56 protein-coding genes, 1 other RNA gene, 1 pseudogene and 1 riboswitch (1 of these 59 running past the window's edge) are annotated in these 51,003 nt (G+C 31.4%); of the genes and pseudogenes, 9 read left to right on the top strand and 49 right to left on the bottom strand.

From position 1 onward, the window contains the following. Positions 1-137: 137 nt before the first annotated feature. The 11 genes from ACREWB_RS11645 to ACREWB_RS11595 form a co-directional block, all read right to left on the bottom strand. A complete protein-coding gene (locus ACREWB_RS11645; protein WP_431547603.1) occupies positions 138-788 on the bottom strand; it encodes a Type 1 glutamine amidotransferase-like domain-containing protein in 651 nt (216 codons plus the stop codon). Between the two features lie 280 nt (positions 789-1,068). Further along, entirely contained in the window at positions 1,069-1,215 is a 147-nt protein-coding gene (locus tag ACREWB_RS11640; protein ID WP_431547602.1) for a hypothetical protein, read from the bottom strand. Between the two features lie 213 nt (positions 1,216-1,428). After that, positions 1,429-2,022 carry a type IV toxin-antitoxin system AbiEi family antitoxin domain-containing protein gene (locus tag ACREWB_RS11635; RefSeq protein ID WP_431547601.1) on the bottom strand — a complete coding sequence of 198 codons (594 nt, stop codon included), beginning with the start codon at positions 2,020-2,022 and terminating at the stop codon, positions 1,429-1,431. Between the two features lie 461 nt (positions 2,023-2,483). Next, positions 2,484-2,909, bottom strand: coding sequence for a hypothetical protein (locus ACREWB_RS11630; protein ID WP_431547600.1), 426 nt, complete (start codon positions 2,907-2,909; stop codon positions 2,484-2,486). Positions 2,910-3,288: 379 nt separating this feature from the next. Beyond that, positions 3,289-3,627, bottom strand: a complete 339-nt coding sequence (locus ACREWB_RS11625; RefSeq protein ID WP_431547599.1) for a hypothetical protein — start codon at positions 3,625-3,627, stop codon at positions 3,289-3,291. Positions 3,628-3,701: 74 nt separating this feature from the next. After that, positions 3,702-4,244: a hypothetical protein gene (locus ACREWB_RS11620; protein WP_431547598.1), complete on the bottom strand. Its 543-nt coding sequence runs from the start codon at positions 4,242-4,244 to the stop codon at positions 3,702-3,704. A gap of 151 nt (positions 4,245-4,395) precedes the next feature. Then, positions 4,396-4,551, bottom strand: a complete 156-nt coding sequence (locus tag ACREWB_RS11615) for a hypothetical protein (protein WP_431547597.1) — start codon at positions 4,549-4,551, stop codon at positions 4,396-4,398. Positions 4,552-4,705: 154 nt separating this feature from the next. Continuing rightward, positions 4,706-5,176, bottom strand: a complete 471-nt coding sequence (locus tag ACREWB_RS11610; RefSeq protein WP_431547596.1) for a hypothetical protein — start codon at positions 5,174-5,176, stop codon at positions 4,706-4,708. A 201-nt stretch (positions 5,177-5,377) separates the two neighbouring features. Beyond that, positions 5,378-5,881 carry a kinase gene (locus tag ACREWB_RS11605; RefSeq protein WP_125001226.1) on the bottom strand — a complete coding sequence of 168 codons (504 nt, stop codon included), beginning with the start codon at positions 5,879-5,881 and terminating at the stop codon, positions 5,378-5,380. A gap of 117 nt (positions 5,882-5,998) precedes the next feature. Further along, the gene (locus ACREWB_RS11600; RefSeq protein ID WP_431547595.1) at positions 5,999-6,349 is read right to left on the bottom strand and encodes a hypothetical protein; all 351 of its coding nucleotides are present in this window, start codon (positions 6,347-6,349) and stop codon (positions 5,999-6,001) included. Between the two features lie 76 nt (positions 6,350-6,425). Beyond that, positions 6,426-7,409 (bottom strand): hypothetical protein, encoded by a 984-nt coding sequence (locus tag ACREWB_RS11595; protein ID WP_431547594.1) that lies wholly within the window; start codon positions 7,407-7,409, stop codon positions 6,426-6,428. 327 nt (positions 7,410-7,736) lie between these two features. On the opposite strand from ACREWB_RS11595, the gene ACREWB_RS11590 reads away from it, so the two are divergent. After that, positions 7,737-8,531, top strand: coding sequence for a recombinase family protein (locus tag ACREWB_RS11590; protein WP_431547593.1), 795 nt, complete (start codon positions 7,737-7,739; stop codon positions 8,529-8,531). After that, entirely contained in the window at positions 8,450-8,725 is a 276-nt protein-coding gene (locus ACREWB_RS11585) for a recombinase family protein (protein WP_431547592.1), read from the top strand. The genes ACREWB_RS11590 and ACREWB_RS11585 overlap by 82 nt, the downstream gene beginning before the upstream one ends. A 409-nt stretch (positions 8,726-9,134) precedes the next feature. On the opposite strand, the gene ACREWB_RS11580 is transcribed toward ACREWB_RS11585, so the two are convergent. From ACREWB_RS11580 to ACREWB_RS11515, 14 genes are all read right to left on the bottom strand, one after another. After that, complete coding sequence (locus ACREWB_RS11580) at positions 9,135-9,428, bottom strand: hypothetical protein (RefSeq protein ID WP_431547591.1); 294 nt, start codon at positions 9,426-9,428, stop codon at positions 9,135-9,137. 126 nt (positions 9,429-9,554) lie between these two features. Beyond that, complete coding sequence (locus ACREWB_RS11575; protein ID WP_431547590.1) at positions 9,555-9,749, bottom strand: hypothetical protein; 195 nt, start codon at positions 9,747-9,749, stop codon at positions 9,555-9,557. Between the two features lie 338 nt (positions 9,750-10,087). Next, a complete protein-coding gene (locus ACREWB_RS11570; RefSeq protein ID WP_431547589.1) occupies positions 10,088-10,261 on the bottom strand; it encodes a bacteriocin immunity protein in 174 nt (57 codons plus the stop codon). A 39-nt stretch (positions 10,262-10,300) separates the two neighbouring features. Continuing rightward, on the bottom strand, positions 10,301-10,459 hold the full coding sequence (locus ACREWB_RS11565) for a hypothetical protein (RefSeq protein ID WP_431547588.1): 159 nt from the start codon (positions 10,457-10,459) through the stop codon (positions 10,301-10,303). 380 nt (positions 10,460-10,839) lie between these two features. Next, positions 10,840-10,980, bottom strand: a complete 141-nt coding sequence (locus tag ACREWB_RS11560) for a hypothetical protein (RefSeq protein ID WP_431547587.1) — start codon at positions 10,978-10,980, stop codon at positions 10,840-10,842. Positions 10,981-11,043: 63 nt separating this feature from the next. Then, positions 11,044-11,718, bottom strand: coding sequence for a hypothetical protein (locus tag ACREWB_RS11555; RefSeq protein ID WP_431547586.1), 675 nt, complete (start codon positions 11,716-11,718; stop codon positions 11,044-11,046). Between the two features lie 241 nt (positions 11,719-11,959). Further along, positions 11,960-12,754 (bottom strand): PRC-barrel domain-containing protein, encoded by a 795-nt coding sequence (locus tag ACREWB_RS11550; protein WP_431547585.1) that lies wholly within the window; start codon positions 12,752-12,754, stop codon positions 11,960-11,962. A gap of 67 nt (positions 12,755-12,821) precedes the next feature. After that, positions 12,822-12,974 (bottom strand): lmo0937 family membrane protein, encoded by a 153-nt coding sequence (locus ACREWB_RS11545; RefSeq protein WP_431547584.1) that lies wholly within the window; start codon positions 12,972-12,974, stop codon positions 12,822-12,824. Positions 12,975-13,897: 923 nt separating this feature from the next. Further along, positions 13,898-14,422, bottom strand: a complete 525-nt coding sequence (locus tag ACREWB_RS11540) for a transposase (RefSeq protein ID WP_431547583.1) — start codon at positions 14,420-14,422, stop codon at positions 13,898-13,900. A 24-nt stretch (positions 14,423-14,446) separates the two neighbouring features. Further along, positions 14,447-14,725, bottom strand: a complete 279-nt coding sequence (locus ACREWB_RS11535; RefSeq protein WP_431547582.1) for a transposase — start codon at positions 14,723-14,725, stop codon at positions 14,447-14,449. 354 nt (positions 14,726-15,079) lie between these two features. Next, positions 15,080-15,432, bottom strand: a transfer-messenger RNA (tmRNA) gene (ssrA, locus tag ACREWB_RS11530). 191 nt (positions 15,433-15,623) lie between these two features. Continuing rightward, entirely contained in the window at positions 15,624-16,091 is a 468-nt protein-coding gene (gene smpB / locus ACREWB_RS11525) for an SsrA-binding protein SmpB (protein WP_431547581.1), read from the bottom strand. Positions 16,092-16,247: 156 nt separating this feature from the next. After that, complete coding sequence (rnr, locus tag ACREWB_RS11520; protein ID WP_431547580.1) at positions 16,248-18,428, bottom strand: ribonuclease R; 2,181 nt, start codon at positions 18,426-18,428, stop codon at positions 16,248-16,250. Positions 18,429-18,919: 491 nt separating this feature from the next. Then, positions 18,920-19,636, bottom strand: a complete 717-nt coding sequence (locus ACREWB_RS11515) for a pseudouridine synthase (RefSeq protein WP_431547579.1) — start codon at positions 19,634-19,636, stop codon at positions 18,920-18,922. Positions 19,637-19,949: 313 nt separating this feature from the next. On the opposite strand from ACREWB_RS11515, the gene ACREWB_RS11510 reads away from it, so the two are divergent. After that, positions 19,950-20,126: a hypothetical protein gene (locus tag ACREWB_RS11510; RefSeq protein WP_431547578.1), complete on the top strand. Its 177-nt coding sequence runs from the start codon at positions 19,950-19,952 to the stop codon at positions 20,124-20,126. 92 nt (positions 20,127-20,218) lie between these two features. On the opposite strand, the gene ACREWB_RS11505 is transcribed toward ACREWB_RS11510, so the two are convergent. Both ACREWB_RS11505 and ACREWB_RS11500 read right to left on the bottom strand, forming a co-directional pair. Further along, positions 20,219-20,665 (bottom strand): YaiI/YqxD family protein, encoded by a 447-nt coding sequence (locus tag ACREWB_RS11505; protein ID WP_431547577.1) that lies wholly within the window; start codon positions 20,663-20,665, stop codon positions 20,219-20,221. 4 nt (positions 20,666-20,669) lie between these two features. After that, positions 20,670-22,019 carry a glucose-6-phosphate isomerase gene (locus ACREWB_RS11500; protein WP_431547576.1) on the bottom strand — a complete coding sequence of 450 codons (1,350 nt, stop codon included), beginning with the start codon at positions 22,017-22,019 and terminating at the stop codon, positions 20,670-20,672. Between the two features lie 308 nt (positions 22,020-22,327). On the opposite strand from ACREWB_RS11500, the gene ACREWB_RS11495 reads away from it, so the two are divergent. Further along, positions 22,328-23,608 carry a glycoside hydrolase family 18 protein gene (locus tag ACREWB_RS11495; protein WP_431547575.1) on the top strand — a complete coding sequence of 427 codons (1,281 nt, stop codon included), beginning with the start codon at positions 22,328-22,330 and terminating at the stop codon, positions 23,606-23,608. Between the two features lie 30 nt (positions 23,609-23,638). On the opposite strand, the gene ACREWB_RS11490 is transcribed toward ACREWB_RS11495, so the two are convergent. From ACREWB_RS11490 to ACREWB_RS11465, 6 genes are all read right to left on the bottom strand, one after another. Further along, positions 23,639-25,249, bottom strand: coding sequence for a hypothetical protein (locus ACREWB_RS11490; protein WP_431547574.1), 1,611 nt, complete (start codon positions 25,247-25,249; stop codon positions 23,639-23,641). Then, positions 25,242-25,952, bottom strand: a complete 711-nt coding sequence (locus tag ACREWB_RS11485) for an ABC transporter ATP-binding protein (protein WP_431547573.1) — start codon at positions 25,950-25,952, stop codon at positions 25,242-25,244. Before ACREWB_RS11485 ends, ACREWB_RS11490 begins: the two co-directional genes overlap by 8 nt. Positions 25,953-26,288: 336 nt before the next feature. After that, a complete protein-coding gene (gene guaA / locus ACREWB_RS11480; protein WP_431547609.1) occupies positions 26,289-27,818 on the bottom strand; it encodes a glutamine-hydrolyzing GMP synthase in 1,530 nt (509 codons plus the stop codon). A gap of 62 nt (positions 27,819-27,880) precedes the next feature. Next, positions 27,881-29,335: an IMP dehydrogenase gene (gene guaB, locus ACREWB_RS11475; protein ID WP_431547572.1), complete on the bottom strand. Its 1,455-nt coding sequence runs from the start codon at positions 29,333-29,335 to the stop codon at positions 27,881-27,883. 141 nt (positions 29,336-29,476) lie between these two features. Continuing rightward, positions 29,477-29,574, bottom strand: a riboswitch (purine riboswitch). A gap of 136 nt (positions 29,575-29,710) precedes the next feature. Then, positions 29,711-31,339 carry a chaperonin GroEL gene (gene groL / locus ACREWB_RS11470; RefSeq protein WP_431547571.1) on the bottom strand — a complete coding sequence of 543 codons (1,629 nt, stop codon included), beginning with the start codon at positions 31,337-31,339 and terminating at the stop codon, positions 29,711-29,713. 25 nt (positions 31,340-31,364) lie between these two features. After that, positions 31,365-31,652, bottom strand: coding sequence for a co-chaperone GroES (locus ACREWB_RS11465; protein ID WP_431547570.1), 288 nt, complete (start codon positions 31,650-31,652; stop codon positions 31,365-31,367). 312 nt (positions 31,653-31,964) lie between these two features. Between ACREWB_RS11465 and ACREWB_RS11460 the strand changes: the two genes are divergently transcribed. Beyond that, positions 31,965-32,612, top strand: coding sequence for a TIGR01906 family membrane protein (locus ACREWB_RS11460; protein ID WP_431547569.1), 648 nt, complete (start codon positions 31,965-31,967; stop codon positions 32,610-32,612). A gap of 12 nt (positions 32,613-32,624) precedes the next feature. On the opposite strand, the gene ACREWB_RS11455 is transcribed toward ACREWB_RS11460, so the two are convergent. The 12 genes and pseudogenes from ACREWB_RS11455 to ACREWB_RS11400 form a co-directional block, all read right to left on the bottom strand. Then, complete coding sequence (locus ACREWB_RS11455; RefSeq protein WP_431547568.1) at positions 32,625-33,338, bottom strand: TVP38/TMEM64 family protein; 714 nt, start codon at positions 33,336-33,338, stop codon at positions 32,625-32,627. Between the two features lie 5 nt (positions 33,339-33,343). After that, complete coding sequence (locus ACREWB_RS11450; protein ID WP_431547567.1) at positions 33,344-34,249, bottom strand: DNA-3-methyladenine glycosylase family protein; 906 nt, start codon at positions 34,247-34,249, stop codon at positions 33,344-33,346. Positions 34,250-34,268: 19 nt separating this feature from the next. Further along, a complete protein-coding gene (locus ACREWB_RS11445; RefSeq protein WP_431547566.1) occupies positions 34,269-34,682 on the bottom strand; it encodes a C-GCAxxG-C-C family (seleno)protein in 414 nt (137 codons plus the stop codon). Positions 34,683-34,919: 237 nt separating this feature from the next. Then, positions 34,920-35,450 (bottom strand): annotated as a pseudogene (locus ACREWB_RS11440) (glyceraldehyde 3-phosphate dehydrogenase NAD-binding domain-containing protein); the annotation flags it as partial. Positions 35,451-35,657: 207 nt separating this feature from the next. Further along, the gene (gltA, locus tag ACREWB_RS11435; protein ID WP_431547565.1) at positions 35,658-37,040 is read right to left on the bottom strand and encodes an NADPH-dependent glutamate synthase; all 1,383 of its coding nucleotides are present in this window, start codon (positions 37,038-37,040) and stop codon (positions 35,658-35,660) included. Next, positions 37,040-37,909 (bottom strand): sulfide/dihydroorotate dehydrogenase-like FAD/NAD-binding protein, encoded by an 870-nt coding sequence (locus ACREWB_RS11430; protein ID WP_431547564.1) that lies wholly within the window; start codon positions 37,907-37,909, stop codon positions 37,040-37,042. Before ACREWB_RS11430 ends, gltA begins: the two co-directional genes overlap by 1 nt. Positions 37,910-38,008: 99 nt before the next feature. After that, entirely contained in the window at positions 38,009-38,857 is an 849-nt protein-coding gene (locus tag ACREWB_RS11425) for a 3-hydroxybutyryl-CoA dehydrogenase (protein WP_431547563.1), read from the bottom strand. 115 nt (positions 38,858-38,972) lie between these two features. Continuing rightward, a complete protein-coding gene (locus ACREWB_RS11420) occupies positions 38,973-39,980 on the bottom strand; it encodes an electron transfer flavoprotein subunit alpha/FixB family protein (RefSeq protein WP_431547562.1) in 1,008 nt (335 codons plus the stop codon). Between the two features lie 19 nt (positions 39,981-39,999). Then, positions 40,000-40,782: an electron transfer flavoprotein subunit beta gene (locus ACREWB_RS11415; protein WP_431547561.1), complete on the bottom strand. Its 783-nt coding sequence runs from the start codon at positions 40,780-40,782 to the stop codon at positions 40,000-40,002. A 13-nt stretch (positions 40,783-40,795) separates the two neighbouring features. Beyond that, positions 40,796-41,935, bottom strand: a complete 1,140-nt coding sequence (locus tag ACREWB_RS11410) for an acyl-CoA dehydrogenase (RefSeq protein WP_431547560.1) — start codon at positions 41,933-41,935, stop codon at positions 40,796-40,798. Positions 41,936-42,016: 81 nt separating this feature from the next. Further along, on the bottom strand, positions 42,017-42,796 hold the full coding sequence (locus tag ACREWB_RS11405) for a short-chain-enoyl-CoA hydratase (RefSeq protein WP_431547559.1): 780 nt from the start codon (positions 42,794-42,796) through the stop codon (positions 42,017-42,019). 178 nt (positions 42,797-42,974) lie between these two features. Next, positions 42,975-43,613 (bottom strand): redox-sensing transcriptional repressor Rex, encoded by a 639-nt coding sequence (locus ACREWB_RS11400; RefSeq protein ID WP_431547558.1) that lies wholly within the window; start codon positions 43,611-43,613, stop codon positions 42,975-42,977. 255 nt (positions 43,614-43,868) lie between these two features. Here ACREWB_RS11400 and abc-f point away from each other — a divergent pair, with 255 nt between their 5' ends. Beyond that, on the top strand, positions 43,869-45,785 hold the full coding sequence (gene abc-f, locus ACREWB_RS11395; protein ID WP_431547557.1) for a ribosomal protection-like ABC-F family protein: 1,917 nt from the start codon (positions 43,869-43,871) through the stop codon (positions 45,783-45,785). Between the two features lie 139 nt (positions 45,786-45,924). On the opposite strand, the gene ACREWB_RS11390 is transcribed toward abc-f, so the two are convergent. Next, the gene (locus tag ACREWB_RS11390; protein WP_431547556.1) at positions 45,925-47,196 is read right to left on the bottom strand and encodes a M14 family zinc carboxypeptidase; all 1,272 of its coding nucleotides are present in this window, start codon (positions 47,194-47,196) and stop codon (positions 45,925-45,927) included. Positions 47,197-47,616: 420 nt separating this feature from the next. Between ACREWB_RS11390 and ACREWB_RS11385 the strand changes: the two genes are divergently transcribed. Then, positions 47,617-48,183 carry an RNA polymerase sigma factor gene (locus tag ACREWB_RS11385; RefSeq protein WP_431547555.1) on the top strand — a complete coding sequence of 189 codons (567 nt, stop codon included), beginning with the start codon at positions 47,617-47,619 and terminating at the stop codon, positions 48,181-48,183. 126 nt (positions 48,184-48,309) lie between these two features. Continuing rightward, a complete protein-coding gene (locus tag ACREWB_RS11380) occupies positions 48,310-49,080 on the top strand; it encodes a DUF4367 domain-containing protein (RefSeq protein WP_431547554.1) in 771 nt (256 codons plus the stop codon). Positions 49,081-49,101: 21 nt separating this feature from the next. On the opposite strand, the gene ACREWB_RS11375 is transcribed toward ACREWB_RS11380, so the two are convergent. Continuing rightward, entirely contained in the window at positions 49,102-49,590 is a 489-nt protein-coding gene (locus ACREWB_RS11375; protein ID WP_431547553.1) for a hypothetical protein, read from the bottom strand. A 97-nt stretch (positions 49,591-49,687) separates the two neighbouring features. On the opposite strand from ACREWB_RS11375, the gene ACREWB_RS11370 reads away from it, so the two are divergent. After that, positions 49,688-49,864: a hypothetical protein gene (locus ACREWB_RS11370; RefSeq protein WP_431547552.1), complete on the top strand. Its 177-nt coding sequence runs from the start codon at positions 49,688-49,690 to the stop codon at positions 49,862-49,864. Between the two features lie 134 nt (positions 49,865-49,998). Here ACREWB_RS11370 and ACREWB_RS11365 read toward each other — a convergent pair whose 3' ends face one another. Next, positions 49,999-50,361 carry a helix-turn-helix domain-containing protein gene (locus ACREWB_RS11365; RefSeq protein ID WP_431547551.1) on the bottom strand — a complete coding sequence of 121 codons (363 nt, stop codon included), beginning with the start codon at positions 50,359-50,361 and terminating at the stop codon, positions 49,999-50,001. A 625-nt stretch (positions 50,362-50,986) separates the two neighbouring features. Next, positions 50,987-51,003, bottom strand: partial view of a PTS transporter subunit EIIC gene (locus ACREWB_RS11360; RefSeq protein WP_431547550.1) — the 3' portion only. The gene runs 1,411 nt beyond the window's last position; the window shows 17 of its 1,428 coding nt (coding positions 1,412-1,428); its start codon lies beyond the right edge, outside the window; its stop codon occupies positions 50,987-50,989.

Here is a 51,003-nt window from a genome sequence, read left to right as displayed (position 1 = left end):
TAACTAAACCATCCTTCTCTTCTTTAGTATATTTTTTAATTTGTCTCGTCATAAAATAATCATCTCTCCTTTGTTCGAGAATAACATATATTATTCCCTACGACAACCATCTTAGCACAGGGGGATATGGATAAACGTTATGGTTTCTTAAACAGTACAACTCCGCTACCCATAAAAGTAATTGTATCATCTTGAATATAAGCCGCACAACCATCCGGCAATGCGATTGTGCCATATGACTGCGCTGAATACTCTTGAATCCTATTTCGTTTATAGTTTGTATTATCATAATCCCCATTCCCATAATGACAACAAATGTTAAAACCTTTTACCAAATTTAGTCCTGTTGAATCTTCAAAGCCAATAGTGTTTTCACTATCATAGGTTGTACTCGTTATATCTTCACTAAAAATAATACTTCCTGCTGATAAGCCATATACAAATCCACCTCGATTTATAAAATCAATGAGCTTTTTATCAAATCCACTCTCTTTTATTTCCTTCAAAAGCTTAAAAGTGTTGCCACCTCCGATATATATTGCGGTGTATATATCGCTTATAACTGCTTTATTCAGGTCAATGCACATTTCTATATTGAAAATTCCATATTTATTATAAGTGCGTTTGAACCATTCAAAGCGTTGGTCGTAATTAGTTTCTTTATCAGCGACTGGTACATATAATACTGTTCGACTTAAATCAATTTGATAAGCAAAAAATTCGTCAAGTGTGACAACGCCTTCGGCGTTGCCTCCTGATAATAATAATTTCATTTCGTATCCCTCCACAAATATAAATTAACTAAATTAACCACTCAAACCAATCATCAAATGATTATTGAGATTATATACATAATAAATTGCAATAAATTACAAGTCAACAACTTTTACATAGTCTTGAAATTGTGACTTTACGGTGTTTTTAACTCCCAGTCCGCAGAACCATATTCACTGGCTGAAAGGGAATGCTTTTAACTTCCTTTATTGATACTAACAATTCCTTCAAAGCAAGAACTATATCCTCAAATGAGATATCTTTTGCATAGCTATAATTTTTCTTATATTTATCTCATAGCTTTTTTAAATCTTTACTGTTTTCAACAACTGATATTCTTTTTTCAATATTTTCAAAGATATGTGTTGTTCCCCTATGTCTCGATGTTTTTAAAATCGCTTCATTAAATAGCTTTTTATTGAAATCTTGTGTTTTTGTCAAAATATATATATCATAAAAATCATTTTAAATCTATATAGGATTTCTCTTGGAGTTATAGCATCTCCTGTTGTAATATCAATTTGCATTGGTGTTATAATTGTATCGTAAACAGATTGTATACTTGCCCTGTACCCACCATAATCATCATCTTCTCTGGTGGGCTCAACCTTAATATAAGAGAATGTTACGTCATCACCTACATCAATTGAGCAATCATAAAAGTACCTCCATATATTTTTTAATTATTTTGTCAACATGGAATTTTTTCGCATATTCGCCTAGCAAATTAAAATCAGCAGATTTTAGTTTAATATACCTCTTTAACGCATCATTTAAAATTTGAATGTCTATTTTGTTTCTGCTTCGTACAATATCACAAATTGTCCTTTCAATATTATACAATTTAATATCATTTCCAAAAGAAGTTTTTGCGGTAGTAATACCTAAAAAATGTAGTTCATTTTTTATATAATAAATCTTATTGCTTTCAGAAATATTTTTTACAACCTTATAATTACTTGGTACAGTTGCTGAATATTCAAAGGGCGTCCTATCAGATAACCCATGTATAAACAGAGCTGTTTCATGTGAATAAATTAACTTTGAATATTTAATCTGCATATAATACATCTCATCTTCTATTTCACCCGACAAAACATATACACCTCTACTTACTCGTTCTAATTTTCCTATACTTACAAGCTTAGATAAATATGTTCGTGGGATATTTAGACGCGCTAAATCTGCTGTCAATAATGTACCATTATTTTGCTCAATTAAATTTTCCAATTTATTTAAATAATCCATTTACTTCACCTCATTACAAATATACTGATATTATACTTGAAATCAGTATGTTTGTAAACAATTTTGCAATATAAATTAGAAATTTAAAAAAGCTAAAAATTCCTCACTAGTCCATGTAATTATAGTGTAATCCTTATTTTCTAGCTAAATTTCCCTTTCAGATTTAATACTATCTCAACATATGCCTTCATGGACCATATTAATAAGCCTTTATAATTTCGCTAAAAAGTGCACACCCCACCCTAAAAATGCACACCCCTAAGTTTAAAACCCATAGGGGTGTGCATTTATTGCGTTCTAACCAATAATTTTATGTTTTCAGCTCAACTTCCACCTTGCATTTCAACTCAAAAACAACCAAAACCCCTGAATTCAAGGGTTTTCTATTATATCAATATTGTTGTTCTTTTATGAGATGATTAGGCTAAACCCAAATTTTGATACAAATTAGCAAATACACGTTATAGTATAAAATCGCATACTGAAAATAGAGAATTGTTGCGAGCAATGTATGCTTCAATCCTACATTCCCCACAAAGCCGAAACAGCAATTCTGCAATAGGATAATCTTCTTCCCCATTGTTCGCAGAATGGAAAATCAGAACATCAACACTTCCTGATCTAATAGTTTTGCATAGGTTAAAAAAACTACGATATGTTAAATCTTGATTCTGGGTTTGATAGTAGTCTGTCATTACATATAGCAATTCCCATTCCGGTCGATCTGCAATGAGTTGTCTGATATTTTTTCTAATCTGAACACCAGCACCGGTTCCTTTTTCAACACGGGAATAACCTACTACATGAGTTTTTCCTGGTGTTCCTAAATAGCGACTCGGCTGATTTGGGAATGTGGGTGGTATAATGATTACATTTCTAGGATTCATGGCGAACTCCCCTTTCTACCGCTAGTTTCGGTAGTGTTATGTTCGCTCTTAATAGCATTAATAGCAAGTCATTATAGATATTCAAACAAGATTACTTCCTAATATTAATGCAGATTCCACAAAATCATTGCCACTAAATTGTGCACAAACTTTCACAATCCGGTGCCTTGACTTTAGCCTAATCACCATTAAATTTCTCTATAAAAACAACAAAGCACTTTAAAATCAAAGGTTTTTATGTTATATAAAGGCTCTGTTTAAGAATAATGTTGAAATAGAAAGGCAACCTATCAAGGCTACATTTATTGCGTCATAGAAGAATTATGAGCAATAGTTACACTACAAATTGGAATTTGTAAAAGTATTCATCATCATATTACTATTTTTCATGTTTGTTATAATATATTCTAGCTAGATAGTTATTTATATATTCTTGTAAAAATTCATCTTTCAAAAGCTTGTGGACTCTATGAGAAGCCTTTTCATAAGGAAAGTTTTTTTCTACAGCATAACATTCTTCATGTTTTAGATTCCAATCTTCTATATATTTCTCCGAATCTTCATAATCTAACGGGTCTATGGCATACGTTCCGTTTTTACTTCCAATAATACCATTAAAACTTGCCATTGATGTTTCTTTTTCTAAAATCTCACTAGCTCTTTTTAACGCAGTTCCTTTGTTTTCTTTAATGTATTGTTCAACTTTCTCTTTTTTCATAATTATATCCATTCCTTTCTTTCTAAATCCAACTTTTCTTCTTCTATACAGATTGGAAGTTGTGGTTCAAAGTGCTACACCTCTGCTATAAATTTTTCAAATGCTTCTGCTATGAGTATTGGAATTTTGTCATCACAATTCACATCGTCAATGGTAAGCCATTTTTTATTTAGGCACATTTCCTTTGTATATTTCCCATCCATATAATCTAGCGAATTTATCCACTTATAAGAGCAAAATTCAACCACAGTAGGTTGTTCTTTCTCATCATTGCCTTCTTTTAGTACACTATTTGGTGAACCTATATATTTTGATGGGATAATATCCTTTACAAATTGAATTCTTCCAACTTGTGAATGACAATTACCTGATTTTTTGTCAATCTCGCTGTAAAACAATGTGATAAGATATTCATTGCCTTTATCATAAATTGGAACCCATACAAATAATCTTCTGTCATTTTTTGATGTATTAGCGCCTATACCAGTCTTTCCATCATATCTTGGAATATTAAAATTGTTATGTTCTTGCAAAGCTTCAATAATTCTTTTTTGCGCACTCTTTTGAAGTGAAATCAATCTTTCTATACAATCAGCACAAGTTAATTGTTTATCCATATTACTTCCTCCAATTCTAATATTCTTTACTTCTTTAAATTACTATTTATATTAATCAACCTCAAATTAGAATTTTACCATAAATCTCTATCTATATCACTTCTTGTGAGAACCTCACTATTTTCATAAGGATAACTACACAATACGCTATCTAAAAATTTAATTCCACAAAAATACTTGCATATTGAAGTTCCTTTGTATTATTCGCAGTGTTCCACGGGCATTGAGTCTGTTTCCAATCAACCCCTGCACTTGTCAAATCTATATCCATATTTCCACCACTTAATGCTTTTACTCTATCATCCATATTAATACCCCTTTCACAGATTACTATTTATAATACTTACCCTTAAAAATTGGAATTTGTCGACTTACACATTATGCTTATAATAGTAATATCGTTAGCCTTTGAAAATAAACATAAGCAGTAAATGCCTACATATGTTGACATTCACACCCAGTTAAGATGACATGCGTAATTCCAATCCTGCTTTAGACGCAAGATGCTTCATTTTACTGTACATTTCTGGTTCAAATTCGAGAGAGTAATTAGTTGAGATACTCGAAAGTCTTGGATTCAGTTGATGAACGATTCCACTACTCATAAAATCACTCATAATACCCCTGCCTTGATATTCTTCTAAGACTAAAACATGCAAATCACTTTCACCCATCGGAAACACGATACCAACAGGAATATTATCTTCAAGCAAGATAATTATATCTTGATATCCGAAACATCCTTTCGGTAAAGGTTTGCCATTAAACCTTAAATTGTAACCATGTGATCTTAATTCTCCATTTCTCAAGTATTGGAATTTACGGTTTTTTGTATTTTCAATGACATCAAGGATAATTCCAACATCACCGATTGGTGTTCCCACAGAGATATCGGCATTTCGGCAAATTAGTTCAAGGGTTTCATTAGTCATGCTCGTACACTCCTTTTTAAGCTTTCAAGTCAAAGATGATTAATACTGTAAGCCACATTTCAATTGCGCTATTATTTATAAAATTTGGATATGACAGCCTTATCACCCTGTTGCAAACGTTCGATTATACAAATAATCTACAATTGCATTTCATATATAAATTCCTATTTATCTTATTCATTCTTAATTTGAGTTTATTAATTACTTTATAACATCATAATAAATCATATTCACTATTTCATTTAAACTTAGTTCTTTATGAATGCATACTTCAGGAATAATATCTAATAAATCTTTTTCATTCCACCATCTTTTCATTTCTATTTCTCCAAATTCATGGGTATTAAGCTTTTGTTTATGACGAATTAGGGTTTCTTCAAAAGGAATGTCAAAGTAATATGCAAAAATTTGTTTATCAAATTCATCAAATAAATTTTCAAATAGTTTTTTATACCAGTTAGAATTTAAAATTCCTTCTAAGATTATAATATTGCAATGTTTTTTCCCGTATAGTGCGAGTTCATTTAATAATTGACTGGCTTCTGTATTAGGTCCATCTTTCACAAATAGCATTTCTCTTCTAACAACATCTTGTGAAATTAGCATTGTACCATGTCCAAATTTTCTTTGTAAAGCTTTTCCTGTGGTAGTCTTACCACTTCCAGAATTACCTCTTAGTATTATTAATTTCGGTACTCCATCCATCTAATATCTCACCCTTCTGAATTGACTAAATTACTAGTTGTATTACTCAGCCTTAAATTGGAATTTGAGATAGTGAGCCAAGTATAAATAATCTCATACAGTTGATAATCTATACTATTAAGACGCATTTTTTATTAGATAATCGCCGTTTGCATCAAGGCAGATAACAATCTTTTTGATATCTATATCTTGTTTAAAATTTCCAACTAGCTTTTCGGATATTTTTTGTTTTCCGTAATAATCTAGAATTTCCTGCTTCATGTTCATATCTTGAGTGCCAGCAGAACTTTTTACTGTAATGATAACTCTTGATGGTCTAACAAGAACCCAATACCCGTTTCGAGCTTCTTTAACGTAATATCCTTTTTTAAGATACTTCGTGATAGCATCACGTGGACCTTGTTTTTCAATAGTATCAGAGCGTTCGTATTCAATACTCTTGACCTCACAATTTTCATACATTTTCATAGATATACAACCTCCTTTTTTTATTCAGTATACCTGAAGGTTGTCTCGTCTATTAAGAACGAAAATCGGGAAATGACTATTCCGACCTAATCCAATATGATTTGAGAATCTTTCTGGCTAAATCAATCCTGTTGTTGCTCCAATCCTTATTCTCTGTGAAAATGGAGAATGGATTATATTCTTTTTGTATAAATGAAGCTGCTTCGTCTATCTCAAAAGCACAGTCTTTTGTTAGGTTGTAGAAATAATTCATAACTTCTTTTTTTAGCCGCAAAAGAGCAATAAATAAACCAACGGTATCTTCGTATTCTGTTTGCTTTTCACCAAAAACATAAGGAAACCATTTATTTTGCTGCAAAAGAAAGCGATTTTGAAGCGAAATACCTTCGCCAAATGCGCCTAATACAAAAAATGAAGCCCTCTGTGCTGGATAATCGTGTACGTTATATTTTTCCATAACGAGCACAAGGTTGTATGTTAATTCGATTTTCATTCGATTTTGGAGATCATAAAAATCAATAGCATTAGTAACCCTTTTGTCTGGTGATAGAACCGCTTCATCCCTCATATTGCGTATAAATTTATCATATTGGCAATATATATCCTTGAATCTTGCACGGTTTATCTTTTTGCTATCAGGCATCTGTCCTTTTGAAAGAGTCGTAATAATTTCAAGATTCCCGTAGTTTTGTATTTGTCGTGATTGTAAATGATTATAATGATACCCTTCAAGTCGAGTATTTATATTGCTCATATCATTTTTAGGTAAAACCATCCCGATACTCTGGTGTAGTTTATCTTGTTCAAGCAAAGCCATTTTGTGTTTTCGCTTAATCTGTTCATATTCGGAATCCAATCCGGAGTATTCCTGTTTTGAGCCAATGGCATACTGGCGCAAAGATGCCGTTGGAAGTTTGTTAAAATATTGATTTTTTATGATTTCAAATATCATCTGTGCAATAAATTCGGACTTATTGATAAGACCGCTAAAATATAAATCAGCCTTCTCAACTCTATTAATTATTGATATTAGTGTGTTTTTGGCTTCTTGTATTTTCATTGAGGGTCCTCTCTTTCAAATTACTATTTATCGGTATGATAAACAATTGTTAGTCTATAATTTTTTACTGTTGAACATAAAATTACATGTCCGAATTAACTCCATTATACAACAAAAGGATAATATTGGCTATAATTGGTGTGTATGATTTTCAACACTACTCTTTAACATAGCCTAAACATAAATCTAATTCCGAAGTGAGTTGGTTAGGCTAATTATTTTATTACAATTTGGCAATAATCATTATATTGGATGAAATTTTCATATGAGATACATGTGAGTATGGAAATTTTATCTTTTCAACTCTTTTAAAGGAATGATGCGAAAATGATTAATGAAAGAAAAGTCACGAAAATTGAGAGAATACATCTCATGCTAAAAGTGAAGGTAGCAATATACTGTAGAGTCAGCACGGCGCATGCTGATCAAATAGAAAGCCTTAACAACCAAATCCACCAATATAAGCAAATTGTTAAGCGGCACCTTGATTGGGAACTGGTTGATGTATATGCAGATATTAAATCCGGGAAAAATACTACCGACAGGGTAGAATTCCAAAGAATGCTCTCGGATTGCTATGACCGCAAAATCGACTTGATAATTACCAAATCAGTAAGTCGATTTGGACGCAATACAGTGGACATACTCGATGTTATAAATAAATTGCGTAGCCTGCTTGTTGATGTGTACTTTGAGGTTGAAAACATTAATACTTCAGAGACAAGTAAGACTTTTCTGCTATCTATTCTCGAAGCAGTAGCGCAAGCTGATAGTGAATCAAGAAGCCAAAATATCAGGTGGGGTATCCGATGTGGCTTTGAGAGAGGAAACTCAAAATTTTATAATCGCAAATGTTATGGCTATATTAATGCTTATGATGGAAATATTGTCATAGATGAAGATCAATCCAAAGTAGTACAAAAAATTTATGAGTTATATCTTAATGGATATAGCATTCTAGCAATAATTCGTTATCTTGAAGAAGAATGTATAAAGTCTCCAACAGGCAAAATCATTGGGCGAAGCGTGCAATTGATACAATGCTTTCAAATGAAAAATACACGGGCAATGTGTTGGTTGGGAAAACTTACGGCCTTGAATATCCTAACAATAAAAGAATGATCAACAAAGGTGAATTCCAGAAATATTTAGCAATAGACTGCCACTTTCCTATTATTTCGCAGGAATTATTTGATAAAGTTCAGTTAGAAAAAACAAGACGTAGCAATATTCAAGTAGTTGCTGATAATGTGACTCGCAGAACTACTCACTACAGTATGAAAAGATCAACAATAACAGAAAATAATGATAAGTAGGCTAAATTTTTTACCAAATCATGATTGCTGAGAGAATTGCTGCATTTATTTTGTAATCATACTCAAAGTCGCTAAAACACTAGCTTTCTATTTACGCTAAAAAGTGCACACCCCAAGCTAAAAATGCACACCCCCCTACACTAAAATCCATAGGTGGTGTGCATTTATTTCAATTCAATCCAAGTTTTTGTGCTTTCAGTCTCTAATTCCAGCTTGCATTTAATCCAAAAAACAACGAAAACCCCTGAATTCAAGGGTTTTCCATTGTATCAAAATCATTGTTTATGTATGTCTAATAACTATGATTTTGATACAATTTAGCGATAATTTTAGGCTGAAGGTTAGTTTTCATTAACGCTAAATTGTATGGGTTTTCTGCTAAAAAGTGCACCCCCCCCTCATTAATCTGCTAATTATCTACTGATAAAATAATCTCTGTGAAATTACTTAAAGACACAGCCTCCTCCTTTAAAATATAGAGTACCTTTCCTTTACTATCGAATATCTCTAAGACAAATATAATAGTATCCTCTGTACATTTTCCCTTGATTTTTCGAACCCCAGCACCAATGCCATCAGAATATTTAATAATCTTTTGATATCTAGGCTCTACGCTCCAGTTCCTTGTTTTACCGTCGATTATCCCCATAAGATAATCATTATTCTGCTGGATGTTTGCTATGATGTTTTTATCTGGAAGCAAGTATGCTGACCACAGATTTGTATTTTGTATAGTTTCCAGGCCTTCTGGAGAATAAATACTCCATTTTATTATAGGTTTACTCTTATCTATAACCGTACCGCACCTTATGAATTCTTTAGATAAAATTTAAATATTATTATATTTTTTACCCTTGAGTAGCTGATTGCCTTTTAAATCATACAAGGACATAATAACACCTACCCCGTCACGACCAGTATCCTCAATGAAAACTACCATATCATCTTTAAAGGAAAATATACCCTGACTCTTAGGTTCATAGCGCCATGTACCATGAATCAGCGCTTCAGTTGTGGCTCTCAAAATAAAACTTCATATCGATTACTTTATCAAAGTATATCAAATGTGAGGTTAATTTACATTACGGTATTTGTTCCATCGCTTACTTTCAATATCATAGACCCTCTTCATATATTTCACTAGTTTTGCAATGTAATTTTTCCTCAATTATAAAACCTCATTTCCGTTAATATTCTAACAAAAATGAGGTCTTATTGATAGTGAAAACCTCCGAATTTGATACACTATTTTTATTACCATAAATACTACTGTTTTCAATACTTTTAAGACGCAGAAGCTAAAGTGCTGGTCAAATGTAATTATAATATTATTGATTTATAACTTAATGCTTTATCAACAATCTATTCAGCTGTAACATTTTGTTTATTCCAAAATACTAGGTCACTAACCTCAGGATTAGGAACATTTTTCTCAAGCTTTTCTATCATATCATCTATTTCTTTTTCTGTACCTTTTGCATTCATTATCTTCTCTACCAATTCAATTAATTCTACTCTATTAAATTTGTTTTCCACTTTTACCTCCGACTTAATTATTTATTAAAATGGAATCCTTTATCTAAAATAAGTGTAGCTTTCTGTTTTTGCTGGATTATAAATGTAGCTTCCAGCAACTCCTGTTCTTCCTCCATTGTCAATTTTTCTAGTCATTTTGTTTGCAGCATTATACTCATAGTTGCTGGTATTAAGCTTACCATCTGTTTGAGATAGCATGTTTTTATTCGGGTCGGTAGATTATTTTTACATACCTGTAAAAGTAATTACCCCAGGGTGCTTTTGAAGGCAGAGTGACTGAGATTGCGAACTTCAATAGAATAAGCACCAATAGCTACTACTCCAGCCATTGATGCTCACTCTAAATTCCAAATAATTATTTACTATTTTCCCCAAGTAACAGTTACCTTAGTGGGCGCAAAGCGACCCACTTGCTCAGAATCAAATACAAATTACGTAAGATTAATAAAAGTATTATAATAAAGATAACTAAGAAAGTAAAAGATGACAAAAATAAAGTTCCAAGGCATACCTCAGAGCTTTTTTAAACAACGTCAAGCCATATTTCTTATAATCTATATTGCTATAAGAGCCATGCCTTATAATATTAAAAACATATATAAATACCCTGAGGCACCTAATAGGTTAGTAGGAATATCTTCAAAGTCATTTTCATTTAATTCTAATTTCATAGAAATAGTATACTGGTGATTATCCACTGTTTTCACCCTAATATTCATAAAGGAATATATCTCAATAAATTCCTTTACTATATTATACAATGAATTACTACTAATTCCAAATTATATTCTACTCCTGCTGCTAGCCCTTTTGCTTTGTCTATCCCTAGATAAAACCATCCAAAAGTGTCTCAGCGTATGTAACCCTTCATATATAAATCCTGTTTTACAAAAGAAAAGTTCATCCTCTTTTGTTTTCACCTTTTGCTTATAAGGATAGTTGTTAAGATTCCCTGAGTAAAATATAAATTTATCCATAACTTCACAAATGTCTGTTGGTGTTATGTGGTAGGATTCAAGTGAAGGAACATTAATACCACCCTCCTTTAGTGCTTCCATTACAAATTCTGTGCATATATATGTCTTATAAACCGACCGCTTTTTATTAGAAATAACCCCAATTGCTTGAAGAAAATTATAGTAATATATTTCATCATCATTATATATATCATATATAAATCGCCTTATTAATTCATATCTAATTACACTTACCGGTATCCGATATACGTTAATAGGAACATCTTCTTTACGCCCTATGTTAAGAGTAAATGCACTTTCGCGTACAATTCCACCTACAAGTGGATTACTAATTGAGAATCTACAAAATGAATACATTTGAATTAGATTTTTATCTAAACTAATTGAAGCATGATTATATTCTTCTTTTAAAAATTTTCTAACTAATTTCCCTGTAGAAGTTGGTGTTCTTGAAATAACAACATAAACATACTTTTCCATTTTCGTCTCCTCACAACAATTAAAATTTAATCCGCCTCCAACTAATATGTTAATATATTTTGCAATCGTAATATCTTCCACCATAAGCTGAATTTCTTCCTGGGTATATATAAACGATTTGCTGTGTGGCCTTGTTAAACTAAAGTTAGAACATAGCTTTAATCTCATTTATAGGGTGGCAACTATGTGGTATAGGCTAGTTATAGAGGTTTATTAAATGTAAACTAATCTATATTCAAATTCATATTAAAAAAAGGGAAATTTTCTTGAAATTCTCTTCATTGATCCAATATCCTTGTTGATTATAATGTTGATGCAGCTTGCTTTCATAGTCTCGTGTTATCAGAGACTCCTCACTATATTCCGGTGACTGCTTGATTGTCTCACGAAGAAGGTTGACAAATACTTTAGATTCTTTCCAACTAACACGCTCTATCCATTTCGGTGAAATTAGAATTTTTTTACTCGGCCACCAGTTCGTTGTATCAATAACTAAATAGCGAATTTCCAATGTCTCATAATCAATGATAAAATCTTCAACGTGTCCAATCTCGCCATCTGTGGCTTGAATGGTGTAGCCATTCACCTCATGAGTGCTACGTAAATGGGTATCCCAACCTTTATCACCTTGAGTTGATTCTATCAATTTTTCTTGATCTTGACCACCCGCAATGAAAGGAGAAAGCCCACCCGTTACCCCGATGTTTGGCCCACCCCAATATACTGGCCATCCATAATACGTATAGTAATCTTCTTCATATTGTCGTAATATGGGTTTGTCACTGGCCAAAGAGGGACTATTTTCAATCTTATTTTTGGTCAAATTGATGACGATATATTGGTCTTCGTTATTTACGCCGTTCAACGCATACGGTGATATTAACACCTGTCTGCCAACTAACCAATTTCCTGTGTCGGCAATCAAATATTGAATTGTCCAGTTGTGGTCATCAAAATAAAATGCTTTGACCTTACCTATTTCTCCATCGAGACATTTCAACTTGTAGCCCTTTAGTATTTTGACTTTGCTTAACATAATAATTCTCCTTTCTTCTTTCAGTTATTTGTGAAAAGCTTCTGTATTGTATTTAAAATACTTCTTTCTATAATCGTCTTCTTCCACCAATAATGTCAAAAATGAATACTATAACAGCTATGACAATTAAGATGTGTATCAAGCCACCACCAATATTAAGCACCAGTCCTAATAACCAGAAAATTATTAATATTCCCGCTAACCAACGTAATATTCCCATACATATCACTCCTTTGTAAACTAATTTTAAACACAAATTTACTAAAAGTTTATAATATTCTATCTGTATAGTACCACTATTATTGCCAATTTTCAACTTTTTTCAACTTTTTTCAACTTTTTTCTACAATTAAATTTTTTAATTTCAATATTTTACATATTTGTTTTTCTATACAAATTAGTTGCAAAACATTGCTTTTATATGATCCATCTTAATTTTAAGATATTAATAATAAGTAATGAATTTATTTGCAGGGTGTTTTTGTTTATCCCTTTCAAAAGAGGGAATAAGGACCATTTCACAAAGTGTACTTTATGAAATGGTCCTTATTCGTTGTTTTTATGTGTCATAACTACATCTTATTTATTTCTGATATATTTCAAATGGGTAGTACCTATTTTGAAATACAAATATAGGCAATTAGATTTGAACTGGCTATATTTCAGATATTGCCTAACGAATAATTTGCTTATTCCACCTTTTCGGGGGGATGGGCAAAAATACACATTATTATGTTGTATGCTTTTTACTATGTGAAATGAAAGACTATATATAAACAAAAACAAGTATTGAAAAAAAAGTGGGTAACGGAGCATGATCGTTAATACATTAATAAATATTTGCGAATGTTTACACATTTCCATAGATTCTTTGTCTTTTGAACAAGTGAATATTAATACAAATAATGATGTTTTACATTCATTATTTGTATTAATAAATGTTCAGAAAATGAAATCAATGTGATTCAAGCGATTATAAAGTTGATAATACCCAACCTTGCAAGGTAAAACACAACAAAGTATCAATAATCAAGTTGTGGTTACAATTTGTTCACGTACCCCGGCAGGCTGTGAGAGAATTAAATTTTAAGTATAATTCACAGCTGAACTAGAATGTTAAAATTTTTTTGCAACTACTTTCCTTCATATAAAGCAAAAAAAAGCACCTATATTAGGCTGCTTTGATAACAATAGGATATTTATGACTCTCTTCAAATTGTAACTAAAAAAGGCTATGCTGACTTCACCAATTACCTTTTTGAATCCTCTTAAAAGCAAATAGTCGAAATTCATACCTCTTTTTAATGTTCCAAATACATGCTCAATAATTTCTTGCCTTTGGTTATATTTAGCCTTGTTTTTTTTGGTCCTTTTATTAACAACATCAACAATGTCTTCATATATTTTTCTTGTTAATATTCTTCCTACTTTAGATGTTGTACATTTTTCTTTGCATGTACAGTTATCACAAGCCTGACAATTAGCATATTTTCTTTCTTTTACATCTTTTTTCTTAGTTATACACACTAATATTTGCCCTTCTGGGCATATATAAGTATTGTCTTGTGGATTATATATAAATCTATCATTAAAATAAATAGAATCTCCAGTGCTATTAGAATATCTAGGCTTAGAAACATAACAAGTTATACCATTTTCTTCTAACATTTTTTTAAAACCACTATAAGTTCTTTACCATATAATTTCTTTGTTTATTATAGACTGTTTTGCAAGTTTGCGCGATGATTTTATTCCATTAAAATAACCATAAACAAATAATTTAAGCATATCCTTAGGACTAAACATTGGTCTTCCTGAGATATCATTATTTCCTATTTTAAACCCTAAAGATTCAATGTCTAATGCATCAATTATTTTATCGATAACTCTAACTTCGCTATCGGTTTCTACATAATCTTCAAAACATTCCACGCTTGCTTGCAGTCTATCTCTTCCCAAAATATAGTTCATAGTTGAATCATCTCCTTTGGTCTATTCCATAGTTTAATTATACCAAAATTAGAGTTATATTGATAGTAATTTTAGGTTTTCGCACAGCCTGCCGGGGGTTTTTATAACATTTGAAATACTTATCATTATCTAAAATTTCATCGGCTCTTACTTCAGCATCTTCAATTTATTCAAACTCATATTTTATACTCAAACTCTATCAATTGTATATGGTAATTACTTGTTCGAGTCAGGTGGACAAATATAGAATAATTACGCTTTCTAGATTATATTTTTGGCTGTCGTCACTTGAAACAAACTAAATCAAAACATAAGAAAACCCTCAACTAATTTATAATTAGTTGAGGGTTTTACTGGTGGAGGCGAGGGGTGTCGAACCCCTGTCCGAAAGCCATAACACCTAGGCATCTACGAGCGTAGTCAATACTTTAAATTTCCCTCTTCCTAACTCCTATTGACGGGATTTAGGCATTGGTAGCTTCATATTTTCCGTTTCTAAGTCAAAGCTTTCCTAGACTCGGTTCACCGCTGTCGGCGCCCTATCCTAAGTCGCGGTAATCAAAGGTAAGACGTAGCAGAACTAAGCTGCTAGTGCTAAATTATCGTTTGCGTTTAAATTGTCCCTATAGTTGTTTACGCGGGTCCATAGGTTCCCCCGGCTCGCTTCCTCGATGCAACGTACCCCCGTCGAAACCAAGTACGCCCCCTTATAGTCAAAAGATTATATTTTAATCTTTTGCTTTACAATAATCATGAAACTTATTGCATATCTATAACGCAATTTTATATCTTTTTAATTTGTTAATTTGTTGTGTTACTTGGTATAATCCTAATGATACACTATATTCCACGCTTTATCAAGTGCAAATATTATGGAATTACGGTGCAATCCTACCTATTATCTCATTCTTTCTTTAATTTGTCTATCCATATCTCTCTTGGCATCTTTTTCAAGCATTGCATCTCTCTTATCATAGTCTTTTTTGCCTCTAACAACACCAAGATTAACTTTCACTTTGGTATTTTTAAGATATAGTGATAATGGAACTAATGTATAGCCCTTTTGAGCCGTAAATCTTACTAGTTTATCTATTTGTTCTTTGTGAAGCAACAGCTTTCTGACTCTTAACGGATCAGCATTAAATTGATTCCCATTTTCATAATGACTTATATGCATATTCTTAATAAATACTTCACCATTTATAACATCTGCATAACTATCTTTTAAATTTGCCTTACCAGCTCTAATAGACTTAACCTCTGTACCAACAAGTGCTATACCTGCTTCCATCGCTTCCTCTATAAAATAATCATGTCTTGCCTTTCTATTTTCTACTAATGTTTTATTTGTCTTTTCCTTTGCCATAATCTCACCTACTTTATTGTTATCATTATACTATATTATACATTTCATTTCAATAATATATGAACTATATCCTATTATACTCTTTAAATAAAATAAACAGAAGAGGAGGCAATTCCCCCTTCTGCATTTTATTTTTAATTATTCTGATGCAGTATCTTATTCTTCTATAAGGTTATCTAACTCAGTAACTGAATATTCTTCTGGGTGTTCCTCTTCTTCTTCATCAGCTTTAACAAAATCAAAATAAACCTCATGAGAAGCTAAATCAACTTTACTAACTATTATCTTTACCTCTTCTCCTAGTTTATACATCTTTTTGGTTCTTTCACCAATAAGAGTTAAATGCCTTTCATCAAATACATAATAATCATCATCTAAGCTGCTCATATGGACTAATCCTTCTATAGTATTAGGAAGTGACACAAAAAGTCCAAAGTTAGTTACTGAAGAAATAATACCTTTAAATTCTTGCCCAATCCTCTCGCTCATGTACTCTGCTTTCTTTAAGTCATCTACTTCTCTCTCAGCTTCCATAGCTACTCTTTCCATGTCAGAGGATTGTTTTGATGCTATTTCTACTTCTTTTCTTAATTTTCCAGTTCTTTTATCACTTAAGCCTCCATTTATAACCTCTTTAATTATTCTGTGAATTATTAAGTCAGGGTATCTTCTAATCGGTGATGTAAAGTGACAATAATATTTAGCTGCTAAACCAAAATGGCCACTACATTCCGGATAATATTTTGCTTTCATCATAGAGCGAAGTAAAAGCGTGCTTAGCACCATCTCTTCCTTTTTCCCTTTTACTTTTGCTATTACCTCTTGAAGCATTCTAGGCTGTATATCTTTTCCCCACTTCATAGAGTATCCTAAGTTATGTGCAAATTCACTAAAAAGAATTAATTTTTCTTCATCTGGGTCCTCATGAATTCTATAAACAAATGGTACGTTGAGCCAGAACATGTGCTCAGCTACAGTTTCATTAGCAGATAACATAAATTCCTCAACTATTCTATTTGCAATGGCTCTTTCATACGGTACAATATCTACAGGTTTTCCAAATTCATTCAAAATTATCTTACATTCATCAAAATCAAAATCTATAGCACCTCTTGTCATTCTCTTTTTGTTAAGGATGCCACATAATTCTTCCATCTGTTTAAAATCTTCATATAAGTAATCATATTTTTTAATTATTTCGGCATCTTTTTCTCTTAATATTTTTGTGACGTCAGTGTAAGTCATTCTCTCATTAGTCTTTATAATGGACTCTAATATCTCGTGGTCTACAATTTTACCATTTTTATCTATTTCCATAAAGCAAGTAAGAGTTAACCTATCCAATTTAGGATTTAGACTACAAACTCCATTAGAGAGTTTTTTAGGAAGCATTGGTATAACTCTATCTATTAAGTATACTGAAGTTGCCCTTTTTAAAGCTTCTATGTCTAAAACGCTTTTCTCTTTAGCATAGTGAGAAACATCTGCTATATGAACTCCTAAACGATAGTTTCCATTGGCTAAAATCTCAATAGACACAGCATCATCTAAATCTTTAGCGTCCTCTCCATCTATAGTTACCATACGTAAGTCCCTTAAATCTGTTCTCCTTGTATACTCTTCTTCTGGAATTTTATCAACTATATTTTCAGCATAAGCTTCAACATTTGATGGAAACTCCTCTGGTAAATGATGTTTTTTAATTATAGTTAATATATCAATACCTGTGTCCCCTTTGTCACCGAGAATTTCAATGATTCTTCCCTCTGGATTTCTCCTTTGTTCTGGCCACTGAGTTATTTCCGCTATTACTATCTGACCAGTTGTGGCACCATTTCTTTCAGCTTTAGGGATAAATATATCCTGAGCAATCCTCTTATCATCTGCTACAACAAAACCAAAATTTTTACTGTCCTCATAAGTTCCTATTATTGTTTTATTACCACGTTCTATTATTCTTGTGATCTCACCTTCACATTTCTTTCCTTTATTTTCTTCTTTTAATATTTTCGCAATAACTGTATCACCATTCATTGCGCCGTTAACATTATCTGCTGTAATAAATATATCTGGTCTTTCCTCGCGAGCTATTACAAATCCAAATCCTCTTTGATGTCCTTGGAATCTACCAATTACAAGACCCATTTTCTCTGGAATACCATAATGCTCAGTACGTGTTTTAACTACATCACCCTTCTCTTCCATTGCAGCCAGTAACGTTTTAAACTCCTTCATGTCTCCTTTTTTAATATCAAACATTTTAGAGAGTTCTTTTAGATTCATAGGTTTGTACGCTTGTTCTGTCATAAAATTTATTAAAGTATCTTTTACTACCATAAGTGGACCTCCTCTAACTTTTCTAATAATATATTTTTTAGGTTTTATAAATCATAATTATTATTGCTTTAATTTCACAAAATTATATACTAAATTATTCTTGTATTTCTATAATTACTCACTTTCATTATAGTCTAAAATATGCATCTAGTATATAGTACTAGTTATATACTTCCCTATTTCGAAATAAAAAATGCCTACATTAAATAGTTATATTTAATGTAGGCATTTTGTCGAAATATAGTATATCAATATTTGTTTACGATAATTGACTTTTTTAAAAATAAAACAGCCCTTGGGGTTGGGCTGTTTTATAACAAATAAAAAGGGGGCTATTTATCTCTTTATTTATCTTTGCTCCTTAATTATATTAAATTTCGCTAAGATTTGCAAGTGTTTTTGCAAAAAACATTGTAAACATTTTATAAAATGATGGTATTTTATTCATATACTATTTATTATTCCCTTATTAAATAGTATTATTAATAATATTAAACTTGTTTTAATAAATCTATCTCAAGTTCAGACAATTCTCTATATTGTCCTTCCTCTAAACTCTCATCTAATTTTAATGGGCCAAAGCTCATTCTTCTTAAAAATACAACTTGCTTATCTACACTTTCAAACATTCTTTTTACCTGATGAAATTTACCTTCTTGAATAGTGACCATTACCTCTGATCCATTTTCATCCGATTTTAATACTTCTAATATTGCTGGCATGCATTTATATTCGTCATTTAGTATAACGCCTTTTTTAAATGTATCCACATCCTTTGCATCGATAGGTTTATTAATCTGCGCATAATACACCTTATCTATATGATTCTTAGGTGCTATTAATTTATGATTTAACTCACCATCATTAGTAATTAATAGAAGTCCAACTGTATCTTTATCTAGTCTCCCTATAGGGAATGGCTTAAAAGCATGATATTCCTGAGCTATTAAATCAATTACCGTTTCATCATGATTATCTACAGTAGCAGAAACCACACCAGCTGGCTTATTCATGGTTAAATATATGTATTTTCTATATGTAATTTCTTCACCAGATACCTTTATTACAACCTTTTCTGGATCAATCTTCATAGTATTATCAGAAACTATGATTCCATCGATCTCTATTTTACCTTTCTTAAGTAATGCCTTTACTTCTTTTCTTGTCCCATGGCCTAAATTCGATAATACTTTGTCTATTCTTTCCATTTATCTTCATCTCCTATTAATATTTCACAAACCCATTAATTATAGCTTCCCTACTATTTATCATTTATATGATAAGTATATAAACTTTTGCTCATAAAAAAAACAGCCTTTAAAGCTGTTTTTAATTTATTCATTAACTTATATTTCTAGTATATCATAATCTTCATACGAAATAAAACTTCTTCAATATTATATCTTTTTATGGTATTAAATTATTATAATAAAATCTGATATTTTGCTAAAACTATTATAAAGATAAATTTTATAATTAATAAAATTTATCTTTATAATAACTTACGAAAGGAGAAATATTATGAGTGATAAACGTCCAAATGAATACGACCCTAATTATACTTATAAGAAAAATATTATCACTGTAGATAATGAAGCCGATTATCCTATGTTAGAAGTACTAAATAATGCAGGCCTCTACCCCGAATCTATTAAAAATAACCTTGATATGGACCAGTTCAAACCCTTAGAACTCTAGAATAGTTAATTATTAAGTAATTTATTAAACTAATTCGTCTAAATTTTTAAAGGGCTAAACAATTTTTAATTGCTTAGCCCTCTAAAATATTATTAATGCTGTGCTTGTGCTTTTACAATAAGTTTAATTAAATTGTTATAAAGCTTTTCATCGTCTTCACTAGTTCTTTTCCTCGGACCAGTGGTTTTTCCTCCACCGCGCCTTGCTTTACTAGACATATGTCTTTCAAATAATAATTTATCGATATTAGAATCATCGTATACATGTCCTTTGGGACCAATAGCATAGGCACCTTTAGCTAAAACCATAGCAGCAACACCAAAGTCTTGAGTAATTACTATATCCTTAGTTTTTGCCTCATTAGCTACTTTCATATCCACACTTTGAAATCCACTATCCACATACCTTATTGATGCATAATCACTGTTTAAAACGTGATTAATATCACAATACATAATAAGTTCTATAGAGTTTTCACTAGCTGCTTTCTCTATTAGCTGTTTTCCAGGACACCCATCTGCATCTACAATAATTCTCATCTCTCTAAAGCCTTTTTTCAAGTTCTGCTTTGAGCTCTGCGTATCCTGCTTTTCCGAGAAGTGCAAACATGTTTTTCTTGTATGCTTCAACTCCTGGTTGATTAAATGGATTTACACCTGATAAATATCCACTTATTGCACAAGACTTTTCGAAGAAATAAGCCATATGTCCAAAATTATATGCTGTTAATGATGGTACATTTAAAATAATATTTGGTACATCTCCATCATTATGAGCAAGTACTGTTCCCTCAAATGCTTTTTTATTAACAAAATCCATAGTTTTACCTGCTAAAAAGTTTAGTCCGTCTAAATCTTCACTTGCTTCTTCTATTATAAATTCCCTTCTTGGTTTTTGTACATTAATAACCGTTTCAAATATATTCCTTACACCTTCTTGAATATACTGTCCCATAGAATGTAAATCCGTAGAAAAATTAACCGCTGCTGGGAATATCCCCTTTTGGTCTTTTCCTTCACTTTCACCATAAAGTTGTTTCCACCACTCGCCAAAGTATTGCAGTGCTGGTTCATAGTTAACTAAAATCTCAGTAACTTTACCTTTTCTATAAAGTGCATTTCTAGCTGCTGCATACTTATAACAATCGTTATTGTCTATATCCTCATTACTATACGCTTCACTTGCGTCAGCTGCGCCCTCCATCATATCGTCAATACTTATACCAGCTACTGCAATTGGTAGTAATCCAACAGGTGTTAACACTGTGAATCTTCCTCCTACATCATCTGGAATAACAAAAGTTTCATAGCCTTCTACATCCGCTAATTTTTTAAGAGCTCCTTTAGATTTATCTGTAGTAGCAAAAATTCTTTCTTTTGCTCCTTCTTTTCCATATTTCTTTTCTAACAATCCTTTAAATACTCTAAAAGCAATTGCTGGTTCTGTAGTAGTTCCTGATTTTGAGATAACATTTACAGAAAAATCTTTACCTTCTATAGTATCGATTAAATCTGCCATATATGTAGAACTTATATTATTTCCAGCAAAGAATATTGCAGGTGATTTCCTTTCTTCATTTGAAAGACTGTTATAAAAGCTATGGCTTAGCATCTCTATAGCTGCTCTAGCTCCTAGGTATGATCCACCTATTCCAATTACTATTAAGACCTCGGAATTACTTCTAATCTTTTCTGCCGCCTTCTTAATCCTTGCAAATTCTGATTTATCATAATTTAAAGGAAGGTCTACCCATCCTGTAAATTCATTTCCCACACCTGTTTTACTATGTAACAATTTGTGCGCAGTAGATACCATTGGCTGAAGATAAGAAACTTCATGCTCACCTAAATATGGAATTGTCTTACTTAAATCTAAAGATAAAATCTTTTCCATTAATATTCCTCCTTATTACTTTCTTTTTATTGAGACAATAATTAATTGTTTTACTTTTTTTAAATTACATAAAATAATTTTAGTTTATTAACTGAAATAAATCAAGCTTTTAAATAAATATTAGTTTTTATACCAAATTATGTTACATAGCCTTGCCTAAACTCCTCATAACTATAGTGTTTTCTATGATGTTCTAATTATTCTAGTATATTAACTTGAAATTCTTTTGATATGAGATAAATAGTATGTATTCCCTTGCATTTTGTTGCATATATTTAATTATATTACTTTATAAGGTGTGATATTTTTTGATTATTCATGTTGTAAAAAGCGGTGAGAGCTTATATGAAATTTCTAAATTATACGGAGCTTCATATACTAAAATTGCTTTAGATAATAAACTTACAAACCCAGCTGACCTTGTAATAGGCCAAACTATTGTAATACTAAAAGGTACAAGACCACATAAAATTATTTCTGGTCAATCATTTTACAGCATAGCCAAAATGTATGGCGTAACTATTTCTAGTTTATATGCTGCAAATCCTAGTCTTAGTGTTTCTACCTTACTTTACCCCGGTCAAATTATTAATATACCCGCATCTCAAGGAAAATTGGGTTCTATAGAAGCTAATGGCTATGCCCTTCCTTCTACGAATATGGATGTGCTTGTAAAAACTCTACCTAGTTTAACATACCTTAGCATATTCAGCTATCAAGTGCTAGCTAATGGAACGCTTAAAGGCATAAATGATGTCCCGCTAATAAAGGCAGCAAGAAAAGCTAAAGTAGCTCCTATGATGGTAATTACAAATTTAAAAGAAGGTGGAGGCTTTGATAGTGATTTAGCCAATACCATACTTACAAATGAAACTGTACAAAATACATTACTTAACAACATAATTGCTACATTAAAAAATAAAAATTATTTTGGTTTAGATATAGATTTAGAATACATCTATCCAAAAGATAGAGAAAGTTATAATAATTTTTTACGCAAAACAGTTGCGAAATTAAAACCTTTAGGATATACCGTTACTACTGCTTTAGCCCCTAAACCTTCTGGCACTATAAAAGGCTTACTTTATGAAGCTCATGATTACCCATTTCATGGCTCCACAGTTTCCCATGTCATACTAATGACTTATGAGTGGGGATATACCTCTGGTCCTGCAATGGCTGTAGCACCAATTAATAATGTTAAAAAGATTCTTGATTATGCAGTAACTGTAATCCCAAGTAAAAAAATTTTTATGGGAATACCTAATTATGGCTATGATTGGACCTTACCTTTTGTCCCTGGAACTAAAGCTGTTGCACTTGGCAATGTAGAGGCAGTAGATCTTGCAAGAAGAGTAAACGCTTCTATTCAATATGACTATACTGCTCAAGCACCATTCTTTAACTATTATTCTCCTGATGGAAGAAAGCATGTAGTTTGGTTCGAAGATGCTAGAAGTATAAACGTTAAGCTTAGAACGGCCAGTGAATATAAGTTAGGCGGCGTTAGTTACTGGACTATTGGAAAGTACTTTCCACAGAATTGGCTGGTTCAAAATTCACTGTTTAATATAACAAAATTACTTTAGTATGAGTTTTTCTTAATGCACCAAAGACTTTTAATTTTTAAGTTTAAAAGTTTTTGGTGCTACTCTATAGATTAAAATCAAAGCAACTATCATGTATAAAATAGTTGTTACAATAACTCCTGCTGCGAAATAATATGAAGATGTCTCAATTTGTAGACATGCATAACTACCAAAATACACAACCATATTTATGAATTTAAATAGTGGACTCTTTACTGTTAACTCCGCTGTATATGGTTGTAATACATAGTACATAAACAAATGATGTATGGAGAAAAAGCAAGCTAAGCAAATGATGCATAAAAATATTGGTATCATTTTAATAAGCTGTGATCCATACCCACTAGCTAATACAATGAAAACTATAGCAGCACATAAAGTTAAGGCAGGTATTAGATTAAGCACCACTACTCTCTTAAGCCTGGAAGTGAAATTAGATAAAATTACGCCTGCCTCTCTATAATAACTATATCTTAATAGACTTATATCACAATTAAAAAACATAGCTTTACAAATTCTTTCTCCCGTTGACATACTATACATTATGAATACCAATACAGGAATACCTTTTTTAATTACAGTGATTATATTCGCCTTTTTATCGGGCATAAATAATATAAAATACATAGTAATTAAAAATACAATTAATATAAAAATAACTCTTTGCTTTATAGGTTTCACCATTATTCTTCTAAATCTCAGAAAAAATATTGAGTTTAAATATTCATAACCCTGCTTATCATTATATTTTTTTGTGTTTAAGTCTTCTTTTCCCATTTTCTTTTCATCCAGTTTTACAGTTCCAAAAGTTATATCCGTTTTAAACGAATCTACATCAAATAATTTATCTTTAGTTAATAGAACTTTTGCTATTGTGATATATTTCTTAAATTTCCATATGTAAAAGAATGATGCCACTGCTAGACTTAATGTAGTTAACACTATAAAAATGTTAAATAATATTAGATTAAAATCAATAGTGTATCCTAATAATGGTAATGCATAGGCAAACGCAAGTCCGAAAATTATTACTAATGACACAAATAAATCCTTCTGTGTTAGTATAACCTCTTTCTTATCATATATAAAAAGCTGTATCCCCTCGAAAATCAATCTCAATGCTATTAATTCCACTACAAGCACTATAGCTTTCAGTGGTGAAAATCCTACTACAAGCCCTATAATTATTACAGGAAGAATAAAGTATATAAAGTCTGTTATATTTCTATATAATATTTGTCCAATATAGTATTTTCTTGCATCAGCCTTCATTAAGGTTACCATATTAAATGCAGATTTATTATTTTTTTCGAAAACAATACTTTTCATAATTGGTCCCAAAATGAAACTTAAAAAGAAAAATATGTGTATAAAGATTGGTTGCATTTTTTCTATATTCTTGGTCATAAAATATGCAGGCAGAATAATCATTATTCCTAAATATATTGCTTTGCCTATAAATCCACCAAACACCCCTAAGATTTCACGTATAGTTCCTATAACCAGTTTAGCTTTAGTCTTTCCATATAAGCTACCAGGAATTTTTTTTCCTATAAGGGGTAACCTCTTAAGAAAATATATAAAAGTATTAGCTTGCTCCGCAAAAGAAAACTTAAAACTATTTATAAATGTACTAATCATTGCCCTTCTCCTTCAAAATTTCCATTATCTTCTCTTCAAACTCAGTACTCTTTAAAATTTCACTGTCTACCTCTTCTAAAATGCAATTATTTAGAACTAATATTTCATCACACAAATCTGTAGCTAACTGAAGAATATGAGTAGAAAAAATAATAATATGATCACTTTTCATTTTCTTTAACAAATTCTTAATTTCTAAAGCAACTATTACATCAAAGGAAGTTAACGGTTCATCTAAAAGTATTATGGCTGGTTTAGTTATTAAAAGACAAACCATTTGTATTTTATTTTTCATCCCATGAGAGTATCCCTTTATAAGACGATATCTGTCTTCCTCATTAATTTTTATAATATCAAAGTACTCATCTATTGTAAGTAATTCTACAATCCTGTCCTTATTAATATCAATATAAAATTTTAAAAACTCATATCCTGTTAAAAACTCTGGTAGCACAGGATCTGAAAATAGATATCCTACTTTTCTATAATCTATTTTTTCCAATGCTTGTCCATCTTCTATAATACTAACTGAACCATTTTCATATTTAATATCCCCACTTATACAATTAAAAAGAGTTGTCTTTCCTGCACCATTTCTTCCTAGGAGTCCATAAATTTTCCCCTTTTCAAAGGTAAATGATGCTTTTTTCAGCACCTGTTTTTCTCCATAACTTTTTTCTATATCTTTAATTACAAGTTTCATTTAATTTTCCTCCCAATAGCCTATATGCACAATATTATACCATAATATTCCTATCAAGAGGTCATAATTGCTCTTTACTAAAATTTTGTTAATAAAAACATTTTATTCCTTAGAAGGAATTTCAATTATCAAAAAATAAAGAAGACTGGCTAAATTATGCCAGTCCATTTCTTGTTTAATATTTATATATTTAATTAAAGGGGGACTCTAATTAAAAAAATCATTTAATAGCTATTTGCTATATATTTATAATAACAACACTTTGTGTCACTATAATGTCTAAAACAAAAATAAATTGTAAATTAAATAGAGATTCCTCAATAATAACGTTTTAAATTATTCCCACTCAATAGTGGAAGGTGGTTTTGAGGTTATATCGTAAACAATTCTATTTACTCCTTTAACTTCATTAACTATCCGTCTAGACACCGTATCGAGCACCTCATAAGGTATTCTAGACCAATCCGATGTCATACCATCCGAACTAGTTACAGCTCTTAGAGCCACTGTATGACAGTATGTACGTTCATCGCCCATAACACCAACAGATTGGATATTAGGTAAACATGCAAAGTACTGCCATATTTCACTTTCAAGTCCTGCTTTAGCTATTTCATCTCTGAATATTGCATCCGCTTCGCTTGTTATGAATAATTTTTCTGGTGTTATTTCTCCAAGCACTCTTATAGCAAGGCCTGGTCCTGGAAATGGCTGTCTCCATACTAAGTGATGTGGAATCCCAATTTCTTCCCCCACTGCTCTAACTTCATCTTTAAATAATTCCCTTAGTGGCTCAATTAGTTTAAAGTGCATGTCTTTTGGAAGACCTCCGACATTATGATGGCTTTTTATAGTAGCTGAAGTAGCGGTGCCGCTTTCAACTACATCTGGATATATAGTTCCTTGCACAAGAAAATCTAATTGTCCAAGTTTATTAGACTCTTCTTCAAAGACTCTTATAAATTCTTCTCCAATTATCTTTCTCTTTGTTTCTGGATCACTTATTCCTTTAAGTTTACCTAGGAATCTGTCTTGAACATTAACTCTTATTATGTTCATTTTAAATTGACCCTTGAACATTTTTTCAACTTGGTCTCCTTCATCTTTTCTAAGTAAGCCGTGATCAACAAATACGCAAGTTAACTGATCTCCTATTGCTTTATGTACAAGCATTGCAGCTACTGAAGAATCTACACCACCAGATAGTGCACAAAGCACCCTTTTATCTCCAACTATTTCTTTAATAGCTTTAATTTTTTCTTCTGCAAATGACGACATTGACCAATCGCCTTTAACCTCGCATACATCATATAGGAACTTTCTAAGCATTTCTTCGCCAAAAAGAGTATGTTTTACTTCTGGGTGAAACTGAACTCCATAGAGTTTTTTAGAAACATTAGCCATTGCAGCTACTGGACAATCTTTAGTAGTTGCAATTATATCAAAACCTTCTGGCACCGTCGATATATGATCTGTATGACTCATCCAACATTGTTTTTCTTTTATTCCTGCAAAAATAACAGCATCTTTGTTTAGATTGACTTCTATTTTCCCATATTCACGAACATTAGGTGTTATAACTTCTCCACCAAACATACGAGCCATTAACTGAGCACCATAGCATATTCCTAAAACAGGAACACCAAGTTCAAATATTTCCTTTTCAACTTTTGGAGCACCTTCAGCATAAACGCTATTGGGTCCGCCAGTAAATATTAATCCTTTTGGATTCATTTCTTTTATTTTTTGAACAGAAGATGTGTATGGCACTATTTCGCAATACACATTATTTTCTCTAACTCTTCTTGCAATAAGCTGGTTATATTGACCACCAAAGTCAACTACTAAAATAAGTTCTCTATTAATCAATGTTAGTTTCCTCCTATAAGTAAAGCCCGAGCTTTTTCTTTAGCTATTTTTATCTAATACTATCTGCTTACACTATAATTTGGTGCTTCTTTAGTAATGGATACATCATGTGGATGACTTTCTCTTAACCCTGCTGAACTTTGAACAACAAAAGTTGAAGTCTCAAACAGTTGTTCTAGTGTAGCCGAACCTAAATATCCCATTCCTGAACGTATGCCACCTACCATCTGATATATAGTGTCTATAACAGTTCCTTTAAAAGGTAATCTTCCTTCTACCCCTTCTGGTACCAACTTTTTATTTCCTTCTTGGAAATATCTATCCTTACTTCCAGAGGCCATAGCACTTAAAGAACCCATTCCTCTATATACCTTATAGCTTCTTCCTTGATAGATTTCCAGTTCACCTGGTGCTTCTTCACATCCAGCAAACATAGAACCCATCATGACCACTTTAGCGCCTGCTGAGAGTGCCTTGACTATATCTCCTGAGTATTTTATACCACCATCTGCAATTACAGGTACTCCATATTTATTTGCTTCTTCCACGCAGTCCATAACAGCTGTAAGTTGTGGAACTCCTACTCCTGCTACAATCCTTGTAGTGCAAATCGATCCAGGACCTATACCTACTTTTACACAATCTGCTCCAGCCTCTATTAAATCACGAGTTGCCTCAGCGGTGGCAATATTTCCTGCTATTATTTGCAGCTCTGGATATGCAGCCCTTATTTTCCTTACTCCGTTTAGTACTCCTAAAGAATGACCATGAGCTGTATCTATAGTTATTACATCTACTCCAGATTTTACTAGTGCTGCTATTCGCTCCATCATGTCCGCTGTTACTCCAACGGCTGCACCACATAATAATCTTCCTCTAGAATCCTTTGCAGCAATTGGGAATTTTATTGTTTTCTCTATATCTTTTATTGTGATAAGTCCCCTTAGGTTATTTTCGCTATCAACTAAAGGCAACTTCTCTATTTTATGTTTTTTAAGAAGCTGCTTAGCCTCTTCCATACTTGTTCCTTCTGGTGCAGTAATTAAATTTTTACTTGTCATTATGTCTTTGATTACTTTGCTGTAATCAGTTTCAAAAACTATATCTCTATTAGTAATTATTCCAACTAATTTACCGTCTGTTGTAATTGGAACCCCTGATATTCTATATTTACTCATTAACGCTAGCGCCTCTTCTAAAAGATTATCTGGAGCTAAGAAAAAAGGATCAGTAATTACGCCATTTTCTTGTCTTTTAACTCTGTCCACTTCAATAGCTTGTTTCTCTATGCTCATGTTCTTATGTATAATACCTATACCGCCCTCTCTAGCCATAGCTATAGCCATTCTAGACTCAGTAACAGTATCCATTCCAGCACTTATTAATGGTATATTAAGCTTTATTTTTTTTGTAAGGTAAGTAACTAGACTCACATCTCGAGGTAATACTTCTGACTTATTAGGAACTAGAAGTACATCGTCAAAGGTATATGCCTTTTTTAGAATCTTTGCCATTTAATCAACGCCTTTCACAATTTTATTTTTTACTCATTTTTATAATTAGCATAAAAATATTTATATATTCAACCTTTATAAACTATAAAAGGGCATACTAATCCTACTTTGGCTAAAGTAAAATTAGCATGCCTTAAATAAGCTCATACTAAGTTTACTCATAGTGGTCAATTTGCGGCTGACCGTAGATACTCCTTGCCATATTCAAGGGATATATGAGTTGCGATATTATATTTAAAGTTATTATACCATATTAGTTAATTCTTAAGCAATTGTCAATGCATATTTCTTACCATATATCCAAGATAAAAAAATTAGCTAGGGCAAATGCCTAGCTAATTTTTAATGCAAATATATTTCTAATTCAAATTACTTTTAGTACATTCCATCCATTCCCATTCCTGGTCCGCCACCCATTGGTGCGGAAGCTTTTTCTGGAATATCTGCTACTGCAACTTCTGTTGTTAAGAATGTTGCTGCAACTGATGCTGCGTTTTGAAGTGCCGACCTTACAACCTTTGTTGGGTCAACAATTCCAGCTTTTATCATATTTACTAGTTCGCCACGTAGAGCGTCATATCCAATTTCTCCAGCACTTTCTCTTACTTTTTCTATTATAACTGAAGCTTCTGCGCCAGCATTTGTAGCTATCTGTCTTAGTGGTTCTTCTAGTGCTCTTTTGATTATGTTAATACCTACTTGAACATCAGCAATATCTGATGTTAACTTAGCGATTTCAACAATAGCATTAATATAAACTGTTCCACCACCTGCAACAATTCCTTCTTCAACTGCCGCTTTTGTAGCTGCTAGTGCATCTTCTATTCTAAGTTTCTTTTCTTTTAATTCTGTTTCTGTTGCAGCTCCAACTTTTATTACAGCTACTCCTCCTGCAAGTTTTGCAAGTCTTTCTTGTAATTTTTCTCTATCAAAGTCGGATGTAGTTTCTTCAATTTGTTTTTTAATTTGAGAAATTCTATCATATAATGCTACCTTTTCACCTTTTCCGTTTACTATTGTAGTATTCTCTTTAGATACTTTTACACTCTCTGCTTTTCCTAGCATATCAACAGTAACATCTTTTAGTTCACGTCCGAGTTCCTCGCATATAACTTCTCCACCGGTTAGGTATGCTAAATCTTGAAGCATTTCTTTTCTTCTATCACCAAACCCTGGTGCTTTAACCGCTACACAAGTAAAAGTCCCTCTTAATTTATTAACAACTAATGTACTTAAAGCTTCGCCTTCAATATCTTCAGCAATTATTAATAACTTCTTCCCTTGTTGAACAATTTGCTCAAGTATTGGAAGTATATCCTGTATATTAGTAATTTTCTTATCTGTTATTAAAATATATGGTTCATCAAGATTTGCTTCCATTTTTTCAGCATCTGTAACCATATATGCACTTAAATATCCTCTGTCAAACTGCATTCCTTCAACTACATCAAGTTCTGTTGCCATTGATTTTGATTCTTCTACAGTTATAACACCTTCATTACCTACTTTTTCCATAGCATCAGCTATTAGAGTTCCGATTTCTTCATCGCTTGCTGATATAGCAGCAACTCTAGCTATATCTTCCTTACCATTAACTGGTTTAGAAGTTTTTTTAATTTCTTCAACAGCTTTATCTACAGCCATTTTTATACCATTTCTTATTAGCATAGGATTTGCACCCGCTGTAACATTTTTAAGGCCTTCTCTTATTATAGCTTGAGCAAGTAGTGTAGCTGTAGTTGTTCCATCACCCGCTACATCATTTGTCTTTGTAGCAACTTCTTTAACAAGCTGAGCTCCCATGTTTTCATAAGCATCTTCAAGTTCTATTTCTCTTGCTATAGTAACACCATCATTAGTTATAAGTGGTGATCCAAATTTTTTATCTAAAATAACATTTCTTCCTTTGGGTCCGAGTGTTATCTTAACTGTATCTGCAAGCTTATCTACACCTCTTTGCATAGCTCTTCTTGCGTCTTCTCCAAATAATATACTTTTAGCCATTTTAAAACCTCCTATACTTTAAAAATTATTTTTCGATTATAGCTAATAATTCCTCTTGTTTTAATATGATATACTCAATACCATCATATTTTATTTCACTTCCTGAATATTTAGCGAATAATACTACATCTCCTATTTTAACTTCCATTTTAATTAAATTTCCATCCTCAACTTTTCCTGGTCCTACTGCAACTACCTCAGCCTCTTGTGGTTTTTCTTTTGAAGCTCCTGCTAAAAGTATTCCACTTTTTGTAGTTTCTTCTGCTTCTAACCTTTTTATTAATACTCTATCACTAAGTGGTCTAATGTTCATTTAAACCCCTCCTTATATTATTTTGTTAGCACTCAGCACATCTGAGTGCTAATATGTTTTCTAATTACCATCTTAATTTATAGTGGGCATAATATCAAATTCGTCTATTCCATATATTATACCATTTATAGCCAAAATCACAAGTCATGTTTATCTATCCCTTATTTCTATAGTTTTCCTCTTGTTTACTCTACTTTTTATAATTTTGTGATTTTTTTAGTTTTTCTGAATTGTAAGTATATTATATATTAATTTTAAAATCATTGAATAAATTTGAATTTATTGATAAAATCACTAAATGGAGGTGATTTTATGAACATTATAAGTAAATGTTTTAACTTTTTATTGAAATCTTTTTTTATTATGTGTTTTACCTTTTCTTTTATAGTCTTAATTGTAAATTTTACTCTACTTTTTAAGCCCTTATATTATGCTGATATTAATATTTTAAATATAGAAGAGTCTTCTAATTTAAGCAAAACAGAATTAAAAGCTAATTATGACTATGTAATTACATATATAACACAATATGCAGATGAAGAATTTAATCTTCCAACATTACCTTCATCTATTAATGGACAAACTCATTTTAAAGAAGTTAAAGCAATATTTGATAATCTTAAGATAATGCTAGTATTCTCAATTTTAATAAGTATAATAGGCATAATCATAAATAAAAGAAAGAAAAAATTCAAGTACCTGTTAACTAGTTCTATAATTTTAATAATTATGCCCATATTATTACTTATTCCCTTTATAATTAATTTTGATAAGAGTTTTACCACCTTTCATCATCTATTTTTCAATAATAATTACTGGTTATTTGATGTAGACCTTGACCCAATAATAACAATTCTCCCACAAGATTTTTTCTTCCACTGTGCATTACTAATCCTTAGTTTAATTATTATAATCAGCTTAATATTAAGATATATATATAGGTCCTCTACTAAAAAATGACTATTAATTTTACTAGTCTATATTTTTATTTTTGGTCATACTTTTAATTATAGTATTACCCTTAAATATTCCTACTATAGATAAAATAGCAGTAATTACTCCTATAGTTATTAACGTTGTAAGGTCCCATGCGTATATTTTTTGACCAAAAAAGGATGAAATGAAAATTCCAGGGATTCTACCTAATGTGGAGTATATAATAAAATCTTTAAAAGAAATATTTGATACTCCACATATATATGCTAGTGCATCTTTTGGTATTCCAGGGATTAAATAAAAGATGAATACAACACTTTTTTTACTTCCTGCATTTAATATCTTTTTAAAAAATTTTACTTTCTTGTTTAATATTAATTTGTCTACAACAGGTTTACCATAGCTGTTGCAAATAGCATAGATAAATAGACTTCCTAAAGTAATACCTGCTAAAGAAAATATAGCTCCTAGGAAAGTCCCAAAAATATATCCTCCAGCAATTTGTATAAACTCACCTGGAATAAAGAAAATAACTACTTGTATCACGTGCATAAGGACGAAAACTAAAACACTAAAATTTCCATAAGAAAGAATAACCTCTTTTAAAAGGTTAGGGTCTTTTATTATATCTGCATACTTAAAAAAATATTCATATCCAATATATAAAAAAAGCAATAGAACTACTTCTAATACTATATAATGTTTGTTTTTTGCTGCCTTGCTTCTAATATTATTCCATATCATTTTCATTCTTTTCACCCTTTGGGAGCCTTTGTTATTGGCTCTATTTTAATATTGTTTTCCCTTGCATAATAAAATAAATACTGTTGTGCAAAACCTGATTTGCCTTCAAACTTATCTCTAGCGAAAATCCTTATTTTAGGCAATGACACATCTGGTGCTAAATAAAAAAATTGCATTGCCCTCTTAACCCATACATCCACTGGAAAAGCAGAATATTTTTGCATAGAAAATAACATAATGCAATCCGAAACTTTTGGACCAATACCACTCAGTTTTTGTAACTCTTTATGACAAATATCATCATCTTGCGCTTTAATAAACTCCAAATTTGCTTCACCAGTGTATACTGTATGTACTGTATTTTTCACATACTTAGCTCTAAATCCTAGACCACAACTCTTAATATCTTCTATAGATGCTCCTTCTAAATCAGAAAGTGTTGGAAAGGCATAGTAAGTTTCTCCTTTGTATTCTATGGCTTTTCCCCATTTATTACTCAGCTTCTCTATGGCCCTTTTTATCATAGGTATTCTATTATTAGAAGAAATTATAAATGATATTGTGAGTTCAAAAGGCTCCTGCTGAAGTATCCTAATACCATGTCCAAAATCAACAGATTTTTTAAGCAGAGGATCCTTCTCAAATTTATCCTTCATAACTATATAATCTCTTTGGAGGTCAAAATAATCACACCAAATATTATTAAATTCTTCTTCATTTATATTATATATTTTTACATCGGCACCCTTTTTTTCTACTTCTATCACCTTGCCGTATGCTACTCCTATGTAACTCCCACTGTCCTCTTTATTCCATCTAAAACATTGCCCACATTGAAATATGTGATCTAATTCAAAATTTTCTACATCTTTTATAATGATTCCCTTATTAAATGATTCAATACTTTTATAATCCATAATCTTTCCCTTCAAACAGTTATTTATTAATTTTTAATTCTCTTGTCACAATTTCATCTAATATGCTAGACGCAGTTTCGATCATTATACTGCAACCAATATCTTCTTTTTTATAGTTTGCTTTAAGCACAGCACAATTATTCGTATTTAACACTGCTTCAAACTTTCTAAAAAATTCTTGACATAGTTTTTTAACTGTATCGCTTTCATGTGCCCGCTTACAAGTGAATAAAATACCTATAACTGCAAGAGAACCTGTTATTGCTCCACATACGCTTTCCACAGCCATCCCACCACCAAAGGAGGACATCGCTTTAAATGTTTCGCTTTTCAAATTCATATTATATTCATCACTAGCTGCGTAAATCATTACCTCCGAACAATTAAAATCATATTTGCTTGTGTAATATTTATTTATTTTTTCAATTAACATATCTATGCCTCCCACCGTTTAATCTTATTATACCAAAATTTTTATATGTGTTAACAAGTTTTTTATATTTTTAAAGCTTTTTCACAAATTTTATTGCTGTTCACTAATGATACTACAACTTTAGAAAAAAACAAAAGAGGACAGCTCTTAATTATTAACCACTAAACTAGCTAATAATTGTTAACCGTCCCCATTTTTATCCATAAATTATGGTAATACCTAATTTTTTTATTTAAACTATACTACCATCTTCATATTCTTTACATTTTCCATTTTACTTGCTACAAGATTTACTAAATCTACTGTTCTAGCTGAATATCCCAATATGCCCTTAAGCTCATGTTGTGATGCATATTTGAATGCATTATTTACTTTTTCTACAGTTACTTCTTTTGACACCTCACATACTAGCTCTGTTATAGATACTGCAGGATTATATTTTCCATCATTAACTCCCATAACTATTGTTATATCCTCATCCTCTGCTGGTGCAGTAATTACTACCTTTTTAGCTCCCGCTTTAATATGCTGCATAGCCTGTTCCCTCTTTATATATATACCTGTTGATTCTATAACAACATCTATGCCCAGTTCCTCCCAAGGTAAATCCTTAGGTTCTTTTTCATTAAACACTTTAATTTCTTTACCATTTATTATTAATGAGTTGCCTCGCGATTCTACTTCACCTTTAAATGTCCCATAACAAGAATCATAGGTAAAAAGGTGTGCAAGAGTTTTTACATCTGTTCTTGCATTAAAATATAATATATTATATAACTATATGTACTACACTATTTATATCTATTGTGCTACACTTTTGTCAATAGTTAATAGGCTCATAATTTTCTAAATATGTAATTTTATATTTATTATACTGCTTAATGCTTACATTTCCTTTCGCTTTATAAATACAAATTTTTACACAAAATTAGCTCCATAAACTTTCGTTTATGAAGCTATTTAAGTTGTTCTCTATTATTTTGTTAACATTTCATCTATAGCTTTAGCAGCTTTTTTTCCTGCTTCCATAGCTAGTATAACAGTAGCTGCTCCAGAAACCGCATCTCCACCAGCATATACGTTAACTTTAGAAGTTAACCCAGTTTCATCATCGGCAACTATACATTTCCATTTATTAGTTTCGAGTCCTTCTGTTGTTGAAGCAATTAATGGATTTGGTGACGTACCTAGGGACATTACAACAGTATCTACATCCATTACAAATTCTGAACCCTTAATTTCTATAGGTCTTCTTCTACCTGAAGCGTCAGGTTCACCAAGTTCCATTTTTATACACTTCATGCCTATAACGTTTCCCGTAGCATCTCCTAGAATCTCAACTGGATTCACAAGTAAATCCATTATAACTCCTTCTTCTTTTGCATGGTGAACTTCTTCAGCTCTAGCTGGAAGTTCTGATTCAGATCTTCTGTATACTATGTGGCCCTCTGAGCCTAATCTTACTGCTGTTCTCACAGCATCCATAGCAACGTTTCCTCCACCTACAACAGCCACCTTAGCGCCCACTCTTATAGGAGTCTTATAACCTTCTTTATATGCTTTCATCAAATTATTTCTAGTTAAAAGTTCATTAGCAGAGAATACTCCATTTAAATTTTCTCCAGGTATTCCCATAAATATTGGAAGGCCTGCACCTGAGCCAATAAATACAGCATCAAAACCTTCGTCTTCCATAAGTTCATTTATTGTTACAGTTCTTCCCACTATAACATTTGTTTCTATTTTAACTCCTAATTTTTTAACATTTTCAACTTCATATTTAACGACTGTTTCTTTTGGCAGTCTAAAAGCTGGAATACCGTATACCAAAACTCCACCAGCTTTATGAAGTGCTTCAAAAATTGTTACATCATATCCAGCTTTAGCGAGTTCCCCTGCGCAAGTAAGTCCAGCAGGACCACTCCCTATTACAGCTACCTTTTTTCCATTTTTAGGTTTTGTTTCTGAAATATCAACATTATGTTCTCTAGAATAATCTCCTACAAATCTTTCAAGTTTACCTATTGCAACAGATTCTCCCTTTATTCCTAATATACATTTGCTTTCACACTGAGTTTCTTGTGGACATACTCTTCCACAAACAGCCGGTAATGCACTATATTTTGCTATTACTTTAACTGCCTCCTCAAATTCTCTATTTTTAACATGTTGAATAAACCCAGGAATATCTATTGCAACTGGACATTTAGTAACGCATTTTGGGTTCTTACAGTTTAAGCATCTTTTGGCTTCTTCAACTGCTTCATCTTCTGTATATCCTAGACAAACTTCCTCAAAATTAGTTGCTCTTATTTTAGGATCTTGTTCTGATATTTTCGTTTGCTTCATTTTACTCATTATTTAGTACCCCCTAAGCCACAGCCTGGTTTTATTCCTTCGTTTTTAGAAACTTCTTCTGTTTTATATATTTTTTGTCTTCTCATTGCTTCTTCAAAATCAACCTTATGGCCATCAAATTCTGGTCCATCAACACAGGCAAATTTAGTTTCTCCATCTACCGTAATTCTACAAGCTCCACACATTCCAGTTCCATCTACCATAACAGGATTCATACTTACTATAGTCGTTATCCCAAGTTCTTCAGTTAATCTACAAACAAATTTCATCATTATCATTGGTCCAATAGCAATAACTAAATCGTATTTTTTATCTTCATTTTGAACTAATTCCTTTAATTTATTTGTAACAAGTCCTTTATATCCATAAGAACCATCATCAGTACATGGATAAACTGTTCCTGCTACACTCTTCATTTCCTCTTCCAAAATTATGTATTCTTTAGCCTTTGCGCCTATTATTACATCCGCCTTTACCCCTTGCTCACTTAACCATTTAACTTGAGGATAAACTGGAGCTGTTCCAAGTCCACCAGCTATAAAAATAATTTTCTTACTCTTTAACTCTTCAATACTTTCACTCATTAATTCTGATGCTTGCCCCAGCGGTCCTACAAAATCTAAAAATGAGTCGCCAACTTCATAGTTCTCCATTTCTTTTGTTGAACACCCTATTGTTTGAACTACTATAGTAACCGTTCCTCTTTTAACATCATAATCACATATTGTTAAAGGTATTCTTTCACCTTTTTCATCCATTTTTACGATTACAAATTGACCGGGTTTCGCTGATTTAGCTACTCTTTTCGCCTCAATATCCATTAGAAATATTTGAGGTGCTAATATTTTTTTTTCCATAATTTTATACATATTTTTTCCTCCATGTTCATCTATAATTTTTTCTCATTTAACTACATTTTAACACAAACAGTCAAAGTCTATTGTCTAAAATTCATTTTTATTAATTTTTTATTTTGAATAATTAAAGAATCCACTTTTAGTTTTCCTTCCTAAGTATCCGCCCCTAACATATTTTCTTAAAAGACTATGTGCTCTGTACTTAGAGTCACCAGTTTCTTTATATAAAACATCCATAATAGCTAGACATACATCAAGACCTATAAGATCCCCAAGTGCTAGTGGCCCCATTGGATGATTAGCTCCTAGCATCATTGCTTTATCAATATCTTTCGCAGATGCAATGCCTTCAGCAAGTATGCCCACTGCTTCATTTATCATTGGCACTAATATTCTATTTACTACAAAGCCTGGCGCCTCTTCAACTTCTACAGGGTCCTTACCCATAACAACTGAAATCGCCTTAACTTTATCTAAAGTTTCCTCAGAAGTAGCCATTCCTTTAATTATTTCTACAAGCTTCATCATTGGTGCCGGATTAAAGAAATGCATTCCTATGACCTTGTCAGGTCTATTTGTAGCGGTCCCTACTTCTGTTATAGAAAGTGACGATGTATTTGATGCTAAAATTGCTTCTGGTTTACAGATTGAATCCAGCTCTTTAAAAATTTGTTTCTTAATCTCCATGTTTTCAACAGCCGCTTCAACTACTAAGTCACAGTCTTCTGCTAAATCCATATCAATAGTTCCTGTAATTCTTGAAAGTATTTCTTCCATTTGTTTTTCTGTAATTTTTTCTTTACTAACTAATCTTTCTAGATTCTTTTTAATTTCAGCAAGACCTTTATCTATAAACTCATCTTTAATGTCCCTTAATATTACTTCATATCCCTTAGCTGCAAATGTTTGAGCAATTCCAGCCCCCATAGTTCCAGCACCCAGCACAAAAATTTTTTCCACAATAACACGCTCCTAAAATTATATTATAACCTTATTGTAGTAAAAAAACTTACCCTACCGCTAAATTCTAGCACTAGAATAAGTTCATTACAATTATAAATTATTTTAAAACAAATTATATATTCTTTAATGCATTAACTTGAGCTATAAGTTCTGGAAGAACTTTCGAATAATCTCCAGCTATTGCAAGATCTGCAACTTTCATTATAGGTGCTGATGCATCTTTGTTTATAGCTATTATATAATCAGATTCTTGCATACCAGCTAAATGCTGAATTGCTCCAGAAATACCACATGCTATGTATACATTTGGTCTAACTGTTTTTCCTGTTTGTCCTACTTGAAGTGATTTATCAACCCAGCCGTTTTCAACTGCGGCTCTTGATCCTCCAACAACTCCACCTAGGGTAGTTGCAAGTTCTTCAAGTACTGCAAAGTTTTCTTTAGCTCCAACTCCACGACCACCAGATACGATGATATTAGCATCTGCTATGTCTGCTAAAACTTCAGCAACTTTTACAACTTCTAGAGTTTTAGTTCTGATATCACTTTCCGTTAGGTTCACAGTAACTTTTTCAATTTTACAACTTCTACTTGTATCTCTAGCTAATTTTTCAAAAACTCCTGGTCTTACAGTAGCCATTTGTGGTCTATGCTCTCCGCAAACTATTGTAGCCATTATATTTCCTCCAAATGCTGGTCTTGTCATAAGTAAATTGTTGTTTTCTGGGTCTACATCTAATGATGTACAATCAGCAACAAGGCCCGTTGAAAGTCTTGCTGATACTCTAGGTCCTAAATCTCTTCCTAGGTAAGTAGCTCCTATAAATATTACTTCAGGTTTTCTCTCGTTTGCAAGTTCACATATAACTTTTGCATATGCATCGGTTGTAAAGTGATTTAATAATGGATGCTCCGCAACTATTACTTTATCCGCACCATGAGTTGCTAGTTCGTTAGCCATATGGTCTGTTTTATCACCAAGAAGCACTGCTGTTAATTCTACTTTTAATTTATCTGCCATTCTTCTTCCCTCACCTAAAAGTTGTAAGGCAATTTTTTGAAGTTCTCCGTCTCTTTGCTCAGCAAAGACCCATACTCCTTTGTAATCTACTAAATTCATTGCTTAATCCCTCCTAATCTTAAATAAAGTGTTTTTCTTTTAATTTTGAAACTACAAAATGAGCAGCTTCTTTAGGTGGCAATTCTACTAATTCTCCATGTCCTTTAGGCTCTTTAGTCATAGACTTTTTAACCTTTGTTGGTGAACCTTTTAATCCAAGAACCTCTTTATCGGCTCCAATATACTCCGCATTCCAAACTTTAACTTCTTTATTTTGATACATATCAAAAATATTTTTTATGTTCATATATCTTGGCTCATTTAACTCTTTTATAGCTGTTAAAAGAACTGGAGTTTTAACCTCTATATCTTCATATCCGTCTTCCCAAGCTCTTCTAACTTTTAGTCCACCCTTAATTATATCAACGTTTTCAACGTATGTTATTTGTGGAATATCTAGAAGCTCTGCCATTTCAGGTCCAACTTGTGCTGTATCTCCGTCTATAGCTTGTCTTCCTGCAAAGATCACATCGTAACCTATTTTTTTTATGGTTGCTACTAGTGTATGAGATGTAGCTAGTGTGTCTGATCCAGCAAATGCTCTGTCAGATACTAGTACGGCTTCATCAGCTCCCATTGCTAGTGCTTCCCTTAAAGCTTTTTCTGCTTGTGGAGGTCCCATGCTTATTACTGTTACATGTGCACCGTGGTTATCTTTAAGTTTTAATGCCTCTTCCAAAGCATTTTTATCATCTGGATTTATAATTGATGGAACTCCTTCTCTTATAAGTGTTCCTGTTACCTGATCTATTTTAACTTCATTTGTATCTGGAACTTGTTTTATACATACAACTATATTCATTTCTTAATCCCTCCTACTTTAATAAGCTTGCTGCAATAACCATCTTTTGAACTTGTGAAGTTCCTTCATAAATTTCAGTTATCTTAGCATCTCTCATCATTCTTTCTATTGGGTAATCTTTCGTATATCCATATCCTCCGAAGATTTGAACTGCTTTAGTTGTAACTTCCATAGCTGTTTCTGATGCAAACAATTTTGCTCTAGCTGCTTCTACACTATATGAAAGACCATTGTCCTTATTCCACGCTGCCTTATAAACTAGCATTTTAGCAGCTTCGACTTTAACATCAAGTTCTGCCATCATCCATTGTAAACCTTGGAATGCTGAAAGTGGTTTTCCAAATTGCTTTCTTTCTTTCATATATTTAGCAGCTGCTTCTAAAGCTCCTTCTGCAATCCCTAGGGCTTGAGCTGCTATACCAATTCTTCCTCCGTCAAGAGTTTTCATTGCTATACCGAAGCCTTTTCCTTCTTTTCCAAGTAAGTTTTCTTTTGGAACTATACAATTAGTAAATACAAGTTCAGTAGTTGCTGATGCTCTTATTCCTAATTTATCTTCATGTTTACCTATTGAAAATCCTTCAAAATCTTTTTCAACTATAAAAGCAGATATACCTCTTGTTCCTTTTTTCTTATCGGTCATAGCTGCGATTACATATGTATCCGCTTGTCCACCATTAGTTATGAATATTTTCGAACCATTTAATATGTAATTATCTCCATCTAAAACTGCAGTAGTTTGTTGCTCAGACGCATCAGTTCCTGCATTAGGTTCAGTTAACCCAAAAGCACCTAATTTTTCACCCTTTGCAAGTGGAACTAAATATTTTATCTTTTGTTCTTCTGTGCCAAACATATCTATTGGCCCAACACATAATGAAGTATGAGCTGAAAGAATAACCCCAGTAGTTCCACATCCTTTTGATAACTCTTCAACTGCGATAGCATAGGATAAATTATCTCCGCCTGCACCGCCATATTTAGTTGCAATTGGAATACCCATCATATTGTATCTAGCCATTTTTTCTACAGTTTCTGTAGGAAATCTTTCTGATATATCTATTTCCGCAGCTAGTGGTTCAACTTCGTTTATTGTAAATTCCCTTACCATTTGTCTTACAAATTCTTGTTCTTTTGTCAATCCAAAATTCATTATTCTTCCTCCTCACTATTATCTATGACAGGCACTAATTATTAATTGTTACCTGTCTGTTTTTAAACAAAGTAATAATTATTACTTGTTTTTAAAGCAATTTTCTCTTTTCTCTATAAAAGCTATCATTCCATTTTTTTGGTCCTCAGTAGAGAAACACTCTCCAAAAACTTCAGATTCGCAAATTAGAGCAGTATCTATATCCATTTGCATACCTCTATTTATTGCTGTTTTACATAACTTAACCGCTATAGGTGCATTACTTACAATTTTCTTAGCTAATAACTTTACTTCTTCCATTAGTTTTTCAGGTTCTACTATTTTATTTACAAGGCCTATTCTTAAAGCTTCTTCTGCATCAATCATATCACCAGTATATATTAATTGTTTAGCCATACCTGTTCCTACAAGTCTAGCTAATCTTTGAGTACCACCAAAACCAGGTATTACTCCAAGTTTTACCTCTGGTTGAGCAAATTTCGCTTTTGATGAAGCAATTCTAATATCGCAAGCCATGGAAAGTTCACATCCCCCACCTAATGCAAAACCGTTTACAGCTGCTATTACGGGTTTTTCTAGTGTCTCTAGTTTTCTGAATATTTTGCTCCCTAAATGACTAAATTTTCTGCCTGCCATTCCATCAAAATCTTTAAGTTCAATGATGTCAGCCCCAGCAACGAAAGCTTTTCCCTCACCGGTTAAAATAACTGCGTAAACTTCGTCATCTTTAGCAATTTCTTCAATTACAAGATCTAACTCTTTTAGTGTTTCTATATTTAATGCATTTAGTGTTTTTGGTCTACTAATTGTAATTACAGCAATTCTGTCTTCCTTTTTAATAACAATATTTTTGTATTCCATCGTTTCACACTCCATGAATTAATTAACCATTTGTTAATAATATAACAAATAGATTTAAAAATAATTGAAGCCATCAGCTTCAATTACATTATATATCACTATATCAGTTATTTCAAGGTAAATAAACTTTCCTTTAATGAAGAAAGTCTTTTAGCTAAAGCTAAATATCTAATTAATTTTATAGATATGTCCTGTCATTCATTAAGCAACTAAGAGTTAACAAACTCTCACTTAAATGAACATTCTCAACAATCATTTCTTCTGGCACCTCTAAATCCACAGGTGCAAAATTCCATATGCCTTTAACTCCATTCTCTACCATCATATCACTAACCATTTGAGCGTTATTTCTCGATACACAAATTACACCAATATCTATTGGTGTCTTTTCAAGGAAACTTGCTAATTCATCAATGTCCCTTACTTCAACATCTCTAATTTTAAGTCCTATAAGTTTTGGATTAATATCAAAAATAGCTTCCAAACTAAAGGCTAACTTCTCAAAGTTAGTGTAATTAGCAATAGCCTGACCTATATTACCTGCACCTATTATTACCATCTTATACTCTTTTGATAGACCTAAAATTCCACTAATTTCATTTAGTAATTCCTTAACATTATAACCATATCCTTGTTGCCCAAAATCTCCAAAACAATTCAAGTCTTGTCTAATTTGTGACGCTGTAAACCCAATTCTCTCACCTAATTCTTTTGAGGAAATTCTATCTACATCATTCTTTAAAAGCTCTCTTAAATATCTATGATATTTAGGTAATCTTCTAATTACTGCCATTGATATATTCTTTTTTCTTTCCACAGTTTACATCCCTCCAAAAGCATCATAAATCTTATATAATATATTTTACCACATTATCATAAATTAACACTACTTTTTATTACAAACTTAATAATTGTTATTATATTTCCATAGTTTCATTATAGTATTATACAAGGTATATTTAAATAAATACTAATTATATTTATCTTTTACTTCAAAAAATCTAATATAAATAGTACAATAATATAGAATCGCAGTTTAATTTGAAATTACAATGCACGAAAGGGGAAACTAATGATAGTTCTAAGTTGTAAAGATATTCACAAAAGTTATGGTATAGATGTTATTTTAAACAAGATAACTTTTAGTATAAATGAAGGTGAAAAAGTAGGTTTTATTGGAGCTAACGGAGCAGGTAAATCCACACTTTTTAAAATACTCACATCACAACTGGATTATGATAATGGAGAGCTTTTTATAGATAAAAACAAAAAAGTTGGTTATCTATCTCAAGATCTATCACTCGATTCAACTAACACTATATACGAAGAAACACTGTTAGTATTCGAAGATCTACTTGCCTTAGAAAGAAGTCTTAAAGATTTTGAAACAAAAATGAAAGAACCTTATGATTCTTCAAAAGAAGAATATCATAATAAAATAATAAAAGAATATACATTAGCATCTGAACTTTACAATAACCGTGGCGGATACACATATAAATCCGAAATAAGTAAAGTTTTAAAGGGTCTTGGCTTTATGGAAGAAGATTATAATAAAAAAGTAACTATATTAAGCGGGGGTCAAAAAACTAGGGTTGCACTATGCAAATTATTACTTAAAAGTCCTGATATACTCCTCCTAGATGAACCTACTAACCACCTAGACTTAGGTGCTATAGAATGGTTAGAAGATTATTTAAAATCATATAAAGGGACTATGTTTATAATATCCCATGATAGATTCTTTTTAGATGCTATTACTAATAAAACTTTTGAGCTTATTAATGGTCATGTAGATTGTTATAATGGATGCTATACAAAATTTATTGATTTAAAGAAAATAAATTATGCCATTCAATTAAAAGCATACAATTTACAACGATCAGAAATAAAAAGGCAAGAAGATATTATAACTAAATATAGGTCCTTTAATAGGGAAAAGAGCGTAAGAGCTGCAGATAGCAGACAAAAATCCTTGGACAAAGTTAAGCGTATTGATTCTCCTGATAAAGACCCTAAGGGAACTAATATTAACTTTGAAACAGAAATCAAAAGTGGCAATGATGTTCTTCATATAGAAAATTTATCAAAACGATTTGGAGATAATGTTCTGTTTGAAAATTTGGATTTAGATATAAAAAGGTCAGAAAAAATTGCTCTTATTGGGGAAAACGGGCGAGGTAAAACTACTCTTTTTAGAATTATAATGGATAAACTTGAAAGTGATACAGGCATAAAAATATTGGGTAAAAGTATTTTTATAGGATATTATGATCAAGAACAATCAGATTTAAATGAAGAGAAAACTATAATAGATGAGGTTTGGGATGAATTTCCTAAACTTACTACCACAGAACTTCGAACTTCTCTAGCCGCATTTTTATTTCTAGGAGAAGATGTATTTAAAAACATATCTTCTCTTAGTGGTGGTGAAAGATGCAGAATTAATCTTTTGAAAATCATGCTGTCGAAATCTAACTTCTTACTATTAGATGAACCAACAAATCACTTAGATATTATGTCTCGTGAAGCACTAGAAGACTCAATTCTAGGATATGATGGTACTGTTATTGTAATATCTCATGATAGGTATTTCTTAAACAAGGTAATTACTAAAATACTTGAATTAAATCAAGATGGACTTAAAGAATATTTAGGTAATTATAATTATTATATAGAAAAAAAGAAAAACCCTCAAAGGTTTCAGATAGAAGATGAACAGATAGGCCTTTCAAAAACTCAAATTAATTCTAATAAAAAGAAAAAAAGAGATGTTGAAAAACTAGAAAAGCAGAAGAAAACAGATCTTAAATCTATAGAAGATAACATTTCATCTATAGAACAAGAATTAGAAAAGTTCCAAAACGACCTTTGCCTTGAGGAGGTCTATTCAAACCCTATCAGATGTGAAGATATAAACAAGCAAATTACAAGTACTGAGAAAGAACTTGAAGGTCTTTACGCGGCTTGGGAAGACTCATTATCTTAAAAGCATGAAATCTATCCTCAATGCCTTGCATACGAGCTCTAAACCCGAAATTCCATTAACAAATTCTAAACTTTCTATTTGGAGTTCGATTGCAAGTTATGCAGGATAGATTTCATACCCCTTTAGTGTTTATAAATAATTAAACTATTGCCCCCTCGAGAAGTACTTTGATATTGTCCTTATATATTTTATTGAATTGACTAATTGGAAGAGGATTTACTCCCAGCCCAACTTCCATTGTATAACCAGGCCTCCTATATTTATCTATAAACCAATCTTTATATCCTGCAAAACTTGTAATCCCGTAGGTTTCTTCTAATTCATAGCCGCTTAACTTTGAAAATATCTCTCCTATTTTTCTAGCTTCGGCATTAGCTAAATTTTGATAATTCCAGTATATTACCTCCCCTTGACTGTGATATGCTATTACTAATCTAAAATTATTTTTTCTTGTAAAATCTGCTACAGCTTTAGATTCTGATTCTGATTCTGGCGCGGTACCTGAATATCTTGTAGGTCCTGGTCCAAATACTCCATAGGTTTTTTCAGCATCCTTTGACTGTTGCCACATAGCATTATAATTATGATTAAGATCTACCCCTCTATTATTAGCAGTCCATGTTTTAGAAAAGTCCCTGCTCCCATCATTCCACACAATTAAATCATTGTAGTTTGGGTTACTCCTATCTAAACCATTAAGTACTAAATCAACTCCATCTGGGTTTACCATAGGCATTATATATATACTGCTTTTATTCCATATATCTTGAACATTATATCCTTCTATTTTTTGGCCTGACGCATAAGCTTCAGAAAAATTTTCAATAAACTTCATTAAGAGAACACTTGTTATCCATTCAATAGCGTGATGAGCCCCGTTATAAAAAACCTTATTAGGCCCATTGCCTAGTTTTACATAATACAATTCTTTACCGAGTTCACTCTTACCTGCACTTGCAACTTGAATAAATGGATATCTAGCTTTTAGTCCTTCTAAATCTCTTTTCATAATATCATAAGTATAATCAATATTTGTATAAACCACATCTAATGAATAGGGAACTATAATCTCCCGCCCTATCTGCAAATTATTAGGATTTATTGTAGGATTAGCAGTAATTATACTTAGGACACTTGTGCCATACCTCCTTGCTATAAGATATAGTGTATCACCCGACCTAATTCTATAAGTGTCATAACCTATTAGAAATCTATTCATGAGCTTATAAGTAACCCCATCTACTACTCCTGTAGGTACTAAGCCAAAATATCTTTGGAATTTCTGCACTCCTGCTGCAGTTTTAGGTCCATAAATTCCATCGAGTGGCCCAACATCATATCCTATTTGGTTTAGTAGAGATTGTATTTCCATCACAGCTGTTCCTCTTGAACCTATCTTTAGGATTTGCAAATTTTCCCTCCTAAAATTTCTTATAGTACTATTATATGAATTTAACGTGGAAATGTTACAGTGTAATTAATGTATTAATTACAATAATCCCAACTATTAATATTACCATACCTGAAATTGCAAATAATTTTTCTTTGGAACGCGCTTTCATTTTATCCCACCTCAGTATTAACATATTTAGATTTTTATAAGTGTTTTATATATATTAGATGATAAAAAATTAATAAAGTTTCATAAAAATAAAACTTTTTTTAAAAACCGTTATCTAATCTATAAGTAATCCCTCTACTTTCATAGCAATTGCACTTTATAAGTTTATTAAAATATCCTTTAATGGTATAATATTCTTACAAATCATAAATATTATTTAGTTGTGAATATATAGGATTACCTTATATTATTAACTTAAGGAGAAAAGCGATGAAATTTATTGATATACTTAAACCTAACAAAAGAAAAAAACATTTTGAAGACCAAATTTCTATAATTTATAAAGAGTTATATAAATTTATATATTCTATTATAAAAAATCAAAATCTAGCTGAAGATATACTTCAACAGACACTAATGAAAGCTTATGAGAAATTTGATACACTTCAAGATATAAAAAAATTTAAATCATGGATTTTTACTATAGCAAAAAATGAGAGTTTATCATGGATTAAAAAATATAACAGGGAAATTCCCAGCGAAGATGCTTACCTGGAATTATTAGGTAGTTCTTCAAAAGATATTCCAGAAGAATTATTGGTAAAAAGCGAAATAGTGGAACAGGTAAAAGAATCTATTAAAATGTTAAACCCTGTTGACCAAGAGATAATATATTTAAGATATTATTATGACTTAAGTTTTAATGAAATAGCGTTGATACTAAACTTAAATGAAAATACTGTTAAAACAAAACATAAAAGAGCAAAAAAAAAGATATATACCAATCTTGTATGTGCTGATGCTTCCTTTGAAGTTGCTGCAATAGTTTTAGATTGAAATAATTTTCAAAAAAAACGAAACTTTTTTAAAAGAACATTATCTAATATATAAGAGTCCCATCTTATATGTATTGATAAATCTTTTGAAGTTGGGGCGATGGCTATAAGAAAGAGGTGAAATAATATGAAGCATGATAATATAGATACAATTATAATAGATGTGTATACAGAATTTAATAGTGAAGTAGATATCCATTCTGATATAGACATTCCTGATTTTAATATCACTATGAAAAAATTTCATAGCAATCTAAAAGAAAAAAATAATAGATCATCTATATCAAAAAAGTTAGCTTTAGTGGCTAGTTTTACATTAATTATAATTCTTTCAACATTTCTCTCATCAATTCCAAAGGTAACAGCTTTTAAATTTAACGTTATGAAAAAATTTGAGGAGTTAAGAGGAGATACTAGAGATATTAAGTTTAGTACACAGGATGTCTTAGATACTAATTTAAATAACGGTATATCCGAATCAAATAATAGTACAGATCAGATAGAAAAGTTAGTAACAATAGATGAGGCTAAAAAAGAGATTCCTTTTGAACTTTTAGTACCTAAATATATACCTGATGGGTATAAGTTAGAAACAGTGAAACTTGTAAAGTCTATGGGAGATTCTTTTAGTGTTAATCAAGTTTATACAAATAGTACAGGAAAAATAATTCGTTTTTATCAAAACACTGTAGCTGAAAATGGATCAGAAACAATTTCTATGAATTCAAACCTTAGGACTGAGGATATAATTATCAACAACTTAAAAATAAATTTTGCTACTGATGATAAAAATTTTAAAACCATGCTTTGGTTTGATAACAATATAAAGAATGAAGTACTTATGCCATATGATTTTACAGATACTCAAATGAAAAAAATAATTGGATTATTAAAATAAAACCCGTTTTAGGTCTTTATTTTAATATATAAATATATCATTAGATATTGAAGTTTTGGATGTTGTTACTCCATTATTTATTATATAATTTATACTTCTAACTCTATAGTAACTATAAGATGATACTGCTAAACTATGATTAGCTGTAGCTCGATTAGTATTGTTTAGACTATACGAGAATGTCTTAATTGTATTCCAATATCCATTTGCATACTTTTCAACATACAATGAGTACCCTATAGTACCTACATTCATATAATTTTCTGTTAATCCTTGTGCTTTAATATATCCGTTATCTGACTGGTAAATAGAAGCTCCCCAATTAACAAATGAATCACTAGTTGTACTTTGAATGTCAATATTCAAATTATAATTGTTATTAGAATAAAACATCTCACTTTGGCTTACTTTTTCATCTGGTATATTCTTATTAGAAGCTGCAAAAACATTTGAAGACATAAGTCCCGTAATTAAAACAGCACAAGTTAAAATCGATAATATTTTTCTCATAAATTCCCCTCCGTATAAAACATTTTTAGATTTTTCTAAATGTTTTATATAGATTAGATGGATAATAGAAGAGCTATCAGGAAATACAAGTGTCGGAATGGGTGAATATAGTGAAAATTATGATAAAGTTGCTGGATTAATGATAAAAACTGACAACGATGATAAAATAAATGGAAACATAAAGAAGTATAAGAACAAAGATAATTTAAAAGTAGAAATTGAATGGAATAAAAAAAAAGATCAAATTGTTTTAACTAAGGAGACTGCCTCATAATATCCTTTTAGTTTATACATTTATACTATTTCATACAAATTAGTTAGTTACAGGGGACGTTATATAAGAACTAAAATAGCGCCATATGTTATTTTTAACATATGGCGCTAAATTCATTAAAATTATTTTTTATTCTATTTATCCTTAGATTCCCATTTAAAACCAGCACTTTTTAGATTCTCAAGTATTTCTAATACTTGTTCATGGGTAAGACCATCAGGGTAAATACTTTTATCTATTTCAATCTTAATATCATTTTTTTTAACATTATCTTGTACTATTATTCCTAATCTATTATCTGTTCTTCCCAGAAGGTAATCTGTGGAGCATTGTAAATAATCAGCTATTTGATTAATAAAATCTACTTTAGGTTCTCGTAAATTATTTTCATAACGGCTTAAAGTTGCCTTTGTAGTTTTCAAATCTTCTGACATTGTTTCCAATGTAACATGTATTCTGTTTCTTTCAGTCTTTAATCGATCACCGAATGTTACCAAATGAATCACCTCCATAATAAATATTATACAAGAAATATATACTATTAAAACGATTGTTACCAAATATATAAAAATTATCGAATAGCCCATTGACTTGTTGCTTTTTGGGCAATAAATTATATTACCAAATAGATAATGAATTTATCTGATAATGAAAATAGAACTTACTAGAATAATTAATTTATAGTACAGGGTCAAAAGCCCTATAAAGTTGCGTTCGTAAAAAAATATTTATTACCAATATATTATTTCTTATTATAATAGCTATTATGTTACTTACACTTTCACAAAGGAGTAAAATGCCTAGTCAAACATCTGATAATTTAATAATTTTGTATGGAGTACTAGCTACTATTCTACTTGGTACATTTATAATTAAAATGATATCAAAAAATAAATAGTTTTAATTTGTAAATTTTTTTCAATACCTTTTTTAGCTGCAAGTATTTTGAACATAATTTATTTATCTTGCAAATCAAATAAAAAATAAACTGCGGTTTTGTTATTGCTTGTGGTGCCTTTTCACCACCATGGCGAAATAAAAGAACAATTATCATCACTATGAAGTGATGACAATTGTTCTTTTACTTTTTAAAAATTTATTAAACATATTTATTAGAAAGCATTATACATTTATAACAT

The organism is Clostridium sp. (genome assembly GCF_050717635.1).
Classification (GTDB): domain Bacteria; phylum Bacillota; class Clostridia; order Clostridiales; family Clostridiaceae; genus Clostridium_AD.
The sequence above is the reverse complement of the archived record's forward strand: the minus strand, read 5'-3'. Positions and strand labels throughout refer to the sequence as shown.

What these genes read in the sequence shown, in the direction of transcription:
- ACREWB_RS11510 (WP_431547578.1), top strand. Translation starts at nt 19,950, where the DNA reads ATGAGTGATAAACGTCCAAATGAATACGACCCTAATTATACTTATAAG.
- ACREWB_RS11615 (WP_431547597.1), bottom strand. Translation starts at nt 4,551, where the DNA reads ATGGATGATAGAGTAAAAGCATTAAGTGGTGGAAATATGGATATAGAT.
- ACREWB_RS11565 (WP_431547588.1), bottom strand. Translation starts at nt 10,459, where the DNA reads ATGCTATCTCAAACAGATGGTAAGCTTAATACCAGCAACTATGAGTAT.
- ACREWB_RS11420 (WP_431547562.1), bottom strand. Translation starts at nt 39,980, where the DNA reads ATGAATTTAGTAGATTACAAAGGAGTATGGGTCTTTGCTGAGCAAAGA.
- ACREWB_RS11605 (WP_125001226.1), bottom strand. Translation starts at nt 5,881, where the DNA reads ATGGATGGAGTACCGAAATTAATAATACTAAGAGGTAATTCTGGAAGT.
- abc-f (WP_431547557.1), top strand. Translation starts at nt 43,869, where the DNA reads ATGATAGTTCTAAGTTGTAAAGATATTCACAAAAGTTATGGTATAGAT.
- ACREWB_RS11585 (WP_431547592.1), top strand. Translation starts at nt 8,450, where the DNA reads ATGCTTTCAAATGAAAAATACACGGGCAATGTGTTGGTTGGGAAAACT.
- ACREWB_RS11505 (WP_431547577.1), bottom strand. Translation starts at nt 20,665, where the DNA reads ATGAGAATTATTGTAGATGCAGATGGGTGTCCTGGAAAACAGCTAATA.
- ACREWB_RS11405 (WP_431547559.1), bottom strand. Translation starts at nt 42,796, where the DNA reads ATGGAATACAAAAATATTGTTATTAAAAAGGAAGACAGAATTGCTGTA.
- ACREWB_RS11545 (WP_431547584.1), bottom strand. Translation starts at nt 12,974, where the DNA reads ATGGGAATATTACGTTGGTTAGCGGGAATATTAATAATTTTCTGGTTA.
- ACREWB_RS11590 (WP_431547593.1), top strand. Translation starts at nt 7,737, where the DNA reads ATGATTAATGAAAGAAAAGTCACGAAAATTGAGAGAATACATCTCATG.
- ACREWB_RS11460 (WP_431547569.1), top strand. Translation starts at nt 31,965, where the DNA reads ATGAACATTATAAGTAAATGTTTTAACTTTTTATTGAAATCTTTTTTT.
- ACREWB_RS11430 (WP_431547564.1), bottom strand. Translation starts at nt 37,909, where the DNA reads ATGTATAAAATTATGGAAAAAAAAATATTAGCACCTCAAATATTTCTA.
- ACREWB_RS11515 (WP_431547579.1), bottom strand. Translation starts at nt 19,636, where the DNA reads ATGGAAAGAATAGACAAAGTATTATCGAATTTAGGCCATGGGACAAGA.
- ACREWB_RS11450 (WP_431547567.1), bottom strand. Translation starts at nt 34,249, where the DNA reads ATGGATTATAAAAGTATTGAATCATTTAATAAGGGAATCATTATAAAA.
- ACREWB_RS11600 (WP_431547595.1), bottom strand. Translation starts at nt 6,349, where the DNA reads ATGAAAATGTATGAAAATTGTGAGGTCAAGAGTATTGAATACGAACGC.
- groL (WP_431547571.1), bottom strand. Translation starts at nt 31,339, where the DNA reads ATGGCTAAAAGTATATTATTTGGAGAAGACGCAAGAAGAGCTATGCAA.
- ACREWB_RS11555 (WP_431547586.1), bottom strand. Translation starts at nt 11,718, where the DNA reads ATGGAAAAGTATGTTTATGTTGTTATTTCAAGAACACCAACTTCTACA.
- rnr (WP_431547580.1), bottom strand. Translation starts at nt 18,428, where the DNA reads ATGGTAGTAAAAGATACTTTAATAAATTTTATGACAGAACAAGCGTAC.
- ACREWB_RS11490 (WP_431547574.1), bottom strand. Translation starts at nt 25,249, where the DNA reads ATGATTAGTACATTTATAAATAGTTTTAAGTTTTCTTTTGCGGAGCAA.
- ACREWB_RS11465 (WP_431547570.1), bottom strand. Translation starts at nt 31,652, where the DNA reads ATGAACATTAGACCACTTAGTGATAGAGTATTAATAAAAAGGTTAGAA.
- smpB (WP_431547581.1), bottom strand. Translation starts at nt 16,091, where the DNA reads ATGGCAAAGGAAAAGACAAATAAAACATTAGTAGAAAATAGAAAGGCA.
- ACREWB_RS11415 (WP_431547561.1), bottom strand. Translation starts at nt 40,782, where the DNA reads ATGAATATAGTTGTATGTATAAAACAAGTTCCAGATACAAATGAAGTT.
- ACREWB_RS11630 (WP_431547600.1), bottom strand. Translation starts at nt 2,909, where the DNA reads ATGAATCCTAGAAATGTAATCATTATACCACCCACATTCCCAAATCAG.
- ACREWB_RS11445 (WP_431547566.1), bottom strand. Translation starts at nt 34,682, where the DNA reads ATGTTAATTGAAAAAATAAATAAATATTACACAAGCAAATATGATTTT.
- ACREWB_RS11535 (WP_431547582.1), bottom strand. Translation starts at nt 14,725, where the DNA reads ATGAACTATATTTTGGGAAGAGATAGACTGCAAGCAAGCGTGGAATGT.
- ACREWB_RS11610 (WP_431547596.1), bottom strand. Translation starts at nt 5,176, where the DNA reads ATGACTAATGAAACCCTTGAACTAATTTGCCGAAATGCCGATATCTCT.
- gltA (WP_431547565.1), bottom strand. Translation starts at nt 37,040, where the DNA reads ATGAGTAAAATGAAGCAAACGAAAATATCAGAACAAGATCCTAAAATA.
- ACREWB_RS11385 (WP_431547555.1), top strand. Translation starts at nt 47,617, where the DNA reads ATGAAATTTATTGATATACTTAAACCTAACAAAAGAAAAAAACATTTT.
- guaB (WP_431547572.1), bottom strand. Translation starts at nt 29,335, where the DNA reads ATGGCAAAGATTCTAAAAAAGGCATATACCTTTGACGATGTACTTCTA.
- ACREWB_RS11635 (WP_431547601.1), bottom strand. Translation starts at nt 2,022, where the DNA reads ATGGATTATTTAAATAAATTGGAAAATTTAATTGAGCAAAATAATGGT.
- ACREWB_RS11560 (WP_431547587.1), bottom strand. Translation starts at nt 10,980, where the DNA reads ATGAATATTAGGGTGAAAACAGTGGATAATCACCAGTATACTATTTCT.
- ACREWB_RS11625 (WP_431547599.1), bottom strand. Translation starts at nt 3,627, where the DNA reads ATGAAAAAAGAGAAAGTTGAACAATACATTAAAGAAAACAAAGGAACT.
- ACREWB_RS11595 (WP_431547594.1), bottom strand. Translation starts at nt 7,409, where the DNA reads ATGAAAATACAAGAAGCCAAAAACACACTAATATCAATAATTAATAGA.
- ACREWB_RS11375 (WP_431547553.1), bottom strand. Translation starts at nt 49,590, where the DNA reads ATGAGAAAAATATTATCGATTTTAACTTGTGCTGTTTTAATTACGGGA.
- ACREWB_RS11620 (WP_431547598.1), bottom strand. Translation starts at nt 4,244, where the DNA reads ATGGATAAACAATTAACTTGTGCTGATTGTATAGAAAGATTGATTTCA.
- ACREWB_RS11550 (WP_431547585.1), bottom strand. Translation starts at nt 12,754, where the DNA reads ATGTTAAGCAAAGTCAAAATACTAAAGGGCTACAAGTTGAAATGTCTC.
- ACREWB_RS11380 (WP_431547554.1), top strand. Translation starts at nt 48,310, where the DNA reads ATGAAGCATGATAATATAGATACAATTATAATAGATGTGTATACAGAA.
- ACREWB_RS11485 (WP_431547573.1), bottom strand. Translation starts at nt 25,952, where the DNA reads ATGAAACTTGTAATTAAAGATATAGAAAAAAGTTATGGAGAAAAACAG.
- ACREWB_RS11410 (WP_431547560.1), bottom strand. Translation starts at nt 41,935, where the DNA reads ATGAATTTTGGATTGACAAAAGAACAAGAATTTGTAAGACAAATGGTA.
- ACREWB_RS11540 (WP_431547583.1), bottom strand. Translation starts at nt 14,422, where the DNA reads ATGTTAGAAGAAAATGGTATAACTTGTTATGTTTCTAAGCCTAGATAT.
- ACREWB_RS11370 (WP_431547552.1), top strand. Translation starts at nt 49,688, where the DNA reads ATGGGTGAATATAGTGAAAATTATGATAAAGTTGCTGGATTAATGATA.
- ACREWB_RS11500 (WP_431547576.1), bottom strand. Translation starts at nt 22,019, where the DNA reads ATGGAAAAGATTTTATCTTTAGATTTAAGTAAGACAATTCCATATTTA.
- ACREWB_RS11455 (WP_431547568.1), bottom strand. Translation starts at nt 33,338, where the DNA reads ATGAAAATGATATGGAATAATATTAGAAGCAAGGCAGCAAAAAACAAA.